Source organism: Streptomyces sp. CG 926, assembly GCF_003148825.1.
Classification (GTDB): domain Bacteria; phylum Actinomycetota; class Actinomycetes; order Streptomycetales; family Streptomycetaceae; genus Streptomyces.
In genome coordinates this window covers 288358-344265 of record NZ_QGGZ01000001.1, presented here as the reverse complement: position 1 = coordinate 344265, position 55908 = coordinate 288358, and the positions used below count along the sequence as shown (strand labels likewise).

Genomic DNA, 55908 nt, shown 5'->3' with positions numbered 1-55908 from the left:
AAGGTCCATGAGACCTCGACGCCCTCCAGCGTGGCGGGGGCGGGGAAGGCCATGCGCACGGCGAACGGATCCGCACGGTCGTAGCAGAGGGTGACGGGCACGGTCTCGACCTTCGGCGCGGTGGCGACCAGACGGGCCTGTGCGGCCTGCTCGATGACAGTGATCAAGGCTCACTCCCTTGCGGCGGATCTGCTGCCGGACTGTGGGTGGGGCCCGGCAACCCGATAGACGCGGGAATCGGCAAATCCGTGCATGGGCCGTTGCGTGAGCTGTGTCACCGATTGGCCGGAACTACTCTGTGTGATCGCACAGAGTGACCGGACAGGCGATGTGCCCGAAGGCGGCCCCGCACCGTGGTGGGTCCGGGGCGCCTCGGAGAAGGGCCGGTTACCGATCACTCCACAGGCGTAAGGACCTGCGCCGAGGCCGCGTAGACGGCGGCGGAGACGGTCATGCCGACGGGCAGGGAGAGGTCGAGGCCGCCCAGGGCCGAGGCGATCGGCCCGGTGTAGAGGGTGTCGACGCACAGGGCGGCCGCGCCCACCCCGGCCACGAGCGCGAACGCGCCCGCGAGATGGACGCCGCCGGTGTACCAGAAGGGGCTGCCGGGGCTCTCGTCGGCCAGCGCCCGGCCGTCGTAACGGAACCGGCGCAGCAGGATGTCGGTCGCGTAGATCGCCATGACCGGGCCGATCAGGACGACGATCAGCTGGAGGGAGTTGCTGACAGTGTCCAGGAGGTTCGAGACGAGCAGGCCGTACAAGGTCACGGCGACGGCGACGGCCCCGTCGAACAGGACGCTGACGGAGCGTCGGATGCGGATCCCGACGGCCTGCAGGGCGAGCCCGGCGCTGTAGGCGGTCAGGGCGTTGACGGAGATCGTGCCGAGGATCAGGGCGAGCAGGAAGACGGGATGGAACCATCCGGGCAGGATCTGCTGCAGCGCGACCTGGGGGTCGCTCATGTCCACCGCGGTCGCTGCGAACGCACCCAGGGAACAGACGGCGACGCTGGGGAGGAAGGCTCCGAGGGTGGTCCAGCCGATGATCGCCTTCCGCGAGGACGAGCGGGGCAGGTAGCGGGAGAAGTCGGCGCTGGTGGTGTACGAGAGCGGGCCCGAGGCGATGAGGGTGACGCCGGCGAGGAGTACCGCCCAGAGGTCGACTCCGGTCAGGGGTGCGGCGGGCCGGTAGGAGAAGTCGGTGTGCCCGAGCACGGCGACGGCGACGACGGCGAAGGCCGCGGCCAGGACCAGGGTCATCGGAAGGTAGAGCTTCATGATCATCGCGTGCCCGTAGACGCTGATGGCCAGGGTGAACGCGGCGATGGTCACGATGACGACCGCCTTGATCCCGGTGTTCGCCGTGATGCCGGCCCGTTCCACGAGGGCGAAGGCCGCGGCCGCCGCGGCGGCCAGGTTGAGGGCGAAGTAGCAGACGGAGACCAGCCAGCCGCCGACCGCGTTCATCACGCGGTTGCCGATGACCCCGTACATGGCCCGGGTGATCACTTCACTGGGTGCGCCGGCCGCCGGGCCCGAGGTCGCGAGCAGGCCGGTGAGCAGCCAGAACAGATTGCCGACCACGATCACGGCGACGGACTGCCACAGGTTCAGCCCCATGAGGACCAGTGCGCCGCCGATCACCAGGCTGAGGTAGTTGACGTTCGCCGCCGCCCAGACGGAGAACAGGTCGCGGGGGCGGCCGTGGCGCTCGGAATCGGGGATGTGGTCGATGCCGTGCGCCTCGACGCGGGTGGCCCGCTCCGGGGTGGGCGTGGCTTGTCCGGCCGCTCCGGGGGCCGGGTGCGAGCCGGGAGGCGGGTCGGGAATCGGGGACGCCATGGGGGACCTCCGGGTGCTGGGCGTATCCGCCTCGCTTGCTTATTGGTCGCACACTCAATAGCATCCTCGGTATGTCGTCAAGCGTCCAGCGCAAGCGAATCCGCAAGTCCCCGGAGGCCCGCAGGGCCGAGATCGTCGAGACGGCCGCCGCCGTCGCCCTGGCCGAAGGGCTGGAGTGCCTCACGCTGCGCCGGATCGCCGACGAGCTCGATGTCCGGCCTGGGCTGATCAGTCACTACTTCCCCTCGGTGGAGGATCTGGTCGCCGAGGCGTTCGGGACGGCCGCCGGGGCCGAGCTGGAGATCCTGCTGCCGGTCGGGGCGCAGGCGCCCCCCGCGACGGCCACCGCGACGGCCACCCCGACGGCCGCGACAGGGTCCGCCGGCGAGGCGGCAGGGTCCGCCGGAGCGGCGGGCCCCCCCGCTCCCGCGGACGTGGACGTGTCGAGCCCGACCGGGCGGCTCGCGCGGTTCTTCGCCCGCACCTCCGGAGAGGCCTACGACGCCATCAGCCGGCTCTGGATCAACGCCCGCCACCTCAGCCGCTACCGGCCGCCCCTGCGGGACCGGGTCGCCGAGCAGGAGGCCGCCTGGCGAGGCCGGTTGGAAGAGGTGATCCGCGAGGGCGTCGGGTGCGGCGAGTTCCGTACGAAGGACCCGCACGTCACGGCGATCCAGATCCTCGTCGTCCTCGACGGCCTCGGCGCCCACGCCAACACCGAGGACCGCGGCCGTCCCGAGGCGGTGACCCGGATGGCGGTCACCACCGCGGAACGCGAACTCGGGCTGCCCCACGGCGCCCTCACCCCCGACGCCTGATTCATGCTCACCCCCGACGCCTGATTCATGCGGCCGGCTTCCCCCGCCTGCCCCTCACCCCCGCCCGACGCTCCCCGTCCCGCCCCCGCTGGAGGCTCCGTGCGCACCCCTCTCGTCCTGCTCAACGCCCGCCTGCTCGACCCGGCCACCGGCGGGTTCCTGCCGGACACGGCCCTGGCCGCTTCCGGCGGACGGATCACCGCGCTGGGCGACGACAGCCACGTCCGTGCGCTCGCCGACGCCTCGACCACGGTGGTCGACCTCAAGGGGGCCGTCGTGACCCCTGGCCTGGTCGACGGCCACATCCACCCCGTCTCCGGCGCCGAACTGACCCACGGCCTGGACCTGTCGGGCTGCACCGATCTGGAGCAGCTCCGCGAGACGCTCGCCGCCGGCGTACGCGGGCTCGCCCGCGGCGCCTGGCTGACCGGCTGGGGCCTGGACCCGAACGCCTTCGGTGACCGGCCCGTCGAGACCGCCCCCTTCGATTCCGTACTCGACGGCGTGCCCGCCACCCTCCTCCTCTTCGACGCGCACTCCATGCTGGCCAACCGGCGTGCCCTCGAACTCGCGGGCGTGGACGGGCCGCGCACCTTCGACCAGGCCTCCGCCGAAGTGGTCTGCGACGCCGAGGGCCGGCCCACCGGCCTCCTCCTGGAGGACGCCGCCTGCGAACTCGTCGAACGCGTCGCCCCACAGCCCACCCGCGCCGAGCGCCGCGACCGGCTGGCCGCCGCACTGCGCGCGATGGCCGCCACCGGGCTGACCGGCGGCCACGCCATGGACGCGAACGGGGACAGCCTCGCCTTCTACGCCGAACTCGACGAGGCCGGCCAACTGCCGCTGCGCCTGCGCGTCGCGCCCTGGTGCCAGCCCGGCTCCGACGCCGACGCCGTGCGCGAGCTCATCGCCGGGCAGGGCGTCGGCGGCAGGCTCTGGCGCACCGAGGGCGTGAAGATCTTCATGGACGGCACGATCGACAACGGCACGGCCTGGCTGGAACAGCCGGACCGCAACGGCGAGTCCACGCACGCCTTCTGGCCCGACCCCGAGGTCTTCACGAGGATCGTCGGAGAGTTCCACCGGGCCGGCGTGCCCGTCGCCACCCACGCGATCGGCGACGCCGCCGTACGGCACGTGCTCGACGCCATCGAAAAGGCCCAGGCCTCCGACGGGTCCAGGTCCGGGGCCGGGGTCAGGGTGCGCCATCGGGTCGAGCACATCGAGACCGTCCCCGACGACACCCTGCGCCGCTTCGCCGAGCTCGGTGTCATCGCCTCCGTACAGCCCACCCACTGCTGCGACTTCACCCGAGCCGACCACACCGACAACTGGTCCCGGCGGCTCGGCGAGGAGCGTGCCGCGCGCGCCTGGCGCTGCCGTGACCTGTGGGACTCCGGAGCCACCGTGGTCCTCGGATCGGACTGGCCGATCGCCCCGTACCCGCCGCTCGGCGTGATGGGCGGCGCCCGCCACCGCCGTCCCAGCCGCGACCTCACCCAGGCCCCGCACGGTCCCGAGCAGGCCCTCACCGCCCTCCAGGCCCTCCAGGGCATGACCGTCAACGCCGCCCGTGCGGCGGGGGAGGAGCACCTGGCGGGCCGGCTGGCCATCGGCCACCGAGCCGACCTGACGGTCCTCGCCGACGACCCGCTCACCGTCGCCGCCACCGAACTGCCGGACCTGCCCGTGCTCCTGACCGTCGTCGACGGCGGCGTGACCCACCGCGACGCGGGCCTGTGACCCGGGAACGGGGGCTGCGGCAGGTGCGGCGAGTGCGGCGGCAGGGGCCGGACGGCGCTCTGGACGGTGCGTCCGGGGTGCGTTAGCTTCCGGCGCCATGAGACTTCTGGAACTCGGAATCGGCATGTGCGCGGCAGCCCTGGTCGTGGGGGTATCGGCGGCCCCGGCCCGGGCCGATGCGGGCCCGGCGCCCGACCAGGCCCCGGTGGCGCAGGACTTACGCGGCGCCGGCTGGTCCCTGAAGGACACCGGGAAGGGCGACGTGCGGTTCCGCGGGCTCGCGGCGGTCACCCGGAGTACGGCCTGGGTGGCCGGGTCCAAGGGGACCGTGCTGCGCACGGTGGACGGCGGCCGCAGCTGGCGTGACGTCTCGCCACCCGGCGCGGTCGCGGAGGGCCTGGAGTTCCGCGACATCGAGGCCTTCGACGCGCGGCACGCGGTGGCCCTGTCCATCGGGGAGGGCGAAGCCTCCCGAGTGCTGCGCACCGAGGACGGCGGAGCCACCTGGAGCGAGGCCTTCCGCAACCCCGACCCGCGTGCCTTCTACGACTGCCTCGCCTTCTTCGACGCCCGGCACGGTCTGGCGATGAGCGATCCGGTGGACGGGAAGTTCCGCATCCTGGCCACCGACGACGGCGGCCGGAACTGGCGGGTCCTGTCGAACGAGGGCATGCCCGAGGCCCTCCCGGGCGAGGCGGGCTTCGCCGCGAGCGGCCAGTGCCTGGTGAGCTCCGGCCCGCGCGACGTCTGGCTGGCCACCGGCGGCGGGGCGCAGGCCCGCGTGCTGCACTCCGCCGACCGCGGCCTGACCTGGCGGGTCGCCGAATCCACCGTCCCGGCGGGCGATCCGGCGCGTGGCGTCTTCGCCCTCGCCTTCCGGGACCGTACGAAGGGACTCGCGGTCGGCGGTGACTACCGCACCGGGCAGGCCTCCCCGCAGGCCGCGGCCGTGTCCGCCGACGGGGGACGCACCTGGCGCCAGGCCGTGACACCGCCGCCGGCCTACCGCTCGGGCGCGGCCTGGTTCCCGTACAGCCGGGGGACGGCGCTCGCGGTGGGGCCCACGGGCACCGATGTGACCACGGACGGCGGCCGCGGCTGGCGGCCGTTGGAGGCGGGCTCCTTCGACACGGTCGACTGCGCGGCCGACACGGGGTGCTGGGCGGCGGGGGAGAAGGGACGGGTGGCGCGGCTGGAACGGCGCCGCTGATCAGCTCGCGGGAGCGGCGGCGGTCGGGGACACCGGGGCCGCCGGTGGCGCGGGGGTGGTGAAGAGGTCCATCCCCGGGTAGCGCCCGGCGGTGAAGCCCGCGGCCCGGTAGACCGGTTCGCCGTCGGGGCTCGCGTGCAGCTGGACGTAGTGGATGCCGATGCCGTCGAGCCAACCGACCAGCGCGTCGACGATCCGGCGGCCGTGGCCGCGCCCACGGGCGGGCGCGTCGGTGACGATCCCGTCGAGGTAGCCGCGCCGGCCGTCCGTCCACCGAGGGCTGGGCAGGTGGTAGGTGACCCAGGCCATGCCGGTGGCGAGCAGCGGTTCGCCGGGGGCTCCGCCGACGACCAGGCACCGCACGTCGGGGCGGTCGCCCACGCGATCCAGGAACCAGGGACGGGCGACCTCCCGCCAGGCGGCGTCGGCGGGCCCGGGGTCGACCCCGAGCGCGTCGAGGGCGACGGCGCGCAGGCGTATGAGCTCGGGGATGTCGGCGGGGAGGGCGGGGCGGGGCTGCATGAACACTCCGGCGGGGGCGGTCGAGGGGGCGAAGAGGGCGGGCCGAGCCCGTCGAACGGGTCGGACCGGTCGGATCGGTCGAACGGGTCGGACCGGGGTCGGGACGGGGGACCTGGGGAGGACGGGGCAGGCATCCGCCGCCCTCGCGCGGCTGCGCCATGGTCGCAAGGGTCCGCCGGGTCGCGGCGTCCGGTGCGGCGCGCCCCCTCCCCGGCGACCGGGGCGGGCCGACCCGAGGGACGAGCCGCCGTGCCGGGCGTCGCCACCCGGTGGGCCGTGCCGGTCACCGCACTACGCGATCGGGTTCTCCCGCACCGTCGACAGGTCCGCCGAGGTCTTCGTGGCGATGAACTCCGTGATGGTGTAGTCGCAGACACCCGCCACCGTGAAGGGGTCCTCGGCCGCGATCCGCTCGATCTCGGCCCGGGACACCCCGCCGGCCAGGATCATGCCGCCGTCGCGCGGCACCTTGCGCCCCGACGCGAGGAAGACGCCGGCTGCGTAGTAGCCGTCCAGCCAGGCGATGTGAGCGTCCATCTGCTCTTCGACGGACTCGAGGGGGGCGGTGTAGGTGAGCTCCATGACGAACATGATCGCCAGGCTACTCTCGCTCCATCATGACGAGTGTGAAGATCCCCGCCGACGAGGCCGAGGCCCGGGCGATACAGGACGAACTGCGCCATCAGGTCGTGCTCACCGAGCCCGGCCCGCCACCCGGCCACGGCTTCGTCACGGGAGTGGACGTCGCCTACGACGACGCGCGCGACCTGGTCGCCGCCGCGGCCGTGGTGCTCGACGCCGGCACCCTGGAGGTCGTCGAGCAGGCCACCGCCGTCGGGCACGTCAGCTTCCCCTACGTGCCCGGACTGCTCGCCTTCCGCGAGCTGCCGACCGTGCTGGCCGCCCTCGACGCCTTGAAGACCGGTCCCGGCCTCGTCGTCTGCGACGGTTACGGCCTCGCGCATCCCCGTGGCTTCGGCCTCGCCTGCCACCTCGGGGTGGTCACCGGGCTCCCGGCCATCGGCGTCGCGAAGAACCCGTTCACCTTCACCTACGAGGAACCGGGCGCCCGGCGGGGCGACAACACCGCGCTGCTCGCGGCCGACGGGACCGAGGTCGGGCGGGCGCTGCGCACGCAGGACGGGATCAAGCCGGTCTACGTGTCCGTCGGGCACCGGGTCTCGCTGGACAACGCCTGCGCGCACGCCCTGGCGTTGAGCCCCCGCTTCCGGATCCCCGAGACCACCCGCCACGCCGACTCCCTGTGCCGCAAGGCGCTGCGAGAGGCCTCCTGACGCAGCCGGCCGGTGCGTACACCCCGGCCGGTGCGTACACCCCGGCCGGGTCCGGCGATCGGCCGGCCGGCGGCCGCCCGTCAGCGGGCGTCCGCCACCCGGAAGGTGATCCCGGCCTTCTGCAGGCGGGCGATCAGGGCGTCGCCCATCGCCACGGCCGTCGTCAGCTGTCCGGCCACCTGCGGCAGGGCGTCGTGGGCCAGGCAGAGCGCGGACTCGGCCAGCATCTTCGCCGTCTCCCCGTAGCCGGGGTCGCCGCCCGCGACCTCGGTGAACACGCGCCGGCCGCCGCCCTCGCCCACGAACCGCACGGTGAACCAGCTGCGCGCGCGGCGTTCCGCGTCCGGTCCCTGGCCCGGCTCCCAGCGGTTCATCAGCCACCGTCGGGCCGGCGGCACCTGGGCCAGCGCCACCGTCGCGCCGAGCGCCGCCGTACCACCCACCGCGACGGACAGGTGCTTGACGGAGGCGTAGTGCCGGTAGCGGAAGTCCGGGCCGTACCGCTCCAGTGCGGCCGCCGACCGGGCCACGATCCGCGGGTCCAGCGAAGGCAACGGCATCGCCCACGTCCCGGTCTCCCGACTGAAGCGCGGTACCCCCACCGGCCCACGGGCCCGCCGCCCCAGCAGCCGGGGCTCGTGCAGCCGGCGCTCGCGCGCCGCGGCCAGGGTCTGGGGGCCGCGGCTCAGCGCGGTCAGCGCGGAGGCCAGGGTCCCGCCGGAGAAGAGGGCGTTGGACCGCATGAACCCGTCGACCGCCAGCGGGACCCCCTGCGGCAGCTGCCGGACCGTGAAGTACGCCCCGAGGTCGGCCGGGATCGAGTCGAAGCCGCAGGCGTGCACGATCCGGGCCCCGGTCTCCCGGGCCCGCGCGTCGTGCTCGACGTACATGCGGTCCACGAACTCGGGCTCGCCGGTGAGGTCCACGTAGTCCGTGCCCGCCTCGGCGCAGGCGGCCACCAGCTCCGCCCCGTACCAGACGTACGGGCCCACGGTCGTGGCCAGCACCCTGGTGGACGCGGCCAGCTCGCGCACGGCCGCCGGATCCTGGGCGTCGGCCCGCAGCAGCGGGAGCCGCGCGCACGCCGGGTCGATCGAGGCCAGCCGTTCGCGCAGCCGCTCCAGCTTCGCGGTGTCCCGGCCGGCGAGGGCCCACCGGCAGCCGGCGGGCGCGTGCGCGGCGAGGTACTCGGCGGTGAGCGCGCCGACGAACCCGGTGGCGCCGAACAGCACGACGTCGTAGGCGCGTTCCGGCCGGTCGTGCGGGACAGTTGCGTTCATGAGCGGCTCCTCCCAGGGGGTGTCGGTGGCCGAGGCTAGCGCGATGCTCGGCCGCGTGGACGAGCGGGTACGGGCGGGTGCGAGCGGGTGCGAGCGGCGTACGGCGCGCCGGGCGGCGGAGAACGGCGCGCCGAGCCGGGCGCTCCGGGGCCGGGTGATCCCCCGGGAGCCCCGCCCGGGGGCTTGTGTTCGATGGAACACGTTCCTAGCATCACTGGTGTTACATCAGTTGTGTCACATAGCCGCACACCACGCACACCATGCACACCAGAGCCGCTGGGGGCCCGATGGCAGTGACAGGGAACGGGAACCGGGACGCGAGCGGGCCCGGCCCGCTCGCCGGGGTGCGCGTCGTCGAACTGGCGGGCATCGGCCCCGGACCGTTCGCCGCCATGCTCCTCGCCGACCTGGGCGCCGACGTCGTACGGGTGGACCGGCCCGGCGGTGGCGCGCTCGCGGTCGATCCGGCCTACGACATCACCAACCGCGGCAAACGGTCCGTCCTGCTCGATCTCAAGGCCGCCGACGGGCCCGCCCGCGTCCTGGACCTGGTCGAGCGGGCCGACGTGCTCGTCGAAGGGTTCCGGCCGGGGGTGGCCGAGCGCCTCGGGGTCGGACCGGAGCAGTGCCACGCCCGCAATCCGAAGCTCGTCTACGGCCGGATGACCGGCTGGGGCCAGGACGGCCCGCTCGCGGAGACCGCCGGGCACGACATCGCGTACATCGCCGTCACCGGCGCCCTCGGCATGATCGGGAAGCCGGGGGAGCCGCCGGCCGTCCCTGCGAACCTGGTCGGGGACTACGCGGGCGGCTCGCTCTACCTGGTCATCGGGGTCCTCGCCGCCCTGCACCACGCCCGCGCCACCGGCGCCGGCCAGGTCGTCGACGCGGCCATCGTCGACGGCACCGCCCACCTCACCGCCATGATCCACGGCATGATGGCGGCGGGCGGCTGGCAGGACCGCCGCGGGGCCAACCTCCTCGACGGCGGCTGCCCCTTCTACGGCACCTACGAGACCTCGGACGGCCTGTACATGGCGGTCGGCGCGCTGGAGCAGCAGTTCTACGACACCTTCGTGGCGCTCCTCGGCATCCAGGACCAGGCCCCGGCCCGCAAGGACCTCGCCCGCTGGGGCGAGCTGCGGGAGGTCGTCGCCGCGCGCTTCAGAACCCGTACGCGCGCGGAGTGGACCGCCGTCTTCGACGGGAGCGACGCGTGCGTCGCGCCCGTGCTCTCGCTGCGCGAGGCCCCGGACCACCCGCACCTCGCCGCCCGTGGGACCTTCACCGACTTCGGCGGGATCGTCCAGCCCGCGCCCGCGCCCCGCTTCTCGACGACTCCGGGCGCGCTCACCACAGGTCCGGCGCTGCCGGGCGCGCACACCGAGTCGGTCGCGGCCGACTGGGACGTGCCGGCACTGCTCGTGAAGGAGAAGGGGGAGAACTGATGGAACTGTCGATGATGCTCGACTACGCGGGCGACCCGCGCCGGGCCGCCGACCAGGCCGCCGCGCTGGAGTCGGCCGGACTCGACGCGGTATGGGTGGCCGAGGCCTGGGGGTTCGACTCCCCGACGATCATGGGCTATCTCGCCGCCCGCACCGAGCGGCTGAAGATCGGCTCGGCCATCCTGAACGTCTACTCGCGCACCCCCGGCCTCATCGCGCAGACCGCCGCCGGCCTGGACGCGCTCTCCGGCGGCCGGGCGCTGCTCGGCCTCGGCGCGTCCGGCCCGCAGGTCGTCGAGGGCTGGCACGGGATGCCGTACGACAAGCCGCTCGGCCGGACCCGCGAGACGGTCGAGCTGTGCCGGCGCATCTGGCGCCGCGAGACGATCGACCACCACGGCATCACCGACATGCCGCTGCCGCCGGAGCGCGGCACCGGGCTCGGTAAGCCGCTGAAGATCCTCACCCGGCCGGTCCGCCCCACGATCCCCGTGTACGTCGCCTCGCTCGGCCCGGCCAACGTGCGGCTGACCGCCGAGATCGCGGACGGCTGGCTGCCCACGCTGTTCATCCCGGAGAAGGCCGCCGCGGTCTGGGGCGGCCCGCTCGCCGAGGGCGCGACCAAGCGGTCGCCGGAGCTCGGCCCGCTGCAGACCGTCGCGGGCGGCCTGCTCGCCATCGGCGACGACGCGGCCGCCGTACGGGACCTCGCGCGCCCGCAGATCGCCCTGTACGTCGGCGGGATGGGCGCGGTCGGCAACAACTTCTACAACGACCTGGCCGTCGCCTACGGCTACGAGGAAGAGGCCCGGCGGATCCAGGAGCTTTACCTCGCCGGCCGTAAGCGCGACGCCGCCGCTGCCGTACCGGACGAGTTCTGCGAGCTGATGACGCTGTGCGGGCCCGAGGGCTACGTACGCGAGCGCGTCGAGGCCTTCCGCGAGGCGGGCGTCACCATGCTCAACGTCACCCCGGTCGGACCCGAGCCGGCCAAGCTGATCGAAACCGTCAAGAACTGGCTTTAGGGAGCCGTCCGATGAAACGCCAGATCTTCGACGCCGACCACGAGGCGTTCCGCGAGACCGTACGCACCTTCCTCGCCAAGGAGGTGCTGCCGCACTACGAGCAGTGGGAGAAGGACGGCATCGTCAGCCGTGAGGCCTGGCGGGCCGCGGGCCGCCAGGGACTGCTGGGCCTCGCCGTCCCGGAGGAGTACGGCGGCGGTGGGAACACCGACTTCCGCTACGCCGCCGTGATCGCCGAGGAGTTCACCCGCGCGGGCGCCCCCGGGCTGGCCATCGGCCTGCACAACGACATCATCGGGCCCTACCTGACCTCGCTCGCCACCGAGGAGCAGAAGCGCCGTTGGCTGCCCGGATTCTGCTCCGGCGAGACCGTCACCGCGATCGCGATGACCGAACCGGGCGCCGGCTCCGACCTGCAGGGGATCCGGACCACCGCCGAGGACCGGGGCGACCACTGGGTGCTGAACGGCTCCAAGACCTTCATCTCCAACGGTATCCTCGCCGACCTGGTGATCGTGGTCGCGAAGACCACCCCCGAGGGCGGGGCGCACGGCCTGTCGCTGCTGGTCGTCGAGCGCGGCGCGGAGGGCTTCGAGCGCGGCCGCAACCTCGACAAGATCGGCCAGAAGTCCCAGGACACCGCCGAGCTCTTCTTCAACGACGTACGCGTCCCGAAGGAGAACCTGCTCGGCGAGCTGAACGGCGCCTTCGTCCACCTGATGACCAACCTCGCACAGGAGCGGATGGGCATCGCGATGGCCGGTATCGCGGCCGCCGAGCATCTGCTGGAGATCACCACCCGGTACGTGAAGGAACGCGAGGCCTTCGGCCGTCCGCTGGCCAAGCTGCAGCACATCCGGTTCGAGATGGCGGAGATGGCCACCGAGGTCGCCGTCACCCGGACCTTCCTCGACCGCTGCATCGCCGACCACTCCAACGGCGAACTGGACCACGTGCACGCCTCGATGGCCAAGTGGTGGGCCACCGAACTGCAAAAGCGCGTCGCCGACCGCTGCCTGCAACTGCACGGCGGCTACGGCTACATGACCGAATACCGGGTCGCCCGGGCTTTCGTCGACGGTCGCATCCAGACCATCTACGGCGGCACGACCGAGATCATGAAGGAGATCATCGGCCGTTCCCTGCTCGGCTGAACTCCCTCTTCCGCCGCACTCCCACCTCCGCCGAGCTCCTGCTACCGCCGAGCTCCTCCTTCCTCCCCCTGGACACCTCCGAAAGGCTTGACCAGTGAGCACCGAAGCTTACGTATACGACGCGATCCGCACCCCGCGCGGCCGCGGCAAGGCCAATGGCGCCCTGCACGGCACCAAGCCGATCGACCTGGTCGTCGGACTCATCGACGCCCTGCGCGAGCGCAACCCGGGCCTGGACCCCGCCACCATCGACGACATCGTGCTCGGCGTCGTCGGCCCGGTCGGCGACCAGGGCTCCGACATCGCCCGGATCGCGGCCATCGCCGCCGGACTCCCGGACACCGTGGCCGGCGTACAGGAGAACCGCTTCTGCGCCTCCGGCCTGGAGGCCGTCAACCTGGCCGCCGCGAAGGTCCGCTCCGGCTGGGAGGACCTGGTCCTCGCCGGCGGCGTGGAGTCCATGTCCCGCGTCCCGATGGCCTCCGACGGCGGCGCCTGGTTCGCCGACCCGATGACCAACTGGGACACCGGCTTCGTCCCGCAGGGCATCGGCGCCGACCTGATCGCCACCATCGAGGGCTTCTCCCGGCGCGACGTGGACGAGTACGCGGCCCTGTCGCAGGAGCGCGCCGCCGCCGCCATCAAGGACGGCCGCTTCGCGAAGTCCGTGGTCCCGGTCACCGACCGCAACGGCCTGATCGTCCTGGACCACGACGAGTTCGTCCGCCCCGGCACCACCGCCGACACCCTCGCCAAGCTGAAGCCCTCCTTCGCGGACATCGGCGACCTCGGCGGCTTCGACGCGGTCGCGCTGCAGAAGTACCACTGGGTCGAGAAGATCGACCACGTCCACCACGCCGGTAACTCCTCCGGCATCGTCGACGGCGCCTCGCTCGTCGCCATCGGTTCCCGCGAGGCGGGCGAACGCAACGGCCTGACCCCGCGCGCCCGGATCGTCTCGGCGGCCGTCTCCGGCTCCGAGCCCACCATCATGCTCACCGGTCCGGCCCCGGCCACCCGCAAGGCCCTCGCCAAGGCCGGGCTGACCATCGACGACATCGACCTGGTCGAGATCAACGAGGCCTTCGCCGGCGTCGTCCTGCGCTTCGTCAAGGACATGGGCCTGTCCCTCGACAAGGTCAACGTCAACGGCGGTGCCATCGCGCTCGGCCACCCGCTCGGCGCCACCGGCGCGATGATCCTCGGCACGATCGTCGACGAGCTGGAGCGCCAGGACAAGCGCTACGGGCTCGTCACCCTCTGCGTCGGCGGCGGCATGGGCGTCGCCACCATCGTCGAACGCCTCTGATCCGACCTGTTCCCCCTGCCCACCGGACCTTCCGAAACGAAAGCAGTGACCATGAGCGAGTCCACCACGATCCGCTGGGAACAGGACGAGACCGGCGTCGTCACCCTGATCCTCGACGACCCCAACCAGTCCGCGAACACGATGAACCAGGCCTTCAAGGACTCCATCGCCGCGATCGCCGACCGCGCCGAGGCCGAGAAGGACTCCATCCGCGGCATCATCTTCACCTCCGCCAAGAAGACCTTCTTCGCGGGCGGCGACCTCAAGGACATGATCCGGCTCCGCCCCGAGCACGCGCAGATCGCCTTCGACACCGGCACCGAGATCAAGCGCTCGCTGCGCCGGATCGAGACCCTCGGCAAGCCCGTCGTGGCCGCCATCAACGGCGCCGCCCTCGGCGGCGGTTACGAGATCGCCCTCGCCTCCCACCACCGCGTCGCCCTCGACGCGCCCGGCTCCAAGATCGGCCTGCCCGAGGTCACCCTGGGCCTGCTCCCCGCCGGTGGCGGTGTCACCCGTACGGTGCGCCTGATGGGCATCGCCGACGCGCTGCTGAAGGTGCTGCTCCAGGGCACCCAGTACTCCCCGCAGCGCGCCCTGGACAACGGCCTCGTGCACGAACTGGCCGCCACCCCCGAGGAGATGCTGACCAAGGCCCGCGCCTTCATCGACGCGAACCCCGAGTCGAAGCAGCCCTGGGACGTACCCGGCTACAAGATCCCGGGCGGTACGCCGTCCAACCCGCGGTTCGCCGCCAACCTCCCGGCCTTCCCGGCCAACCTGAAGAAGCAGCTGAACGGGGCCCCGTACCCGGCGCCGCGCAACATCCTGGCCTGCGCCGTCGAGGGCTCCCAGGTGGACTTCGAGACCGCGCTGACCATCGAGGCCCGCTACTTCACCGAGCTGGTCACCGGCCAGACGGCCAAGAACATGATCCAGGCGTTCTTCTTCGACCTCCAGGCCGTCAACGCGGGCCGCAGCCGCCCGCAGGGCGTCGAGGCGCGGAAGGTCCGCAAGGTCGCCGTCCTCGGCGCCGGGATGATGGGCGCCGGCATCGCCTACTCCTGCGCCCGCGCGGGCATCGAGGTGGTGCTCAAGGACGTCACCGCCGAGGCCGCCGCCAAGGGCAAGGCGTACTCCGAGAAGCTGCTCGACAAGGCGCTCTCCCGGGGCCGGACCACCGAGGCGGGGCGCGCCGAGCTGCTCGCCCGGATCACCCCGACCGCGAACGCCGCCGACCTCGCGGGCTGCGACGCCGTCATCGAGGCCGTCTTCGAGGACACCGCGCTCAAGCACAAGGTGTTCCAGGAGATCCAGGACGTCATCGAGCCGGACGCGCTGCTGTGCTCCAACACCTCCACGCTGCCCATCACGGGCCTCGCGGAAGGCGTGTCGCGGCCGGTCGACTTCATCGGCCTGCACTTCTTCTCGCCCGTCGACAAGATGCCGCTCGTGGAGATCATCAAGGGGGAGCGGACCGGCGACGAGGCCATCGCCCGCGCCTTCGACCTGGTCCGCCAGATCAACAAGACCCCGATCGTGGTCAACGACTCGCGCGGCTTCTTCACCTCGCGCGTCATCGGACAGTTCATCAACGAGGGCGTCGCGATGATCGGCGAGGGCGCCGAGCCCGCCTCGATCGAGCAGGCCGCCGCCCAGGCCGGATACCCGGCCAAGGTGCTCTCGCTGATGGACGAGCTCACCCTCACCCTGCCGCGCAAGATCCGCAACGAGAGCCGCAAGGCCTTCGAGGCCGAGGGCAAGGCGTGGACCGAGCACCCGGCCGACGCGGTCATCGACCGCATGGTGGACGAGTTCGGGCGCCCCGGGCGCAGCGGCGGGGCGGGCTTCTACGAGTACGACGAGGCCGGCAAGCGCGCCCGCATCTGGCCGGGCCTGCGCGAGCACTTCGCCAAGCCCGGGTACGAGATCCCGTTCGAGGACATGAAGGAGCGGATGCTCTTCTCCGAGGCCCTGGACACCGTCCGCTGCCTCGACGAGGGCGTGCTCACCTCGATCGCCGACGCCAACATCGGCTCCATCATGGGCATCGGCTTCCCGGCCTGGACGGGCGGCGTGATCCAGTACATCAACGGCTACGAGGGCGGCCTGTCCGGCTTCGTGGCCCGGGCGCGTGAGCTCGCCGACACGTACGGCGAGCGCTTCATCCCGCCGGCCTCGCTGGTCGCGAAGGCGGAGCGCGGCGAGACGTACACGGACTGATCCGGTGACGGCCTCGGGCCCGCCCGCGGGGGCGGGCCCGAGGTGTTCCTCCGGTCAGCCCTCGGACACGGCCAGGTGGGCGAACACCCCGTGCCGTCGGGAGCCGTCCGGGGCGGTCCATCCGGCCAGGACCCGTCGCCCCGCGCCGTCACCGGCCGGGGCGACACCGTCGAGCAGCACGCGGGACACGGTCAGGGTCGACACCGGCCCTTCCGACATGAACGGGCCCACGGTGACGAGGCTCGCGTCGGCGGTGTCCGTCACCGTCCCGGGGCCGGTCAGGCCGTGCTGTACCCCGGCCCCCTCGCCGAGGACCTCGACCGTCGGGTCGGGGGCGTCGCTCGCGTTCTGGTCCTGGGCCGTCGTACGGCCCGCGAGCAGGGACAGCAACTGCTCGACCAGGACCGGGTCGTGGGCCCCGTCGTAGATCCAGCGACGGCCCAGCACCCCGTGCTCGGAGGTGCCGATCAGGCCGTCCTCGGCGCCCTTCAGCGGTGCTCCGCGGTAGGTCAGCGGGACCAGATAGCTCACCGGCTCGTCCCCGGCGGTGTCGGTGACCACCATGAACTCGATGCCCACCTCGCCCTCGGGGTCGTCCAGCCGGAAACCACCGGCCTTGGCGAGCCGGGGACCGCCCGAGCCGCCCCGGTACCAGGGGCGCAGGGGCAACCAGCCGGCCAGGAGTTCGAGCTTGCCGGGCGACATGGTGGTGCGGTGGATGACAGCCATGATCCGCAACCTACCCGGGCGGCAGCGGTGACGACCGGCAGGGGAGCCTGCCGGCCGCGCGGCCGCGCGCCCCACGGTCCGCCCCGGCTACGTCTCCGGTTCCGAGGCGAACGCCGCCCGCAGTTCCTCCCGTAGCGACCGCTGGAAGGCCGTCACCAGCGCCTGGACCACCATCGGCTGCATGTGCGCGGAGAGCGCCTTCATCGACTCCACCCGCTCCGGATCACTCTCGTCCCGGGTGAACGGCCCCCACACCTCGTCCCGGAACAGCGCCGTCAACTCGTGCGCCGCCGACCGGGTGTGCTCCATCAGTACCCCGCGTGCCGCCAGGATCGTCTCGTGGGCGATCGGTACGTCGAGCAGCGCGACCCCGAGCCTCAGCAGCCCCACGTCCACCCGGAACCCGTCCCCGGCGGCGGCGAGCACGTTCATCGCCGTCAGCCGCCGGACATCGGTGTCCGACAGGCTCCGGCCCGCACGCTTCTCCAACTCCTCCCGGGACACCTCCTGGGCCGCGTCCGGAGCCCAACTGGACACCATCGCCCGGTGGATCGCCAGGTCGTGGGCGCTCAGGTCGTCCGGCAACGCGTCCAGATAGCGCTCGATGGCGGACAGGGTCATGCCCTGGTGCTGCAGCTCCTCGATCAGCGCCAACCGGGACAGGTGTTCCGGCCCGTAGTGCCCCACCCGACGAGGGCCGATCACGGGAGGGGGCAAAAGTCCGCGGGTGCTGTAGAAACGAACGGTGCGCACGGTGACGCCCGCCCTGGTCGCCAGCTCGTCGACGGTGAGCATCGGCTCGGGTGCCTGGTCGGCCATCGTCTGCGCCTCGCTCTCTGCTCCACAGCTTGGGTTCAACAGTATTGCTGTCGCACCAACGATGTGAAACGGCCAGGAGCTGCCCATGACCACGAACCTGCGACTGCCCGGACGACCCGAAGAGATCACCCTGCCGGCCCTGCTGGCCCGCAACGCCGCCGAGCACGGGGAGCTCCCCGCCCTCTCCTGGCGGACCGGCCCCGACGCCGACGGGTGGACGACCCTCACCTGGGGCGAGGTGCGCCGCAAGGTGGCCGTCCTCGCCTCCGGATACGCCGCCCTCGGTGTCGAGCGCGGCGAACACGTGCTGATGATGATGGGCAACCGCCCCGAGCACTGGCTCAGCGACCTCGCCCTCGTCCACCTCGGCGCCGTGCCCGTCACCGTGTACGGCACCTCGGCGCCCGAGCAGATCGCCCACATCGCCCGGCACAGCCGGGCCCGGGTCGCCGTCGTCGAGGGCGCCCGCGAACTCCTGCGGTGGGAACCGCTGCTGGCCGACCCCGACGTGCCCCTGGAGCGTCTCGTCGTGGCCGAGGCCGCCGAGGCCGGCGAGCACTCCACCTACGGCTCCCTGCACGCCGGCGGTGCCCGGCTCCACCGCGCCGACGCCTTCGAGAAGGCCTGGCGGGAGACGCGCCCCGAGGACCCGCTGACGGTCGTCTACACCTCCGGGACCACCGGGGACCCGAAGGGCGTGCGGCTGACCCACCGCAACCTGATGCTCCAGGCGATCCGCCTCGACCGGCACGTGGACCTGCCCGAGCACGCCGAGCACATCTGCTACCTGCCCTTCGCGCACATCGCCGAGCGGGTCCTCGGGATCTACCTGCCCCTGCTGCGGGCCTCGCACGTACGGCTGTGCGCGGATCCCGCCGCCGTGTCGGGGGCGGTCCGCGAGTTGCGTCCGGTGCAGTTCTTCGGCGTGCCCCGGGTGTGGGAGAAGCTCGCCGCCTCGGTCCGCGCGGTCCTCGCCCAGCTTCCCGAAGCACAGCGCGCGGCGATCGAGGCCGCGAACGACCTGGCCCGCGCCCGGGCCGCCCATCGGGAGCGCGGCGAGGAGGTGCCGGCCGCGCTCGAAGCCTCGTACGCCGGGGCCAAGGAGCAGGTGCTGGACCCGCTGCTGCGGCTCGCGGGCATGGACCGGCTGATGTGGACGGCCAGCGCCACCGCGCCGATGCCGATCGACGTGGTCCGCTTCTGGGCGGGCTGGGGCATCACCATCATGGACGCCTGGGGGCTCACCGAGACCTCTGGCGTGTGTACGGTCAACAGCCCGGACGGCTTCCGGCTCGGCTCGGTGGGCCGCCCGATCGAGGGCCTGGAGGTGAGGCTGGCCGAGGACGGGGAGATCCTCACCCGTGGGGCGACCGTCTTCGGTGGCTACCTGCGGCCGGACGGCTCGGTGGAGAGCGCCGCGGACCCGGCGGGCTGGTTCCCGACGGGGGACATCGGCCGGCTCGACGAGGACGGGTTCCTCTGGCTCACCGACCGCAAGAAGGAACTGATCATCACCTCGAACGGCAAGAACGTCTCGCCCGCCCTGGTGGAGAACACGGTCAAGGAGCACCCGCTGATCGGCCAGGCCCTGGTGCACGGCGACGGCCGCTCCTACCTCGTGGCCCTGCTGGTCCTGGACCCGGAGCTGGCGCCCGTCTGGGCCGCCGCCCGCGGCATCGAGGCCGCCTCCCCGCCCGAGCTCGCCGCGCACCCCGCCGTCCGGGAGGAGATCGCCCGCGCGGTGGCGGCGGCCAACGCCCGGCTCAACCGGACCGAGCAGATCAAGCGGTACCGGCTGCTGACCGAGGAGTGGGGCCCCGAGAGCGGAGAACTCACGCCCTCGCTCAAGCTCCGCCGTCGGGTGGTCCGGGACAAGTACGGCGCACTGATCGACGGCCTGTACGAGGAGCCGTACGAGGAGTCGTACGGGGAGGCGAACGAGTCCGCGTAGCCGGACGCGCCGGTGCGGTGGGCGGGATCGGGCCCACCGCACCGGCGCCGCGCGGCGGGTGAACCGCCGCGCGGCCGCCCTGCGCCCCTAACTGTCCGACATGAGCTTAAATATGAAGAACATAATGCTCTGTCAGGATGTGCGGTTCCAGCCCTTCGGGGAAGGGGGCTTCGTTGTCGGCCGATCAGTCTTCCCGCACGGACAAGGTGGTCTTCGGGGTCACCGCGGGCCTGACCCTCGCCTTCGTCCTCTGGGGCGCCGTGGCGACGGACTCGCTGGAGAGCGTGTCGAGCACCCTGCTCGAAGGGCTCATCCACAACGGCGGCTGGGCCTTCATGCTCGCCGCCAGCGGCTTCGTCGTCTTCGCCCTCTGGCTGGCCATCAGCCGCTATGGCCGGATCCGCCTCGGCCGAGAGGACGAGGTACCGGAGTTCCGCACCGTCTCCTGGGTCGCCATGATGTTCAGCGCCGGCATGGGCATCGGCCTCATGTTCTACGGCGTCAGCGAACCCCTGGCGCACTACGGGACGCCCCCGCCCGGCACGCATCCGGTCGACTCCGCCGAGCGGATGCAGACGGCGATGGCCACCACCCTGTTCCACTGGACGCTCCATCCGTGGGCCATCTACGCGGTCGTCGGGCTCGCCATCGCCTACAGCACCTTCCGGCGCGGCCGGCGCCAGACGATCAGTGCCGTGTTCGAGCCGCTGATCGGCGCCCGGCACGCCCACGGCGGCGCCGGCCGGGTCATCGACATCGTGGCGATCTTCGCCACCCTCTTCGGCTCCGCCGCCTCGCTGGGCCTCGGGGCCCTCCAGATCGGCAGCGGCATCAGTCAGTTGGGGTGGATGGAATCGGTCGGCACCGGACTGCTCGTGGCCGTCATCGCCGTCCTGACCGTCGCCTTCGTCGCCTCCGCGGTCTCCGGCGTGGAGCGGGGCATCCAGTGGCTGTCGAACATCAACATGGTGCTCGCCCTCGTGCTCGTGGTCTTCGTGTTCATCGCCGGGCCGACCATCATCGTGCTCGACCTCCTGCCCACGTCCCTGGGCGCCTACCTCGGCGACCTCCCCCAGCTCGTGGGCCGCACCGAGGCCACCGGCGCCGGCGAGGTCGCGAAATGGTTGGGCAGCTGGACGGTCTTCTACTGGGCCTGGTGGATCTCCTGGACCCCGTTCGTCGGCATGTTCATCGCCCGGATCAGTCGCGGCCGCACCATCCGGCAGTTCATCGGCGGCGTCATCCTCGTACCGAGCACGGTCAGCCTGCTGTGGTTCTGCGTCTTCGGGGGCACCGCCATGAAGCTCCAGGAGAGCGGCGACCTCCCCCGCGAGAGCACCCCCGAGGGCCAGCTCTTCGGGCTGCTCCAGCAGTTCCCCGCGGCCACCGTGATGAGCCTGCTGGTCATGGTCCTCGTCGCGATCTTCTTCGTCTCCGGCGCGGACGCCGCCTCCATCGTGATGGGCACGCTCTCGCAGAAGGGCGTCCTCGAACCGGCCAAGCCCGTGGTCGTCTTCTGGGGAGTGGTCACCGGCGCCGTCGCGGCCGTCATGCTGCTCATCGGCAACGGCGAGGGCGACGCGCTCGCCGGACTGCAGAACCTGACGATCCTGGTGGCGGCGCCGTTCACCGTGGTCATGATCGGCATGTGCGTGGCACTCATGCGCGACCTGCGCAAGGACCCGCTCATCATCCAGGGCGAACAGGGCGAGGAAGCCGTGGCGGTGGCCGTGGCCGCGGGCCACGAGGAGTACGGCGGCGCGTTCGAGATCCGCATCGGCCCGTCCGGCGAACCGGAGGAGGACGAGGCCCGGCCGCCGGCGGCGTCCCCGCCACCCGACGGCCGGAGCTGATGGCGGGGGCGACGGCGACGCCGGCCGGCGGGGCTGTCGGACCGGACCAAGGCGGGGTCCGCCCGCTCCGGTCCGGCCCGACAGCGAGTCCTCAGCGACCGGTACAGACGAATGATCATGGACTGGCGACTGTTGAACGGTGCCACCGGACCGACCCGCAGAGTGGGTAATCACCCGCAGACGACAGGTCGGCTACGCCATGCGCGAGACGCGGCAAACGGCCGGCTTGACCCAAGAGGAGCTCGTCCTCCGAGCGGGCATCGAACGGCACACCCTCAACCGAATCGAACGCGGACATGCCTCCACCAGGCTCGACACCCTCACCGTCATCGCCGACGTGCTGAATGTTGAGCTCTCCGAACTGGTGCGTCTCGACCCCAACAGGTAGCCCCGGCCGGCGCGCAGCCGGTCGGGGCGGTCTCGGATCAGCGCGCGATGACGAACCCACGCTCGGGTCGCCGGGCGCGCGCTCCGGCAACCCTGGCGAGGACCCGAGCAGTCACGTCCCGGCCGTCCGCGTCGAGGACGATCCACGTGCTCTCCGGATCGTCCGGCGTCACCGGGGTGACGTCTCCCGCGATGCCGTGCTGCCGCATGGCGGCGTGTACCTCGAATGCCTGCTGCGGAGTCATGCCCTCGCCTCTCTGCGGTGTGGAGCCGAGCCTATTCCCCGCCGCCGTGGGTGGCGCAGCTACCGGGGTTGATCGGGCCGCAGCCGCCTGGGACCGGCGTGTGGTTGCAGTTCGCGGCCACCGCCACCAACGACCGGTCCGGACCCACCCACAGCTCAGCATCCGGCGTGTACCCGGCCTGCTCGATCAGGGCCATCGTGCGGGTCAGGACGTCGGGGGCGTGGCGGGACGCGTCCGGGCGCTCCGGGTAGTGGTGAACGGTCCGGCCGAGTCGGCTGCACAGGGTGGCATACAAGTGGGTGTGCAGGATCAGCGCGTGCCAGCCCTCGTCAACCTCGCGGGTCGGGGCGATCGGCACCGTCGGGAACAGGCTCGCCGCGACGACGAACTTGATGGACTCGATGAGGATCCGGGACGCGATCTCGGCTTCCATGCCGGGGTTGTTGTCCAGCACGGTGGCCCGGACGTCGTTGAACTGGGCGTCAGTGAGCAGAGTGCGGGGCGGCGGCGGCTTCTGGGGGCCGGTGGCGCATGCAGCGGTCATGGTGTGCTCCTCGGTGGTCGGTTCCGATGGTGCGATGGGCCCGCCCCGGGCACCCGACGGGGGGTTTGCCAGACGCGCGGGGCGGGAGATCGGGGTGCTGACGACGGCCCGGACGGGCTACGTGATGCCGTACCGGCCGCCCTGAGGGCAGCCCTCCGCGTGGACCACGGCGCCGCCCTCGGGCCCGCCCAGCGGCAGCGGCCTGGCCCCGCAGGGGCACGGCTCGGGCGGGCGGACGTCGGCCCGCTGCCACGTGATCTCGTCGGTCGTCATCGAGCAGCTTCGATATTTGCGGCGGCCGTGGTGAATTCGACGCCGCCGCGTTCCGGCCGGATGTAGGCGATGTCCATCCAGTGGTCCCCGAGGGTGCCTACGTTCTCGTGTACGACCGCCATGAGGATGCCCTCGGTACCCGACGCAATGTCACGCACCGACCGGTTGAGTAGGTCGTGCGGAACGTGCTGGTTCGCGTCGTGCGGGGTGTCCATGCCGGGCTCCCTCTACCGTCGTCAGCGGGTGAAGTGGCCCATTTGCCTGCCGAGTTCAGGGCCACACGAGGATGATGGGCCGGCACACACATGGGCAGATAGGCCATCCCATGGCCATCCGTGGCCACGTGGCGGCCACGGCCGGGGACAGGCGCGATGACACCTCACACTGGGGGCATGAGCCCCCGCAACGACGCGCTCAGGGCCGCCCGGCTCCGGGTCGCCTGGCGCACCATGGAGCAGGCCGCAGCCCAGCTCCAGGCGCACGGACAACGGTTCCTCGACGATCCGCACTACACCGTCAGCGCGCGCACGTGGCGCCGCTGGGAAAGCGGCACGCCCGGCTGGCCGCCGGACGAAACCGCCACCGTGCTCCACGACGCGCTCGGCCGCTGGCCCGAGGAACTGGGGTTCACGGCGCCCGCCGGATGGATCCGCCCCGAGGCACATCAAGAGGACGACTTGAAACGCAGGACATTCGTCTCCGTCACCGCAGCCGCTCTGATGCCCGGGCCCGTCGCCACCCAGCACGTCGACCCGGCCCTGATCGACTATTTCCAGCAGCAGCTGGAAGGCCACTACCGCGCTGACATGTTCCTCGGCCCGCACGACCTCATCGGGACCGTGTCCGCCCAGTACCAGCTCATCGACAAACTCGTCCGCAGCGCGCGCGGCGAGACCCGGCGCCGCCTGCTCAGCGTCGGAGCCGCGTACGCGGCGCTCGTCGGATGGCTGTACCAGGACGCCGGCGACCTCGGCGCCGCCGCGTTCTGGCGCGGGGTCACGCAGGAAATAGCGGTCCGGTCCCGGGACCCTCACCTCATCGGCTACTCCCTCGTCAACCAGGCCCAGGTACGGACCGACCTCGGCGACGGCCACGGCGTCATCGACCTGTGCGAGGCCGCCCTCGACGACGCGGACCTCCTCGTGCCCAAGGTGAGGATCATGGCCATGCAGCAGCAGGCCCACGGCGCCAGCCTCACCGGAGACCGCGACGCGGTCGACCGGCTCATCGACACCGCAGACGGGCTGCTCGCCCGCGTCGACGACGACCTGCCATGGGGCAACGCCTGCCGGCGGACACCGGGATACCTGGAGGTGCAGCGGGCCACCTGCTACGGCCGGCTCGGCCTCGGCTCGGAAGCCGACCGGCTGTGGACCCAGGTCCTCGCCGCAGTGCCCGCCACCGCGCGCCGGGACCGCGGCGTGTACCTGGCCCGGCACGCCACTGCGGTAGCCGTCTCGCGGAACCCGGACCACGCCGTCGAGATCGCGCGCGAGGCAGCGACCATCGCGGTCGAGACCCGGTCGGTGCGGATGCTGCGTGAACTCGGGGCGCTGGAGCGGGCCATGCGGCCGTGGCACGATGCCCCAGTAGGCCGGGACCTCGCCGAGGTGCTGGGGCCCGTGAACGAGGGGAGCTGACATGGGCGTACCGAAGCCGTTGACGCACGAGGAGATCGCCGAGCACCTGGCAGCGCTGCCGGGGTGGGAGCAGGTGGGTGACGAGATCACCCGCACGTACCCGATCCGCTACCACGCGGCCGTGGCTGCGATCGTGACGATCGCCGACCGGTCGCGGCGGATCCAGCATCACGCCGACCTCGACCTGAGGATCGACCACCTGCGTGCCGGCATCACCACGCACGACGCAGGGAACCGGCTCACCGCAGCCGACTTCGACCTCGCCCAGCGCATCGACGTGATCGTCGCGGCGCATCAGGCCCTGCCGCTGGACTGACCCCGGACGCACGAAAGCGCCCCTCCCGCCCGAAGGCGAGAGGGGGCATGGTGCTGTTCAGGAGGCGCCGTACCGCTGGAATGCCCTGCCGGTGTTGCTGACGCCGGTGGACTGCTGACTCGGCGTGTACGAGAAGTCGCCCCGAACTCGCCGAGCTGTCACTTCTGGCCGACGCGGCCTAGCGACCGATCAGCGGGTAGTGGTCGCTGAGGTTGTTGTAGGTGTAGGAGGTGCCCCAGCTGGAGACCGTCCAGGGCGCCGACTGCTCCTTGACCACGTTGTTCTCCCAGCCCGCCGGGCGGGCGTTGCCCTTGCGGTAGAGGACGTAGTCCAGGTCCTCGCGCGGGTCGGTCGGGTAGCGGTAGTTCGCTATCGAGTTCAGCGCGGTGTCGAAGGAGTACGGGTGCCCGGTGCGGCTGTCGGCGCCGGCCAGGTCGGCGTTCGCGAGCAGGCTCGCGTACTCGGGGGTGCGCGAGTCGACGTTGAGGTCGCCCGCCACGATGACCTGCTCGTTCGCCGGGATGTTCTTCCCGTCCAGGAAGGCGTCCACGGTGCGGAACTGACGGGCGCGCATCTCCGCGGCCTCGCCCGCGCCGCAGCCCGGGTCGGTGGACTGCGCGTGCGTGCCGACCACGTGCACCTTGGTGCCGTTCACGTTCAGCACGACGTAGGCGAAGCCCTTGTTGGACCACCAGTCGGCGCCGCAGGCGTCCTTGTAGACGACCTGCTCCTTGCGCAGGATCGGCCACTTGCTGAGGATCGTGACCCCGCCGTCCTCCGGGGTGGTGGCGGAGTACGCGCCGCCCGTGGCGTCCCAACCGCTCTTGCTGCGGCCGACGACCGGGGTCTGGTACGGGTACTGCGCGGCGGAGTTCGCCTTCAGCGCGTCCGAGGAGCTGTTGTCGAAGGCCTCCTGGAGCACGACCACGTCGTGGCCCTGGTAGAAGGAGGCCTTGGGGATCTCGGCGGCCCGGTGGTCCTGGCCCCAGTTCGGGTACAGGTTCTTGCTCATCAGGAACACGTTGTACGACAGGACGCTGAGCCGCGGCGCGGCGGCGGTCTCCGCCGCCGAGGCGGCGGGCGCGGTGGTGGCGGCCAGCGCGCCTGCGGCGACCGCGGCGACGGCCGTGGCGGCGGCGCGGCGCGAGCGGGGCGAGGAAAGCAGCATGGAGGTCTCCATCATTCCTGCGGGGGAAGATCGACGCCCGTCATACAAGCAGCAGCAGTTACCTCTGGGTAACACCCGTGCAGAGACTTTCTGTCCGTAGGACGACCGTCCGGTGCTCGCATACTTGTCGTATGACGAAGACGGACCCCGTACACCCCGCCGGACCTGCGGCCGCGCGCCGCACCGACCCCGAGCCGCCGCCGCCCGGCGGGGTGCTGTGGACCATCGCCGGTGACGTCCGGGCCCTGCTGATGCTGCCCGCCGCCTTCACCATGCAGGTCGCCCACCCCGCGATCGCGGCCGGCGTCGACCAGTACTCCGTCTTCCGCACCGACCCCTGGGGCCGCGGCGAGCGCTCCCTGCGCTCGGTCCAGCTGTGGGTGTACGGCGGGGAGGAGGCCGCCGAGGAGGGCCGTCGGGTGCGCCGCCTGCACAAGGACATCCAGGGCACCGACACCCGCGGCCGCCGCTACCACTCCCTCGACCCCGCCTGCTACGCCTGGGTCCACGCCACCGGCTTCCCGGTCTACCTCTACGCCGGGCGCTACCTGCTGCGCCGCTTCACCCCCGCCCAGGAGCGGCAGCTCTACCAGGAGTGGCTCCAGGTGGGGCGCATCCTCGGGCTGCGCGACCGGGACATGCCGCAGAGCATCGAGGAGTACTGGACGTACTGGGGCCGGATGCTGGCCGAGGAGATCGAGCCCACCGCGGTCGCCCGCGAGCTGATCTCCACCGAGGTGCGACTGCCCCGGCCGGGGGTCGACTCGCCCGCCGTGCGCCTGCTGCTGCGGCTGACCTGGCCGGTTCTGCGGGCCGCCTTCCTGCGCCTACGGGCCTTCGTCACCGTCGGCTACATGCCGCCCGAGGCACGCGCCGCGATCGGGCTGGAGTGGAGCCCGGCCCAGGAGCGCACGCTCCGGCGGTTCAGCACGGCCGTACGGCTCCTCGTACCCCTGCTGCCGGAGCGGCTGCGCTACCTGCCGATCGCCCACCGGGCGCGGGCCGCTTGGCACGCCGGACGCCGCTGACGGCCCCCGGTACGCGGGCGGCCCCCGCCGGATGCGGGGGCCGCGTGCGGTGCGGACTCAGTGCCGGTGGCCGGGCCCGGAGCCGTGCTCGGTGTCGTGGATCGTGTTCGTCTCCGCGATCTTCTTCCAGGACCTCGGCTCCGCGGCGGGCCTCGCCGGGGCCGACTGCTGCGACGAGCGGGCTGCGGGCTTCGCCGCCGACGGGTTGAGCGCCGAGGCCTCCGGCTTGCCCGGGGTGTACAGCCAGGTCTCGAAGAGCTGCGCGAGGGGCTTCTTCGAGACCTTCTCGGCGTACCGGACGAAGTCCCCGACCTTTGCGTTGCCGTAGGCGCGCTCGGTCGGCCAGCCCTTGAGGATCTCGAAGAACTTCTCGTCGCCGATCTCGTTGCGCAGCGCCTGCAGTGCGATGGCGCCGCGGTCGTAGACGGCCCCGTGGAACTGGTTCTCCGGCCCCGGGTCACCCGGCTTGACCTGCCAGAACGCGTCCTCGGCCGGGCGCAGGGAGTAGGCCCAGTCGGCCAGCTCCTGCGCCGTGCCCTCGCCCTCCTTCTCCGACCAGAGCCACTGGCTGTAGCGGGCGAAGCCCTCGTTGATCCAGATGTCCTTCCACCCCTCGACGGACACGCTGTCGCCGTACCACTGGTGCGCCAGCTCGTGCACGACCACCGAGACGTTGGCGCCGCCCCGGAACTGGGCCGGACCGTAGAACGGCCGGGTCTGGGTCTCCAGGGCGAAACCGGCGGTCACGTTCGGCACGTAGCCGCCCAGCGCGTTGAAGGGATACGGCCCGAAGACCCCCTCCAGCCACTCGGCGACCTCCCCGGTCCGCTCCACGCTCGCCCGGGCCGCGCCCGCGTTGTCGCCGAGGTCCTTGCTGTACGCGTTGAGGATCGGCAGTCCGCTCGCCGTCCTGTCGGTGGTGATGTCGAACTTGCCGACGGCGAGGGTGGCCAGGTAGGTGGCCTGCGGCTTGTTGGAACGCCAGTTGTACCGGGTCCAGCCGAGCCGCGAGGTCTGGGACTGCAGCACGCCGTTGCTGATGGCCTGGGTGCCGTCGGGCACGTTGATCGAGACGTCGAAGGTGGCCTTGTCCAGCGGGTGGTCGTTGCTCGGGAACCACCAGACCGCCGAGTCGGGCTCCTGCGCCGCGACCCCGCCGTCGGGGGTGCGCTGCCAGGCCGTCCAGCCGTCCACCTTCAGCTCGGAGGGCTTCCCGGCGTACTTGACGACGACGGACAGCGGGGTGTTGCGCGCCAGCGGCTTCGCCGGGGTGACCTCCAACTCGTGGGAGCCGGACGCGGCGAACTTCGCCTTGACCCCGTTGACCCGGATCTCGCTGACCTGGAGGCCGAAGTCCAGGTTGAAGCGCGACAGGTCCTGCTTCGCGGTGGCCAGCAGCGTGGCCGTGCCCTCCAGCAGGTCCGTCTTCGGCTGGTACTGCAGGCGCAGGTCGTAGTGCGACACGTCGTATCCGCCGTTGCCGCTGGCCGGGTAATAGGGATCGCCGATACCCGGGGCGCCCGAACCCGAACCCGCAGCCGACGCCGGGATCACCAGCAGGAGGGAAGCGGCGAGCACGCTCGGGGCGATGACTTTACGGTGCACGAATGACTCCAAGTGGTAGGGGAGACAGATCGGTTCACAGAGTGGTCCAAGGCCTTGTCGCTCGACCGTATTCACCCTTGACCGCTCAGGTCATGTCCATGGCCCCTGCTGTCACACGATCGCCATTCGGCCGACACGCGTCCGCGCTCGGCGGGGTGACGAGCCCGCCCACGCGGGCGCCACCGACCCCGGCACACCCGCCCCGACCTGCGCTCCGTCCGCCCGAAGTCCCGCCCCCGACACCACCACCGAACGCTCGACCCCGCCCGCGGGAACGTCCGGATCGACACGACGCCCCCGCACGGCACACCCGCCCCAGCGCGGCGGTGTCTACCCGCCATACCGAACAGTCGGTAACCTGCCGCGCATGACCCTTCATCCGCTCGCCGCGCGACGCTGTTGGCACGCCGCCGTCAATCCGCTGCACTCCACCGTCTACTTCTCGCCGGAGATCGCCGAGGAGTTCGCCGCCCACGGGATATCCGACCCCGTCGCCGTCAACCTGGCGCACCGCTCCGCCGCGATGGGTGCCGTCGGGGCCGGGGCGGTCACCGCCACCTTCTACAACTACCGGCACGACCTCGTCGCCCGGCACCTCCCCGCCGTCTGGGACGCCGTCGCTCCCGAGGAGGCCCTCGCCGCCCGGCTGTGCGCGGCCGACGCCGCCCTGACCCGGCTCCTCGGCGCCGAGACCGTGAAGTCCCCCGAGGTGGCCGAGGCCGCCGACCTGGCGATGCGGGCCACCGAGGGCTGTACGCGGCACGCCCGCACCCTGTACGCGGCCCACGCCGACCTCCCCGTACCCGAGGAACCGCACCTGCGGCTGTGGCACGCCACCACCCTGCTGCGCGAGCACCGCGGCGACGGCCACCTCGCCGCCCTGCTCCTCGCGGGCCTGGACCCGGTGGAGGCCCTGGTCAGCCACACCGCCACCGGCAAGGGCATGACCCCGAAGTGGCTCAAGACCATGCGCGGCTGGACGCAGGACGACCTCGACGCCGCGGCCGGCCGGCTGCGCGAGCGCGGCGTCCTCGACGCCGACGGCGATCTGACCGAGGAGGGCACGGCCCTGCGCGAGCGGCTGGAGAGCGACACCGACCGCCTCGACGCCGCACCGTACGAGCACCTCGGCGCGGACGGCCTGGCCCGCCTCACCGAGCTCGGCGGCGCCCTCGTCCTCAAGGCCGTGACCGCGGGCGCCTTCCCGCGGGACCTCATGGGCAGGGCCTGACGGACAGGGCTCCCGCCGTCCGCCACCGCCACCTGCCACAATTGGCAGCCTTCCAGTGCAAACGAAGGCAGGCGGGACCCGATCGTGACGACGTCCATCGAAGGCAGGATCGCCGAGGAGCTCGGCGTACGGGAGCGGCAGGTCAAGGCCGCCGTCGAGCTGCTCGACGGCGGCTCCACCGTGCCGTTCATCGCGCGCTACCGCAAGGAAGCGACGGAGATGCTCGACGACGCCCAGCTGCGCACCCTCGAGGAGCGGCTGAGGTACCTGCGGGAGCTGGAGGACCGCCGCGCGGCGGTCCTGGACTCCGTACGGGAGCAGGGCAAGCTCACCGACGAACTGGCGGCGCGGATCGCCGCGGCCGACACCAAGGCCCGGCTGGAGGACATCTACCTGCCCTTCAAGCCCAAGCGGCGCACCAAGGCGCAGATCGCCCGCGAGGCCGGTCTGGAGCCGCTCGCCGAGGGCCTGCTGGCCGACCCCTCGGTGGAACCGACCGCCGCCGCGGCCGCGTTCGTCGACGCCGACAAGGGCGTCGCCGACCCGGCGGCCGCCCTGGACGGCGCCCGGGCGATCCTCACCGAGCGGTTCGGCGAGGACGCCGACCTGATCGGCGAGCTGCGCGAGCGCATGTGGGGCCGCGGCCGGCTCGCGGCGAAGGTCCGTGACGGCAAGGAGGAGGCGGGCGCCAAGTTCGCCGACTACTTCGACTTCGCCGAGCCGTTCACCGCGCTGCCCTCGCACCGCGTCCTCGCCATGCTGCGCGGCGAGAAGGAGGACGTCCTCGACCTCACCCTGGAGCCGGAGGAGCCTTCCGAGGTACCCGGCCCGTCCACCTACGAAGGCATGATCGCCCGCCGCTTCGGGGTGAACGACCGCGGCCGCCCCGGCGACAAGTGGCTGGCCGACACGGTCCGCTGGGCCTGGCGTACGAAGATCCAGGTGCACCTCGGCATCGACCTGCGGATGCGGCTGCGCCAGGCCGCCGAGGACGAGGCCGTACGGGTCTTCGCCTCGAACCTGCGCGACCTGCTGCTCGCGGCCCCCGCCGGCACCCGGGCGACGCTCGGCCTGGACCCGGGCTTCCGTACCGGTGTGAAGGTCGCCGTCGTGGACGCGACCGGCAAGGTCGTGGCCACGGACGTGATCTACCCGCACGTCCCCGCCAACAAGTGGGACGAGTCCCTCGCCAAGCTCGCCCGCCTGGCGAAGGAGCACGCCGTCGAGCTGGTCGCCATCGGCAACGGCACGGCCTCCCGCGAGACCGACAAGCTGGCCGGGGACCTCATCGCGCGGCACCCGGAGCTGACGCTCACCAAGGTGATGGTCTCGGAGGCGGGCGCCTCCGTGTACTCCGCCTCCGCCTTCGCCTCGCAGGAACTGCCGGACATGGACGTGTCGCTGCGCGGCGCCGTCTCCATCGCGCGCCGTCTGCAGGACCCGCTCGCCGAGCTCGTCAAGATCGACCCGAAGTCGATCGGCGTCGGCCAGTACCAGCACGACCTGTCCGAGGTGAAGCTCTCGCGCTCGCTCGACGCGGTCGTCGAGGACTGTGTGAACGGCGTCGGCGTGGACGTCAACACCGCCTCCGCGCCGCTGCTCTCGCGGGTGTCGGGCATCAGCGGCGGCCTCGCCGAGAACATCGTGGCCCACCGCGACGCCAACGGCCCCTTCCGCAGCCGCAAGGGGCTCAAGGACGTGGCCCGGCTCGGCCCGAAGGCGTACGAGCAGTGCGCGGGCTTCCTGCGGATCCGCGGCGGGGACGACCCGCTGGACTTCTCCAGCGTGCACCCCGAGGCCTATCCGGTGGTCCGGGGCATGGCCAAGACGGCGGGCAGCGAGGTGGCGGCCCTGATCGGCAACTCCGGTGTGCTGCGCTCGCTGCGGCCGGAGCAGTTCGTCACCGAGGCCTTCGGTCTGCCCACCGTCACGGACATCCTGCGGGAGCTGGAGAAGCCGGGCCGCGACCCGCGCCCGGCCTTCAAGACGGCCACCTTCAAGGAGGGCGTCGAGAAGATCGGCGACCTGGCGCCCGGGATGATCCTGGAGGGCGTCGTCACCAATGTGGCCGCCTTCGGCGCCTTCATCGACATCGGTGTCCACCAGGACGGGCTCGCGCACGTCTCGGCGCTGTCGAAGAACTTCGTCAAGGACCCCCGGGACGTGGTCAAGCCGGGCGACATCGTCCGGGTGAAGGTCATGGACGTGGACATCCCGCGCAAGCGGATCTCGCTGACCCTGCGGCTGGAGGACGAGGCCGGGGCGGAGCGCGGCGCGGGAGCTCCCCGGCAGCGCGAGGACCGGCGGGGCGGCGGCGGTGGCCGGCCGCCTCAGCAGCGCGGCGGGTCCGGCGGTGCCCGCGAGGGCGGCCGGAACCAGAGCCAGGGCGAGCGCGGCCAGCGTGGTCAGGGCGGCCAAGGCGGTCAGGGCGGTCAGGGCGGTCAAGGTCGTCGACAGGGCGGTGGCGCTCCCGCCCCCGCCAACAGCGCCATGGCGGACGCCCTGCGCCGCGCGGGCCTCACCTCACCCGAGGAGCGCCGCAAGAAGTAGGGGCCGTCAAGGGCGCCTTGCGGCCACCCGGCAGGTGCGAGTTCCCGGAAGGAGTGGCCGAATACCTTCCCCACCAGGGGACTTGCCTTGCCAACTCCCTTACAAGATCTGTAGGCATGGTGGAACGCCCGTTCGTCACTCGGCGGACGGGCTTCCGCGTTTTCCCTCAGGACCGCATTCCCCGAGGCCGCCTCGAAGGCACAGGACGCCATGCCCATGCCCACACACGCCTACCACCGTTGCCCCGGAAAGGGTCCGAAGAGGGATCACATGCCCCACCGGCAACTCAGCATTCGCAAAAGGTGCGAGCAGATTCTCGGCCATCTGGATCTGACCCACCCCTTCTCCCTGGACGACCTGTGCCACCGGATAGCCGAGCGGCGCGGTCGCCCCATCCGGCTCCATCCGCTCCCCAAGGAGGCGGCCGAGTCCGGAGTCTGCGGACTGTGGGTGGGCACGGCCAGCGTCGACTACGTCTTCTACGAGGCGCAGACCACCCCGCTGCACCGGGAGCACATCGTCCTGCACGAGTTGGGCCACATCCTCTTCGGCCACCACTCCCTGGAAGGGGAGGAGGCAGACGGGCACGCCCCCGTGGTGCTCGGGCGCACCAACTACACCACCCGGCAGGAGCAGGAGGCGGAGATGCTCGCCAGCATGATCCGCATCCGCACGGCGAACCTCGGCCCGCGGTCCACCGACGGCGCGCGCGGCACCCTGGCCCGGTTGGAGTCCGCCATGGGATACGAGCGGGGCACCGATGGCAACTGACCTGACCGACTTCGGTAACTGGCTCGCCGTCCCCAGCGTGGTCTGCCTGTGGGTCGCCGTCCTGCTCCGCGCCCCCGGAGCCCTGCGCTCGCCCCAGCAGCGCGGCCTGTGGCTGGCCGTCGCCACCGCCGCCGCCGCGATGACCCTCAACCTCCCGGACGTCGTCTCGTACGCGATGAGCCGCGGCCCAGGCTACGCCCACACCATCGGCCTCGTCCGCAACCTCATCGGCGTGCTCTCGGCCGGCGCCGTGCTCTACTTCGTGGCCGCCACCACCCGCGGCCGGAGGCTCCAACTCACCGCCTGCGTCGCCACCGTGGCCTGGCTCACCACCCTGGTCGCCCTGGACGCGGCCGCGCCCGACCACGGCACGCACACCATGCCGCCGGTCGGCGACCCGGTGCCCTCCCTCGCCTACTGGCTCGTGCTGATCTCCGCGCACGTGGTCGCCAACATCGTCTGCGTGGGGCTGTGTTCGCGCTACAGCCGCCGCACCGAGAGCCGGGGCCTGGCCGCCGGGCTGCGGCTGTTCGGCCTCGGTACTGCGCTCGCCGGACTGTTCTGGACGGCGTACCTGCTCAAGGCCCTCTTCGGCAGCACCTGGGCGATGCCGGCACTCCCGCTGCTCATGAACCTGCACGGCCTGCTGCGCGCCGCCGCGATCCTCGTGCCCACCCTGTTCACGCTCCGCCGCACCTGCGCCGACATCGCCACGACCTGGCGGCTGTGGCCGCTGTGGCGCGACCTCGTCGAAGCGGTGCCGCACGTGGCCCTCAACAAGCCGCGCGCCTGGCGGGTGATGGAGCTGCTGTGGCCGCCGGTCCCGCGCAACCTGCTCGTGTACCGGAAGGTCATCGAGACCCGCGACGCGATCCTGATCCTGGGCGAGTACGTGGCCCCGGGCGCCCTGGAAGAGGCCCGCGGCCAGGTCACCGGGACCGGGGTCCCCGAGCAGCGCGCCACCGCCGCAGCGCTCGCCCGCGTACTGAGGGAGGCCCGGCAGGCCAAGCTCGACGGAGCGCCCGGGCAGCCGGGGGAGCCGGCCGCGCTGGAACTGCCCGCCGCGATCCACACCTCGCGGGAGGGCGGGGACCTGGCGGACGAGGCCCGGTTCCTCGTCGACGTCGCCCAGGCGTACGCGGCGCCCGCCACCACAAGGAAGTGAAACCGTCGTGACCACCGTACTGATCACCGGCGCCAGCGCCGGACTGGGCGCGGCCTTCGCCCGGGGCTTCGCCGCCAAGGGCTGCGACCTGGTCCTCGTCGCCCGCGACAAGGACCGGCTCGACGCGGTCGCCGCCGAACTGGCCCGGGAGTACGGCACCGCCTCCGAGGTGCTGCCCGCCGATCTGCTCGACCCGACGGACTGCGCGGCCGTCACCGAGCGGCTCGCCGCGTCGAGGCGGCCCGTGGACATCCTGGTCAACAACGCGGGCTTCGGGCTTCCCGCGCCCTTCCCGTACAGCCCGGTCGAGGACGAGGAGCGGATGCTCGACCTGCTGGTCAAGGTCCCGCTCCGGCTCACCCACGCCGTCCTGCCGGGCCTGCGCGCCCGCCGCCGGGGCGCGGTCCTCAACGTCTCCTCGGTGGCCGGCCTCCTGCCGACCGGGACCTACGGAGCCGCCAAGGCCTGGGTCACCGCCTTCAGCGAGTCGCTCCGGGTGGACATGGCGCCGTACGGGGTCCGGGTGCTGGCCGTGGTCCCCGGCTTCACCCGCACCGAGTTCCAGGAGCGGGCCGGGATGGACGTCAGCGCGCTGCGCGACGCGGTCTGGCTGGAGCCGGAGGCCGTGGTAGCCAGGGCCCTGAAGGACCTCGCCCTACGCCGCCCGGTCAGCATCACCGGCGGCCGCTACCGCGCCTACGCCCACGCCGTCCGGCACCTCCCGCGCACCTTCGTGGCCGGCAGGATGGCCCGCAAGCGCCGGGCTCCGGCCGAGCCGTCCCCGTGAACGGGCCCGCGAAACCCACCCTCACCGCTTTCTGATCATGTGACAAGATCGCGGGATGCTGCGACTCACCGATTTCATCATCGACTGCCCGGACACGATGAAGCTGGCGGGCTTCTACTCCGAGGTGACGGGCCGCCCGATCAAGGAAGGCAGCAACGAGCACTGGGCGGGCATCACGTTCGGCGAGATCGAGCTGGCCTTCATCCGGGTGGACGACCACCGAGCCCCGCAGTGGCCCGACAACGAGCACCCCAAGCAGTTCCACCTCGATTTCGAAGTGGACGAGATCGAGCCGGAGCAGCGCCGCGTCCTGGACCTCGGCGCGACGCTGCGGCAGGACTTCATCGGTCCCGAAGGCTACGGCTGGCGGATCTACACCGACCCGGTCGGCCACCCCTTCTGCCTGTGCCGCAACAAGGGCGTCACCTGGACCGACCAGGGCCCGGTCTGGTCCTGAGGGCTGTCCCGCCGGACAAGGGGGTCGGCGGAGCAGGGCGGGCCCGGCGATAAACGCCTCGACATCGCTCGCGGTGATCAGGGACCCTTCACGTGATGGCCGGAATCGACGACACACCGCCCGCGTGGGATGAGCGCACGCAGCTCACCACGTTCCTCGACTACGCACGTGACACCGCCCGCGCCAAGTGCGAGGGCGTCTCGGCGGAGAACGCCCGCAAGGCCCTCCTGCCGGGCTCACCGCTGATGACCATGAGCGGACTGATCAACCACCTCCGCTGGGTCGAGTACTACTGGTTCCAGGTGGTCTTCCTCGGTGAGGAGGACCGGGGCCCCTGGACCGAGGAGGACCCCGACCGTGAGATGCGCATCGCCGTCGACTTCCCGCTCGCGCGGTTGCTCGACGAATACGCCGAACAGAGCGCCCGCTACCGCGAACTGGTCGCCGGGACGGGCCTGGACAACCAGGCCCGGCGAGCCGTCCGCGACGGCCTCCACGTCGACCTGCGCTGGATCCTCCTCCACCTCACCGAGGAGACGGCCCGCCACAACGGCCACCTGGACATCCTGCGCGAGATGCTCGACGGCACGACCGGCGACTGAAGCCGTGATCATGGGCGGCGAGGCGCCGTGCCGGGCGTCGTGATCCGGTGAACCGCGCCGGCTGCCCCTAGAGCTCGGTGACCTTGCCGCCCGCGACCTCCAGGCGGCGGGTCACGTGCACCGCGTCCAGCATCCGGCGGTCGTGCGTGACCAGCAGGAGGGTGCCCTCGTAGGCGTCGAGCGCGGCCTCCAGCTGCTCGATCGCCGGCAGGTCGAGGTGGTTGGTCGGCTCGTCCAGGACCAGCAGGTTCACCCCACGGCCCTGGAGCAGGGCCAGCGCCGCCCGGGTGCGCTCGCCCGGGGAGAGGGTGGCCGCCGGGCGCAGGACATGGGCCGCCTTGAGACCGAACTTCGCCAGCAGGGTGCGGACCTCGGCCGGCTCCGTCTCGGGGACCGCCGCGCAGAAGGCTTCCAGCAGCGGTTCGTCGCCGAGGAACAGGCCGCGCGCCTGGTCCACCTCGCCGACCAGGACACCGGAGCCGAGGGTGGCGGAGCCGGAGTCCGGGGTCAGCCGGCCCAGCAGGACGGCGAGGAGCGTGGACTTGCCCGCGCCGTTGGCCCCGGTGATCGCCACCCGGTCCGCCCAATCGATCTGCAGGCTCGCCGGGCCGAAGGAGAAGTCCCCGCGCCGGACGGCCGCCTCGCGCAGGGTGGCCACCACGGACCCGGAGCGCGGGGCCGCCGCGATCTCCATCCGCAGCTCCCACTCCTTGCGGGGCTCGTCGACGACCTCCAGCCGCTCGATCGCCCGCGCGGTCTGGCGGGCCTTGGCGGCCTGCTTCTCGCTGGACTCGCCGCGCAGGTTCTTGCCGATCTTGTCGTTGTCGGAGGACTTGCGGCGGGCGTTGCGCACGCCCTTGTCCATCCAGTTGCGCTGCATCTGGGCCCGGCCTTCGAGCGCCGACTTCTTGCCCGCGTACTCCTCGAACTCCTCGCGGGCGTGGTCGCGGGCGCGCTCCCGCTCCTCCAGGTAGGAGTCGTAGCCGCCGCCGTAGAGGTTGATCTGCTGCTGGGCGAGGTCGAGTTCGAGGACCTTGGTGACCGTCCGGGTGAGGAACTCGCGGTCGTGGCTGATCACGACCGTGCCGGCCCGCAGCCCCTTGACGAACCGCTCCAGCCGCTCCAGACCCTCCAGGTCCAGGTCGTTGGTGGGCTCGTCGAGCAGGAAGACGTCGTAGCGCGAGAGGAGGAGCGAGGCGAGACCCGCGCGGGCCGCCTGGCCGCCGGAGAGCGCCGTCATGGGCAGGTCCAGACCGACGGCGAGGCCGAGCTCGTCGGCGACCTCCTGGGCCCGCTCGTCGAGGTCGGCGCCGCCGAGGTTCAGCCACAGGTCCAGCGCGGTCGCGTACGCGTCGTCCGCGCCCGGCGTTCCGTCCACCAGGCCCTGCGTCGCCGCGTCGAGCTCGGCCTGGGCGGCCGCCACGCCCGTACGGCGGGCCAGGAACTCCCGGACCGACTCCTCGGGCCGGCGCTCCGGCTCCTGCGGGAGGTGACCGACGGCCGCGCCGGGCGGGGAGAGCCGCAGCTCACCGGTCTCGGGGGTGTCCAGCCCGGCGAGCAGCCGCAGCAGGGTGGACTTCCCGGCGCCGTTCACGCCGACGAGGCCGATGACGTCGCCGGGCGCGACGACGAGGTCGAGATCGGCGAAGAGGGTGCGCTCACCGTGCGCGGCGGTGAGCTTCTTGGCGACGAGGGTTGCAGTCATGATGTGCCGATCCTATCCGCGCCCGGACGACGCCCGGCATGGCCGGACAGGTGGGAGGCACGTCATTGCGGCCGTCGCGGGGGCGGAACACCATGGAGCCATGCCGTCATCGCCGCGCAACGTCCTCTGCCTCGTCCACGACGGGGGCCGGAGCCTGGACGTGACCGACGGCGGGCCGACACCGGTGCCGAACGGGGAGCCGCAGAGCGCCCGGCCGGCCCGCCGGGACCCGCCGAGGGGCGTGCGGCCGTGGATCACCGAGCACCCGGGGGAGCCGCTGGGCGCCCGGCACTTCGCCGCCCGTGCCCGACCGTCACCGCGGCACTTCGCGCGGGCGTTCCGGGCGGAGACCGGGGTCACGCCCGGCCGGTACGTCGAACGGGTCCGGGTGGACCATCCGCGGCGGCTGCCGGCGGAGAGCGGGGAAGGGATCGCACAGATCGCCCGGGGCTGCGGTTACGGGATCCCGCAGGCGTTGAGCCGGGCCTTCGTAGGGACCCTCGGCCGGCCGCCGGCCGAGTACCGCCGCCGCTTCGGCACGTCACGCCCCTGACGGCCCGGGCCGGTGGAGGCCGAGAAGAGAGAGCCGCCCCGAAAGGGGCGGAGCCGTGTTCCGACCATCGCTCCGGAGGAGCCATGCAGATCGCCGTACTTCTCTACGACCACTTCACCGCCCTCGACGCCATCGGGCCCTTCGACACCCTCGGCCGGCTGGCCGACGCCGAGGTGGTCTTCGTCTCCGAGCGGCCGGGGCCCGTACGGACCGACAACGGCGCGCTCGCGCTCGTCGCCGACAAGGGGCTCGACGAGGTCACCCGCCCCGACATCGTGATCGTGCCCGGTGGGCCGCATCCCGAGCGCGAGATGGCCAACCCCGTGGTCCTGGACTGGCTGCGCGCGGTCGACGCCACCACCACCTGGACCACCTCGGTGTGCACCGGATCCCTGTTGCTGGGTGCCGCCGGGCTGCTCGACGGCCGGCGGGCCACCAGCCACTGGCTCTACCTCGACCAGCTGCCGAAGCTCGGTGCCGAGCCCACCGGTGAGCGGGTGGTCTTCGACGGGAAGTACGTCACGGCCGCCGGGGTGTCCTCCGGGATCGACATGGGGCTCACCCTGCTCGGCCGGATCGCCGGCGACGACTACGCCCGGGCCGTGCAGCTGATGACCGAGTACGACCCCCAGCCGCCCTACGACGCCGGCTCGCCCGACAAGGCCCCGGCCGCCCTCGTCGAGATGATGCGGGCGAACAACATGCCCGGCCGAGGCGCGGGCCCGACCGTCACGGGTTCCAGGTGAAGCGCGGGGCCCGGCGCTCCAGGAACGCGGCGACCCCCTCGGCGGTGTCCTCGCTCCCGGCGGCCTGGTCCTCCCAGTAGGCGTCCCGGTCGGTCCGGCCGTCCGTGAACTCCTTGGCCGCCGCCTGCGTCAGCCGCGAGCGTGAGGCCAGGATCCGGGCGAACTCGGCGACCCGCTTGTCCAGGTGGCCGGCCGGCAGCAGCTCGTTCAGGAACCCCGCGCGCAGCGCCGTCCCGGCGTCGATCAGCTCCGCGGAGAAGAGGAGGTACTTGGCCCAGGCCGGACCGACCAGCGACGCGAGCCGGCGGGTGGAGGACGCCGGGTAGACGATGCCCAACTTGGCCGGGGTCACCCCGAAGGAGGCGCCCTCCTCCGCGAAGCGCAGGTCGCAGGCGGCGGCCAGCTGGCTGCCGCCGCCCACGCAGAAGCCGCGGATCGCCGCCAGGGTGGGCCCCGGGAAGGCGGCCAAGGCCTCCTCGGCGGCCACCGCCAGGGCCCGCGGGTCCTCGGCCCCGTCGGCGCCGGCGTTCCCGGTCAGCGAGGAGATGTCGGCGCCCGCGCAGAAGGTCGGTCCGGCCCCGGTCAGCACGAGCACCCGTACGGCCGGATCGTCCGCCAGGGCCGTCACCAGCCCCGGGAGCGCCCGCCACATGGCGGCGGTCATGGCGTTGCGCTTGGCGGGGTGCGAGATGACGACCGTGGCCACCCCGTCGGCGACGGTGTGCAGGAGGTGTGCGTCCGGGGCTGCGTCCATGCGCCGGATGCTATCCCGGGCGGTCATACCTATGATCAAGGGAGTCCGTCGGGGGTGCGAGGAGGTGGCACGTCCATGGGCGCAGACCGTGCGGAGGGTACGCGGGCGAAGGCCGGCGGCCCGGAACCGCAGCGGGAGAAGAAGAAGGTCAGACGCAGTTTCGCGCTGATGACGGCGCTCGGGGTGATCCTGGTGCTGGCCGGTCTGGTCGGCCTGGTCTACACGGGCCTGGCCACCCTCACCTCGATGTTCCTCTTCGGCTGGCTGCTGCTGATCGGCGGCGTGGTGGGCCTGTTGCAGGCCGTGCAGTGGCGCAGGAGCAACTACTTCTGGCTCGCCGTCGTCGTCGCCGCGATCAATCTCGCCGCGGGCTTCGTGATCCTGCGCCGCCCCGAGGCGAGCGCCGAGGCGCTGACCATGTTCGCCGCGCTGCTGTTCCTCACGGGCGGGGTGTTCCGGCTGGTCGGGGCGCTGGTGGTGCGCGGGGCCAATTTCGGGGTCGCGGTCGTCCAGGGCGCCTTCGGGATCCTGCTGGGCTTCCTGATCCTCTCCAACTGGCCCGGCAACAGTCTGTACGTGATCGGAACCTTCTTCTCGCTCGCCCTGCTGTTCGACGGACTGAGCCTGGTGGCCATGGGCATGGGTTCCCGGCGCATCCTGGGCTTGGTCAGGGAGGACGAGGCTCCGGCGGGGGCGGCCGCGACGGACGGGGCCGGCGAAGCGGCCGCGAAGCGGCCGACGGAAGATCAGGAACAGTCGAACAACTGACTCTGTCATACGCCGGCGGTCAAAAAGTGCCCGATAGGCGCTGACTTATGGTCAGCCGGCGGGTCCGGACCAGCCCGTTCCCCACTCTTGTCGCGTGGAGACGATCGAGCGTGAAGACGGGGGACGGAAGATGGATGTCAGCGGGAGCGTCCCGCCAGCCAAGGCGGGTGAGGTGGAGACTCCGAGCGACCCCCTCGCCTACGAGGGAGTGTGGAGGTTCACCGCACCCGCCGTTGAAGAATCCGTTCCGCAGGCCCGCCGTGCGGTCCGGGACCTCCTCGGGCGTCAAGGGGTGCCGGCCCATCAGGACCTCGTGTACTCCCTGCTCCTGATCGTCTCCGAGCTCGTGACGAACTCGGTCCGGCACGCCGCCCTGCTCTCCCCGGAGGTCGCCGTCGAGGTCGCGATCGGCCGTGAGTGGGTCCGGGTCGCCGTGGAGGACAACCACCCCTACCGCCCCAAGGCGCTCGAGGCCGACTTCGGCCAGACCGGCGGCCGGGGCCTGCTCCTGGTCCGGGAGATCACCCTGGAGTCCGGCGGGGTCTGCGACGTCGAGCACACCTCGACCGGCGGCAAGGTGATCTGGGCGGCCCTGCCGCTCGCCGCCCCGCCGACCGCCGGCTGAGCGGCGGCCGACGGGGCGGGCGGACAGCGGGGAGCGGGATCGCGTACGGACTACCAGCCCGCCGCGTCGCCGGTCAGCTCGCGGATCGCGGGCCGCGCCGCGTCCAGCACGGTCATGAACCAGGCCGAGAACGGCACCTCGGCGTGCCGCTTCGCCAGTTCCTCCGCGGTGACGAAGGCGGTGTCCTCGACCTCCTCCGGATCCGGCCGCACGACGGTCTGCGCGAGTCCCACGAACAGGTGATTGAACTCCTGCTCCACCAGACCCGACGCGGGGTCCGGGTGGTTGTAGCGCACCGTCCCCGCCTGAGCGAGCAGCGAGGGCGACAGCCCCAGCTCCTCATGGGTCCGCCGGGCCGCGGCCGCGAACGGCGACTCCCCGGGGTACGGGTGACCGCAACAGGTGTTCGACCAGACGCCGGGGGAGTGGTACTTCCCGAGGGCCCGCTGCTGGAGCAGCAGACGGCCCTGCTCGTCGAAGAGGAACACGGAGAACGCCCGGTGCAACTGACCGGGCGCCTGATGGGCGGAGAGCTTCTCCGCCGTGCCGATGGTGTTGCCGGCCTCGTCGACCAGTTCGAGCATGATCGGTTCTTGAGTACCGGTGCCGTTGGACGCGCTGTTCGCGGCGGTGGCTGGTGTGGTCGGCATACCCATCCTTCGCTTCGGACTTCGGCCTTCAGTCTGCCGTACAAAAGCGGCTTGTCCCCACTTCGGAGATCCACGCATGTCCGCCCCCCGTCGCGTGCTAGGCGACGAGGGGCGGATCAGCGGATCACCTCACGTGTCACTCATATGACCACGTGCGCGCGTCAGACTCCGAACGGGGCCGGATAGCTGATCGTTCCCACCGGCACCGGGCGGGAATCATCCAGCACCAGCGCCATCATGGCCTCGTCGGGGACCTCGAAGGGTGCCCGGATCCCGAAGTGCGACGCCGGCAGGAATCCGAAGCGCGGGTAGTACTCGGGGTGTCCCAGGACCAGGACCAGGGACTCCCCGCGCTCCCGGGCCGCCGCCAGCAGGGCCCGTACGACCGAGCTGCCCGCGCCCGAGCGCTGCAGCGCGGGATCGGCCGCCACCGGGGCGAGCGCGAGCGCCGGGGCGCCGCCGACCTCGCACCGGGTCAGCAGGGCGTGCGCCGCCACCGAACCGTCCGGGGCCTCGGCCACGTAGGACAGCCCGGGCAGCCAGGAGTCGTCGGCGCGCAGCGCGTCCACGAGGTCGGCCTCCAGCGGAGTTCCGAACGCCGCCAGATTCACCTCCCGTACGGCCGCCACGTCGGCCGGGGTCTCCGGCCGGGCGGGCCAGGCGTCGCCGTCCCCGGCGCTCACCGGGCGCAGCACGTAGCCCGTGTACCCGTACTCGTGCCCGTGGCGGGCCCGTACGTCGAGCTCCTCGCGCGTCGCGGCCAGGGCCCGCGCCATCGCCGGACCACCGGTGCCGGACCGGGCTCGGACCCGCTCGGCGAGCGGCCCGTAGTACTCGGCCCAGTCGGAGTCGGGCAGCTCGTGCACGCCGAGCACCTGGTACCCGGCCGCCTGGGCGGCCGCGAGGTTGCCGGCCGTGGTGCGCAGCGCGTAGTGCGGGTCCCAGAAGGCGCGGGCCCCCGCGGACGGCCGTGCGACCGACCACTGGCACTCGGTCAGGACGAGGGTGCCGCCCGGGGCGAGCAGGCGCTTCCACCGCGCGAGCGCGACGTCGAAACCGAGGAGGTAGGCGGAGCCCTCCGCCCAGACGAGGTCGAAGGAGCCGTCCTCGAAGCCCTCGCCTCGGAGTGCGCCCATGTCCGCCTCCACGACACGGACGCGGTCGGCGAGAGAGCGGGCCGCGGCGGCCGTACGCAGTTCGTCGAGGAAGGGGACGTGCAGGTCGACGGCGGTCACCTCGGCGCCGTCCGTCCCGGCCGCGCCCGCCTCGGCGGCGAGCAGCAGTGCGCTGCGGCCCGGGCCGCAGCCGAGGTCCAGGACGCGCGGCCGCTCGGGCAGCGGTCCGCACAGGGAGAGCAGCCGGCGGGTGCTCGCGTCGGAGCCCGGGGCCTGCCGGGGCAGGCCGTGGTGCAGGGCGAAGAAGGCGTGCGTGAAGTCGTCGGCGCCGTCGAGGTCGACGGTGTCGTCGAAGGAACGGCTGTCGGTGGAATTGCTGTCGGTCAACGTGAACCCTTGGAACGGGGGCTCCGGCCGACGAGGCCCAGCGCTCTGGTCAGGCCCGGCCGGATGCCCGGAAGGTGGGGGAGATGCACCGGAGTTCGCAGCGCTCGGCCGCGACCACTACGACGGTCATCGACCCACCTCTTTCCACTCGACACGTTCAAGGGCGTGTCCACCGTAACACCAGGGCCGTTTGTGGTACCGCGCCGTGATCGTCAATGATGATCGGAACCCGGCCCGAGGCCCGAATATTCGGCTTATCAGGGCGTAAACGGGTGGTGAACCCCTGCTTCCATTCATCCGATAGCCTCTGCCGACGTGCCGCCGCCCCATAAAGGCGCGCGTTCGGAATCCGTTACAAGGAGTGAGTTCGTCTGCCGACCGTCATCCTCACCGGCCTGCCGGTCCCCGGATCACCGCTCGCGGACGAGCTGCGCTCCCTCGGCTTCGACGTCCGTCCGGCCGCCGGTCCCCAGGACGCCGCCGCCGCACTGGCGGGCGTACCCGCCGACCAGCGGGTGGCCGTCGTGGACAGCGCCTTCGTCGGGCACCTGCACGCGCTGCGCCTCGCGCTGACCGACCCGCGCTTCGACGCCTGCGCCGTCACCGGCGCCCTCGCCGTCCAGGCCGGGGCCCGCGGCGCCCTCGACAAGGCCGCCGCCGAGGCCGCCGGCGCGGGCACCGACGGGGCCGGCCCGTACGCGGACCGGCTCGCCACCGCCGTCGAGGCCGCCGGGACCACCGTCCAGCGCCCCGAACTGGGCACGCTCGTCGCCACCGTCCCCACCGCTCGGGCGGAGCGGGACGCGGCGACCGCCGCCGTCGCCGCCGTCGACGACGAGGCCGTACGCCTGCGCACCGCCGTGAAGTCCCGCGACGGCTTCTTCACCACCTTCTTCATCAGCCCGTACTCGCGCTACATCGCCCGCTGGTGCGCGCGCCGCGGCCTGACCCCGAACCAGGTCACCACCGCCTCGCTGATCACCGCGCTGATCGCGGCCGGCTGCGCGGCCACCGGCGAGCGCTGGGGCTATGTGGCGGCCGGCGTGCTGCTCCTCGTCTCCTTCGTGCTGGACTGCACCGACGGGCAGCTCGCCCGCTACTCGCTCCAGTACTCGACGATGGGCGCCTGGCTCGACGCCACCTTCGACCGCGCCAAGGAGTACGCCTTCTACGCGGGCCTCGCCCTCGGCGCGGCCCGGAACGGCGACGACGTCTGGGCCCTGGCCGTCGGCTCCATGATCCTGATGACCTGCCGGCACGTGGTGGACTTCTCCTTCAACGAGGCCAACCACGACGCCACCGCCAACACGAGCCCCACGGCCGCCCTGTCCGGCCGGCTCGACAGCGTCGGCTGGACCGTGTGGGTCCGCCGGATGATCATCCTCCCGATCGGTGAGCGCTGGGCGATGATCGCGGTCCTGACCGCCTTCACCACGCCCCGGATCGTCTTCTACGCCCTGCTGATCGGCTGCGCCTTCGGCGCGCTCTACACCACCGCCGGCCGGGTCCTGCGCTCCCTGACCCGCAAGGCCACCCGCACCGACCGGGCGGCCCAGGCGCTGGCCGATCTGGCCGACTCGGGCCCGCTCGCCGAGCTCGAGGCCCGCCTGCTGCGCGGTCGCGCCGGATCCTTCGGCTCCGTGTACGTGGCGGCCCTCGGCACGCTGGTGATGATCGCGGGCGCGGTGTTCCTGCCGTTCGGCGACCCCAGGCTGATCGCCGTCGCGGTGATCTATGTCATGGCGGCCGGGCTCGCCGTCGCCGCGCCCCTCAAGGGCGCCCTCGACTGGCTGATCCCGCCGCTGTTCCGGGCCGCCGAATACGTGACCGTCCTCGCGCTCGCCGTCAAGGCGGACGTCCCTGGGGCCCTTCCGGCGGCATTCGGCCTGATCGCGGCGGTCGCCTACCATCACTACGACACGGTGTACCGCATCCGCGGCGGCACCGGCGCGCCCCCGCACTGGCTGGTGCGGACGATCGGCGGCCACGAAGGCCGGGTCCTGCTGATCACGGCCTTGGCGGCCGTCCTCGTATCGCGCGAAGCGGACTTCCCCGTCGCGCTCACGGTCATGGCCGTGTTCGTGGCACTCGTGGTGCTCGTGGAGAGCATCCGATTCTGGGTCTCCTCCGGAGCACCCGCCGTACATGACGAAGGAGAACCAGCATGATCGGCCTTGTACTCGCTGCCGGTGCCGGACGCCGTCTGCGTCCCTACACCGACACCCTGCCCAAGGCGCTCGTGCCGGTCGGCCCCGAGGGTGACGAGGAGAGCCTGACGGTCCTCGACCTGACGCTGGGCAACTTCGCCGAGGTCGGCCTCACCGAGGTCGCCGTCGTCGTCGGCTACCGCAAGGAAGCCGTGTACGCCCGCCGCGAGGCCCTGGAGGCCAAGTACGGCGTCAAGATCACGCTGATCGACAACGACAAGGCCGAGGAGTGGAACAACGCCTACTCCCTGTGGTGCGCCCGTGACGTCCTCAAGCAGGGCGTGATCCTCGCCAACGGCGACACCGTCCACCCGGTTTCGGTCGAGCGCACCCTGCTCGCCGCCCGCGGCAACGGTCAGAAGATCATCCTCGCCCTCGACACGGTCAAGAACCTGGCCGACGAGGAGATGAAGGTCGTCACCGCCGACGGGAAGGGCGTCCAGAAGATCACCAAGCTGATGGACCCCGCCGACGCCACCGGCGAGTACATCGGTGTCACCCTCATCGAGCCCGAGGCCGCCGAGCAGCTGGCCGAGGCCCTGAAGACCACCTTCGAGCGCGACCCCGACCTCTACTACGAGGACGGCTACCAGCAGCTCGTCAACGACGGCTTCACCATCGACGTGGCCCCCATCGGCGACGTGAAGTGGGTCGAGATCGACAACCACGACGACCTCGCCAAGGGCCGGACGATCGCATGCCAGTACTGACGAGGCTCATCCCCTCGCCCGTCGTCGTCGACGTCAGTCGCGGGGCGATGGACGACCTGGCCGGCCTCCTGGCCGACCAGCGGATCTCAGCCTCCGGCAAGCTGGCCATCGCGATCAGCGGCGGCTCCGGCGTGGCGCTGCGCGCCAAGCTGGAGCCCGTGCTGCCGCACGCCGACTGGTACGCGGTCGTCGACGGCACCATCGACTCCGCGGTCAAGCTGGCCGACGACATAAAGGGCCGCCGCTACGACGCCGTCGTGGGCCTGGGCGGCGGCAAGATCATCGACGTGGCCAAGTACGCCGCGGCGCGGGTCGGGCTGCCCATGGTGGCCGTCGCCACCAACCTCTCGCACGACGGCATCTGCTCGCCGGTGTCCATCCTGGACAACGACAACGGCCGCGGTTCCTACGGTGTGCCGACGCCGATCGCCATGGTGATCGACCTCGACGTGATCAAGGAAGCCCCGGTCCGGTTCATCCGCGCCGGCATCGGTGACGCGATCTCCAACATCTCGGCGATCGCCGACTGGGAGCTCTCGCACAAGATCACCGGCGAGCCCGTCGACGGCCTGGCCGCCGCCATGGCCCGTACCGCCGGCGAGTCCGTGCTGCGCCACCCCGGTGGCTGCGGCGACGACGAGTTCCTCACCGTGCTCTCCGAGGCACTGGTGCTCTCCGGCATTGCCATGTCGATCAGCGGGGACTCCCGCCCGTCGTCCGGCGCCTGCCACGAGATCAGCCACGCCTTCGACCTGCTGCACCCGGGCCGCTCCGCGCTCCACGGCGAGCAGGTCGGCATCGGCGCCGCCTTCGCGATGCACCTGCGCGGGGCCGCCGAGCAGTCGGGCCTCTTCGTCGAGGTGCTGCGCCGGCACGGTCTGCCGGTCGGGCCCGAGGAGATCGGCTTCAGCGTCGACGAGTTCGTCGCGGCCGTCGAGTACGCCCCCCAGACCCGCCCGGGACGCTTCACGATCCTGGAGCACCTCAACCTGTCCGCCGCCGAGATCAGGGACGCTTACGCCGACTATGTCAAGACCATCCGTAGCTGAACTGCGGCCCGTCGTCCACCCCGCGGGTGTGAAGGACCGGGTCAGCGGCGAGCACTGGGGCGGGCGCCTCTACATGCGCGAGATCTCCCTGCGCATCACCCGCTACCTGGTCACCACCAAGGTCACGCCCAACCAGCTGACCTACCTGATGACCCTCGCCGGCGTCCTGGCCCTCCCGGCCCTGCTCGTGCCGGGCATCCTGGGCGCCGTCCTCGGCGTGGTCGCGGTCCAGATGTACCTGCTGCTCGACTGCGTCGACGGTGAGGTCGCCCGCTGGAAGAAGCAGTTCTCGCTGTCCGGGGTCTATCTGGACCGGGTCGGCGCCTACCTGTGCGACGCCGCGGTCCTGGTCGGCTTCGGCCTGCGCGCCGCCGACCTGTGGGGTCCCGGCGGCGCCGACTGGCTGTGGGCCTTCCTGGGCACCCTGGCCGCACTCGGCGCCATCCTGATCAAGGCCGAGACCGACCTGGTCGGTGTCGCCCGCCACCAGGCCGGCAAGCCCGTGGTCAAGGACGCGGCCGCCGAGCCGCGCGCGAAGGGCATGGCGTTCGCCCGCCGGGCCGCCGCCGCGCTCAAGTTCCACCGCCTGATCCTGGGCATCGAGGCCTCGCTGCTCATCCTGGTGCTGGCCGTCGTGGACCAGGTGCAGGGTGACCTGTACTGGTCCCGCGTCGGGGTCGCCGTACTGGCCGGCATCGCGATGCTCCAGACCGTGCTGCACCTGGTGTCCATCCTCGCCTCCAGCAGGCTCAAGTGAGTGCCCCGCTGCGGCTGGGCGCCGTGATCATCACCATGGGCAACCGACCCGACGAGCTCAAGGCGCTCCTCGACTCGGTGGCCCGCCAGGACGGAGCCCCGGTCGACGTGGTCGTCGTGGGCCAAGGCGTGCAGGTCACCGGCCTGCCCGAGGGCGTCCGCAGCATCGACCTCCCCGAGAACCTCGGCATCCCGGGCGGGCGCAACGTCGGCATCGAGGCCTTCGGCCCCGGTGGCGGCGACGTGGACGTGCTGCTCTTCCTGGACGACGACGGCCTGCTGGAGCGCACCGACACCGCCGAGCTGTGCCGGCAGGCCTTCGCCGAGGACCCCGAGCTGGGGATCATCAGCTTCCGGATCGCCGATCCCGAGACCGGCGTCACCCAGCGCCGGCACGTGCCGCGGCTGCGCGCCTCCGACCCGATGCGCTCCTCCCGCGTGACCACCTTCCTGGGCGGCGCCAACGCCGTTCGCACGACGGTGTTCGAGCAGGTCGGAGCACTGCCGGGGGAGTTCTTCTACGCGCACGAGGAGACCGATCTCGCCTGGCGGGCCCTCGACGCAGGGTGGTTGATCGACTACCGCTCGGACATGGTGCTGCTGCACCCGACAACTGCCCCCTCCCGGCACGCGGTCTATCACCGTATGGTTGCTCGTAACCGGGTGTGGCTCGCCCGCCGCAACCTGCCCGCCCCGCTGGTCCCGGTCTACCTGGGCGTCTGGCTCCTGCTGACGCTCGTACGCAGGCCGTCGGCACCCGCGCTGAAGGCCTGGTTCGGCGGTTTCCGGGAGGGTTGGACCACTCCCTGCGGACCCCGACGCCCGATGAGATGGCGAACGGTCTGGCGGTTGACCCGGCTGGGCCGACCTCCTGTCATCTGACCAGCCCGCGTCTGGGAACATGACGCGATCACGGGCCTCGAGCCACCAGCCTGATGCCCACCTGGCCGCATCTTGAAGACGAAAGTTTCAACTTGTGAGTGACACAACCCACGACGGTGCCCTTGCCACGAGCAGGCCGCTGTCCGACGACGCGGGGCTGAGCCCCGCGGAGCTCGCCAGGAAGTACGGCCTCTCGGTCAGTGGCGCCCGGCCTGGGCTGGGCGAGTACGTACGGCAGCTCTGGGGCCGGCGCCACTTCATCATGGCCTTCTCCAGGGCCAAGCTGGTCTCGCAGTACAGCCAGGCGAAGCTCGGCCAGGTCTGGCAGGTCGCGACCCCGCTGCTGAACGCGGCCGTCTACTGGCTGATCTTCGGCCTGATCCTCGGCGCGGGGCGGGAGATGCCCAAGGGCGTCTACGTCCCGTTCCTGATGATGGGCATCTTCGTCTTCACCTTCACCCAGAGCTCGGTGATGGCGGGTGTCCGGGCGATCTCGGGCAACCTCGGCCTGGTGCGCGCGCTGCACTTCCCGCGCGCCTCGCTGCCGGTGTCCTTCTCGCTCCAGCAGCTCCAGCAGCTGCTGTACTCGATGATCGTCGTCTTCGTGATCGCCATCGCCTTCGGCAACTACCCGCGGCTCTCGTGGCTGCTGGTCGTCCCGACCCTGGCGCTCCAGTTCGTCTTCAACACCGGCCTCGCCATGGTCTTCGCGCGGATGGGCTCCAAGACCCCCGACCTGGCGCAGCTGATGCCGTTCGTGATGCGTACCTGGATGTACGCCTCCGGCGTCATGTTCCCGATCGGGATCTACCTGGAGGACCAGCCCCAGTGGATCAGCGACCTGCTGCTGTGGAACCCGGTCGCGATCTACATGGACCTCATCCGGTTCGCGCTGATCGACGACTACGGCAGCAGCAACCTGCCCCCGCACGTGTGGGCCTTCGCGGTGGGCTGGGCCGTGGTGATCGGCATCGGCGGGTTCGTGTACTTCTGGAAGTCTGAGGAGCGTTACGGCCGTGGCTGACAACACCCAGGGGCGCGTCCCCACCGTGATCGCGGACGGCGTCCACATCGTCTACCGGGTCAACACCGGCAGCGCCGGCAAGGGCGCGGCCACCGCCGCACTCAGCAAGATCGTGCGCCGGAAGAAGGGCGACGCCCCGGGCGTCCGGCGGGTCCACGCCGTGCGCGGGGTCTCCTTCACCGCCTACCGCGGCGAGGCCATCGGCCTCATCGGTTCCAACGGCTCCGGCAAGTCCACCCTGCTGCGCGCCATCGCGGGCCTGCTGCCCTGCGAGGAGGGCAAGGTCTACACCGACGGCCAGCCCTCGCTGCTGGGTGTCAACGCGGCCCTGATGAACGACCTCACCGGCGAGCGGAACGTCGTCCTCGGCGGTCTCGCGATGGGTATGACCCGCGAGCAGATCAAGCAGCGTTACCAGAGCATCGTCGACTTCTCGGGCATCAACGAGAAGGGCGACTTCATCTCGCTGCCGATGCGTACCTATTCCTCCGGCATGGCGGCGCGCCTGCGCTTCTCCATCGCGGCGGCCAAGGACCACGACGTTCTGATGATCGACGAGGCCCTCGCCACCGGTGACCGCAGCTTCCAGGTGCGTTCCGAGGACCGTATCCGTGAACTCCGACAGAAGGCCGGCACGGTCTTCCTGGTGAGCCACAACAACAAGTCCATCCGTGACACCTGCGACCGGGTGCTGTGGTTGGAGAAGGGTGAGCTCCTGATGGACGGGCCCACCGAGGAAGTCGTCTCGGCATACGAGAAGGCCACCAACGGCTGACCTCCGGGTCGCGCGGCGCCCACTTACGGCGCTTTTCCGCTTCACCCGAAGGCCCCCGCCGCTCAGCGCGGCGGGGGCCTCAATCGTGTTCTCGCATTTCGCGGCGACATTCGGTGGCGGAGCGAATACCCCGGAGGGCTCCGCGAGGTTCTACAGCGTAAGCTGAGGCGGTCCTCAATCGCGGCAAGAGGGGACGATTCCCCGCAGGTGAAGGGCCTTGGGGCAGCCCGGGGAATCCCGCGGCGGCGTGTCCGAAATAGGATGTAATGGGTCGGCAGTGTAGAACGGGAGATGTGACGGCAATGGCTACGGGAATTCTCCGGCCCCCAGGCACGACGGCCGTCCCCGCCCCGGGCGGCGGGCGGTGACCCCGGGGCACGGCATCCGACCCCTGGCCGACACCGTCCACGTGAGCGCCACCCTCGACAAGGCCGCGGCGGAGAACTTCCCCGTCGCCCCCGCCTTCCTGCCCCGCGCCTGGCGCGACGGGCTGACAGCCGTCTACGGGTACGCCCGCCTCGTCGACGACATCGGCGACGGCGACCTCGCCCCCGGCGGACACGACGCCGTACTCCTCGGTCTCGACCCCGCCGCGGTCGACGACCGGCTCGCCATGCTCGACGCGTTCGAGGCGGACCTGCGTCGGGTGTTCGGCGGCACGGACGGCCCGCCGCGGCACCCGTTGCTGCAGGCCCTCCAGCCCGTCGTCCGCACCCACGGCCTGACCCCCGAGCCGTTCCTCGCCCTGATCGAGGCCAACCGCCAGGACCAGCGGGTCGCTCGCTACGAGACCTACGCCGACCTGGTCGGCTACTGCGAGCTGTCCGCGAACCCGGTCGGCCGCCTCGTGCTCTCCCTCACCGGCACCAGCACCCCCGAGCGCATCCGCCGCTCCGACGCCGTCTGCACCGCCCTGCAGATCGTCGAGCACGTCCAGGACGTCGCCGAGGACCTCGGCCGCGACCGGATCTACCTGCCCGCCGAGGACCTGCGCCGCTTCCACGTGACCGAGGCCCAACTCGCGGCCCCGTCCGCCGGCGCGTCCGTACGCTCCCTGATCGCGTTCGAGACCGAGCGCGCACGCGAGCTGCTGAACGAAGGCACCCCGCTCGTGGGCAGCGTGCACGGCCGACTCCGGCTGCTGCTCGCGGGTTTCGTGGGAGGGGGGCGGGCGGCGCTACGAGCCGTCACCGCCGCCGGCTTCGACGTACTCCCCGGCCCGCCCAAGCCCACCAAGAGCGGCCTGCTCCGCGAGGTGGCCGCCGTCCTGCGCACAGCGCCGAGAAAGGGGTGAGCCCGACCGTGGAGGGCCTCACACACGCGTCCGCACCGGTCCAGGCCGCCTACAGCTACTGCGAGGCCGTCACCGGTGCACAGGCACGCAACTTCGCCTACGGCATCCGCCTGTTGCCGACCGACAAGCGGCAGGCGATGTCCGCGCTGTACGCCTTCTCGCGGCGGGTCGACGACATCGGCGACGGCACGTTGGCGCCCGAGGCCAAGTTCGCCCGGCTGGAGGAGACCCGCGCCCTGCTCGGCCGGATCCGCGCCGAGGAGATCGACGAGGACGACACCGACCCGGTCGCCGTCGCCCTCACGCACGCCGCGCGCCGCTTCCCCATCCCGCTCGGCGGCCTCGACGAACTCATCGACGGCGTCCTGATGGACGTCCGCGGCGAGACGTACGAGACCTGGGACGACCTCAAGACCTACTGCCGCTGCGTGGCCGGGGCCATCGGGCGGCTCTCGCTCGGCGTGTTCGGCACGGTGAACGGCTCGGGCCTGGCGGCGGCCGACGCCGAACGCGCCGGGGAGTACGCCGACACCCTCGGCCTCGCCCTGCAACTCACCAACATCCTCAGGGACGTTCGCGAGGACGCCGGCAACGGGCGCACCTACCTGCCGGCCGAGGACCTCGCCAAGTTCGGCTGCTCGGACGGCTTCGGGAGCGAGCGAATGCCCGCCGGCGCCGACTTCGCCGGACTCGTGCACCACGAAGTCCGGCGCGCCCGCGCCCTGTTCGCCGAGGGCTACCGGCTGCTGCCGATGCTCGACCGGCGCAGCGGTGCCTGCGTGGCCGCCATGGCCGGTATCTACCGACGGCTGCTGGACCGCATCGAACGGGAGCCGGAGGCCGTGCTGCGGGGCCGCGTGTCACTGCCGCCGCACGAGAAGGCGTACGTCGCCGTGCGCGGCCTGTCCGGCCTCGACGCGCGGACCGTCTCCCGGCAGAACACCCGGAGGCGGGGCTGATGAGCACGATCACCCGGCTCCCGGAGGCGGCGGCCGGCCCGGCCGCCGTCGCCGCGGCGCAGCGGGCCGGGCGGGGCGGGCGCACGGGCGCGCGCCCGGCGTGTACGGCGGCCACCCCGGCGCGCACGCGTCGGCCCGCGACCGCCCGCCCCGGCCGGCACGGAACACGGGCAACCACCGCGGCGGGACGCGCGTCTCTTCCGACGGAATCCGGCCGTACCGGGCGGGCCGCCGCACACGGGACGGCCTCGCCCGCCGGGAACCGGGCGGCCGGCCCGGAGGGCCACCGCACCACGGGGGAGGGCGCATGACCGGCTTCGAAGAGCACGCCGTCGTCGTGGGTGGCGGCCTCGCCGGGGTCACCACCGCCCTCGAACTCGCCGACGCCGGGCTCCGCGTGACCCTGCTGGAGGGCCGCCCCCGGCTCGGCGGACTGGCGTTCTCCTTCAAACGCGGCGACCTCGAGGTCGACAACGGCCAGCACGTCTACCTGCGGTGCTGCACCGCCTACCGGTGGTTCCTCGACCGGGTCGACGGAGCCGCCCTCGCGCCCCTGCAGGACCGGCTCGACGTACCCGTCCTGGACGTCGCCCGCCCCGGCGGACCGCGGCTCGGCCGGCTGCGCCGCAGCGCCCTGCCCGTGCCCCTGCACCTGGCCGGATCGCTCGCCCGCTACCCGCACCTCTCCCTCGCCGAGCGCCTGAGCGTCGGGCGCGCCGCCCTCGCCCTGCGTCGGCTTGACCCCGCCGACCCGGCGCTGGACGGGCTGGACTTCGCGACCTGGCTCGGCCGCTACGGGCAGTCCGCCCGTACGATCGAGGCGCTGTGGGACCTGGTGGGCGTCGCCACCCTCAACGCCACCGCCGAGCAGTCCTCGCTGGGCCTGGCCGCCATGGTGTTCAAGACCGGCCTGCTCTCCGAGAACGGCGCCGCCGACATCGGCTGGGCGCGCGTACCGCTCGGCGAACTGCACGACACCCTCGCCCGCAAGGCCCTCGACGCGGCCGGCGTACGGACCGAGCTGCGCGCCCGGGTCACGGACATCTCGCGTATGCCCGAGGGGGCCTGGCGGATCGACACCGAGGAGGAGTGCCTGGAGGCCGGCACCGTCGTGCTGGCCGTCCCGCAGCGCGAGGCGCACGGACTGCTGCCCGCCGGCGCCCTCCCCGACCCCGACAAGCTCCTGGACATCGGCACCGCGCCCATCCTCAACGTCCACGTGGTCTACGACCGCAAGGTGCTGAGGCAACCCTTCTTCGCCGCCCTCGGCTCCCCGGTGCAGTGGGTCTTCGACCGCACCGAATCCTCCGGACTCCCGGACGGCGGCCAGTACCTGGCGCTGTCCCAGTCCGTCGCCCAGGACGACATCGACGAGCCCGTCTCGGTCCTGCGCGCCAAGTACCTGCCCGAGTTGGAGCGGCTGCTGCCCGCCGCGCGCGACGCCAAGGTACGGGACTTCTTCGTCACCCGGGAGCGGACGGCCACCTTCGCCCCCACCCCCGGCGTCGGCCGGCTGCGCCCCGGGGCGCGCACCGACACGCCGGGGCTCTACCTCGCCGGTGCGTGGACTGCCACGGGCTGGCCCGCGACCATGGAGAGCGCCGTCCGGAGCGGACTGAGCGCGGCCCACGCCGCACTCGCCGCGCTCGGCCGCCACCGCGAACACCCTCTGCAGGAGGCGGCATGACGAGCACCATCAGCAGCACCGGCACCACCAGCACCACGAGTACAGCACGTACAGGAACAAGAGGAGAGCCAGTGAACCCGGGGAACCCGGCTGTCGAGAACACGGATGCCAGTGTGGGCACAGCCGGAGGGGGCGTGGAGAAGGCGGACACGATCGCGCTCCTGGAACGTGGCCGCACGCTCTCGACCCCCGCGCTCCGCGCCGCCGTCGACCGGCTCGCGGCGCCCATGGACACCGTCGCCGCCTACCACTTCGGCTGGATCGACGCCCAGGGCAACGTGGCGGACGGCGACGGCGGCAAGGCCGTGCGCCCCGCGCTCGCGCTGCTCTCCGCCGAGGCCGCGGGCGCCGCGGCCGAGGTCGGCATCCCGGGCGCCGTCGCGGTCGAGCTGGTGCACAACTTCTCGCTGCTGCACGACGACCTGATGGACGGCGACGAGCAGCGCCGCCACCGCGACACGGTGTGGAAGGTGCACGGACCGGCCCTCGCGATCCTGGTCGGCGACGCCCTGTTCGCCCTCGCCAACGAGGTGCTGCTGGAGCTCGGCACCGTGGAGGCCGGCCGGGCGACCCGCCGGCTCACCACCGCCAGCCGCAAGCTCATCGACGGTCAGGCGCAGGACATCTCCTACGAGCACCGCGAGCGCGTCAGCGTCGAGGAGTGCCTGGAGATGGAGGGCAACAAGACCGGCGCCCTGCTCGCCTGCGCGGTCTCCATCGGCGCCGTGCTCGGCGGCGCGGACGACCGTACCGCCGACAAGCTGGAGGAGTACGGCTACCACCTGGGCCTCGCCTTCCAGGCCGTCGACGACCTGCTCGGCATCTGGGGCGACCCGGAGGCGACCGGCAAGCAGACGTGGAGCGACCTGCGCCAGCGCAAGAAGTCCCTGCCGGTGGTCGCCGCCCTCGCGGCCGGCGGGGAAGCCTCCGAGCAGCTCGCCGAACTGCTCGCCGCCGACGCCAAGAGCAGCGACTTCGAGAACTTCTCGGAGGAGGAGTTCGCGGCCCGCGCGGCCCTCATCGAGGCGGCCGGCGGTCGTGGGTGGACCGCCGACGAGGCACGGCGCCAGCACGCGATCGCCATCCGGGCCCTGGACGACGTCGACATGCCGCAGCGCGTGCGCGACCAGCTCGTGGCCCTCGCGGACTTCGTCGTCGTGCGCAAGAGGTGATCGCCACCCGACAGCGGATATGAATCGCGAGTCGCCGGCCGGCGCCGCCACCTGACGGTGGCGTGCACCGGCCGACGGCAGACCCCAGCACAGCAGAGG

General features: G+C 72.2%; 54 protein-coding genes and 1 pseudogene (1 of these 55 only partly in view). 37 read left to right on the top strand and 18 right to left on the bottom strand.

Annotated elements, in window-relative coordinates; all coding sequences use genetic code 11:
* Both BCL76_RS01385 and BCL76_RS01380 read right to left on the bottom strand, forming a co-directional pair.
* A protein-coding gene (locus BCL76_RS01385) for an SsgA family sporulation/cell division regulator (protein WP_109777401.1) crosses the window boundary here: on the bottom strand, positions 1–167 show its beginning. It extends 250 nt beyond the left edge of the window; the window shows 167 of its 417 coding nt (coding positions 1–167); it begins with the start codon at positions 165–167; its stop codon lies off the left edge, out of view.
* 227 nt (positions 168–394) lie between these two features.
* A complete protein-coding gene (locus BCL76_RS01380) occupies positions 395–1843 on the bottom strand; it encodes a purine-cytosine permease family protein (protein WP_109777400.1) in 1449 nt (482 codons plus the stop codon).
* Between the two features lie 71 nt (positions 1844–1914).
* Between BCL76_RS01380 and BCL76_RS01375 the strand changes: the two genes are divergently transcribed.
* The 3 genes from BCL76_RS01375 (at position 1915) to BCL76_RS01365 (ending at position 5614) form a co-directional block, all read left to right on the top strand.
* The gene (locus BCL76_RS01375) at positions 1915–2661 is read left to right on the top strand and encodes a TetR/AcrR family transcriptional regulator (RefSeq protein ID WP_109777399.1); all 747 of its coding nucleotides are present in this window, start codon (positions 1915–1917) and stop codon (positions 2659–2661) included.
* A gap of 99 nt (positions 2662–2760) precedes the next feature.
* Complete coding sequence (locus tag BCL76_RS01370) at positions 2761–4404, top strand: amidohydrolase (RefSeq protein ID WP_109777398.1); 1644 nt, start codon at positions 2761–2763, stop codon at positions 4402–4404.
* Between the two features lie 124 nt (positions 4405–4528).
* Positions 4529–5614, top strand: a complete 1086-nt coding sequence (locus tag BCL76_RS01365) for a WD40/YVTN/BNR-like repeat-containing protein (RefSeq protein ID WP_109777397.1) — start codon at positions 4529–4531, stop codon at positions 5612–5614.
* Here BCL76_RS01365 and BCL76_RS01360 read toward each other — a convergent pair whose 3' ends face one another.
* Together BCL76_RS01360 and BCL76_RS01355 are read right to left on the bottom strand one after the other, a co-directional pair.
* Positions 5615–6136 (bottom strand): GNAT family N-acetyltransferase, encoded by a 522-nt coding sequence (locus tag BCL76_RS01360; RefSeq protein WP_109777396.1) that lies wholly within the window; start codon positions 6134–6136, stop codon positions 5615–5617.
* A gap of 291 nt (positions 6137–6427) precedes the next feature.
* The gene (locus BCL76_RS01355) at positions 6428–6727 is read right to left on the bottom strand and encodes a YciI family protein (protein WP_030771519.1); all 300 of its coding nucleotides are present in this window, start codon (positions 6725–6727) and stop codon (positions 6428–6430) included.
* Positions 6728–6753: 26 nt separating this feature from the next.
* Here BCL76_RS01355 and BCL76_RS01350 point away from each other — a divergent pair, with 26 nt between their 5' ends.
* Entirely contained in the window at positions 6754–7431 is a 678-nt protein-coding gene (locus BCL76_RS01350; protein ID WP_109777395.1) for an endonuclease V, read from the top strand.
* Positions 7432–7511: 80 nt separating this feature from the next.
* Here BCL76_RS01350 and BCL76_RS01345 read toward each other — a convergent pair whose 3' ends face one another.
* The gene (locus BCL76_RS01345) at positions 7512–8711 is read right to left on the bottom strand and encodes a saccharopine dehydrogenase family protein (protein ID WP_109777394.1); all 1200 of its coding nucleotides are present in this window, start codon (positions 8709–8711) and stop codon (positions 7512–7514) included.
* Positions 8712–8998: 287 nt separating this feature from the next.
* Between BCL76_RS01345 and BCL76_RS01340 the strand changes: the two genes are divergently transcribed.
* The 5 genes from BCL76_RS01340 (at position 8999) to BCL76_RS01320 (ending at position 15870) form a co-directional block, all read left to right on the top strand.
* Positions 8999–10159 (top strand): CaiB/BaiF CoA transferase family protein, encoded by a 1161-nt coding sequence (locus BCL76_RS01340; RefSeq protein WP_109777393.1) that lies wholly within the window; start codon positions 8999–9001, stop codon positions 10157–10159.
* A complete protein-coding gene (locus tag BCL76_RS01335) occupies positions 10159–11184 on the top strand; it encodes an LLM class F420-dependent oxidoreductase (protein WP_109777392.1) in 1026 nt (341 codons plus the stop codon). The genes BCL76_RS01340 and BCL76_RS01335 overlap by 1 nt, the downstream gene beginning before the upstream one ends.
* Positions 11185–11195: 11 nt before the next feature.
* A complete protein-coding gene (locus BCL76_RS01330; protein WP_109777391.1) occupies positions 11196–12338 on the top strand; it encodes an acyl-CoA dehydrogenase family protein in 1143 nt (380 codons plus the stop codon).
* A gap of 94 nt (positions 12339–12432) precedes the next feature.
* Positions 12433–13647: an acetyl-CoA C-acetyltransferase gene (locus BCL76_RS01325; protein ID WP_030771506.1), complete on the top strand. Its 1215-nt coding sequence runs from the start codon at positions 12433–12435 to the stop codon at positions 13645–13647.
* A gap of 51 nt (positions 13648–13698) precedes the next feature.
* Positions 13699–15870, top strand: a complete 2172-nt coding sequence (locus BCL76_RS01320) for a 3-hydroxyacyl-CoA dehydrogenase NAD-binding domain-containing protein (protein WP_109777390.1) — start codon at positions 13699–13701, stop codon at positions 15868–15870.
* Positions 15871–15924: 54 nt separating this feature from the next.
* On the opposite strand, the gene BCL76_RS01315 is transcribed toward BCL76_RS01320, so the two are convergent.
* Both BCL76_RS01315 and BCL76_RS01310 read right to left on the bottom strand, forming a co-directional pair.
* Complete coding sequence (locus BCL76_RS01315; protein WP_109777389.1) at positions 15925–16599, bottom strand: maltokinase N-terminal cap-like domain-containing protein; 675 nt, start codon at positions 16597–16599, stop codon at positions 15925–15927.
* An 87-nt stretch (positions 16600–16686) separates the two neighbouring features.
* Complete coding sequence (locus BCL76_RS01310; protein ID WP_109777388.1) at positions 16687–17418, bottom strand: MerR family transcriptional regulator; 732 nt, start codon at positions 17416–17418, stop codon at positions 16687–16689.
* Positions 17419–17503: 85 nt separating this feature from the next.
* On the opposite strand from BCL76_RS01310, the gene BCL76_RS01305 reads away from it, so the two are divergent.
* From BCL76_RS01305 to BCL76_RS01295, 3 genes are all read left to right on the top strand, one after another.
* On the top strand, positions 17504–19369 hold the full coding sequence (locus tag BCL76_RS01305; RefSeq protein ID WP_109777387.1) for an AMP-dependent synthetase/ligase: 1866 nt from the start codon (positions 17504–17506) through the stop codon (positions 19367–19369).
* Positions 19370–19506: 137 nt separating this feature from the next.
* On the top strand, positions 19507–21222 hold the full coding sequence (locus tag BCL76_RS01300; RefSeq protein WP_109777386.1) for a BCCT family transporter: 1716 nt from the start codon (positions 19507–19509) through the stop codon (positions 21220–21222).
* 199 nt (positions 21223–21421) lie between these two features.
* Positions 21422–21610 carry a helix-turn-helix transcriptional regulator gene (locus BCL76_RS01295; RefSeq protein WP_109777385.1) on the top strand — a complete coding sequence of 63 codons (189 nt, stop codon included), beginning with the start codon at positions 21422–21424 and terminating at the stop codon, positions 21608–21610.
* Positions 21611–21647: 37 nt separating this feature from the next.
* On the opposite strand, the gene BCL76_RS01290 is transcribed toward BCL76_RS01295, so the two are convergent.
* The 4 genes from BCL76_RS01290 to BCL76_RS01280 all read right to left on the bottom strand — a co-directional run bounded on the left by BCL76_RS01290 (position 21648) and on the right by BCL76_RS01280 (position 22886).
* Complete coding sequence (locus BCL76_RS01290; RefSeq protein WP_109777384.1) at positions 21648–21854, bottom strand: hypothetical protein; 207 nt, start codon at positions 21852–21854, stop codon at positions 21648–21650.
* Positions 21855–21885: 31 nt separating this feature from the next.
* Positions 21886–22398 (bottom strand): glycine-rich domain-containing protein, encoded by a 513-nt coding sequence (locus tag BCL76_RS01285; RefSeq protein WP_258309200.1) that lies wholly within the window; start codon positions 22396–22398, stop codon positions 21886–21888.
* A gap of 117 nt (positions 22399–22515) precedes the next feature.
* Positions 22516–22671, bottom strand: a complete 156-nt coding sequence (locus tag BCL76_RS38740) for a hypothetical protein (RefSeq protein WP_181382391.1) — start codon at positions 22669–22671, stop codon at positions 22516–22518.
* On the bottom strand, positions 22668–22886 hold the full coding sequence (locus BCL76_RS01280) for a hypothetical protein (protein ID WP_109777383.1): 219 nt from the start codon (positions 22884–22886) through the stop codon (positions 22668–22670). Before BCL76_RS01280 ends, BCL76_RS38740 begins: the two co-directional genes overlap by 4 nt.
* Positions 22887–23063: 177 nt before the next feature.
* Between BCL76_RS01280 and BCL76_RS01275 the strand changes: the two genes are divergently transcribed.
* Together BCL76_RS01275 and BCL76_RS01270 are read left to right on the top strand one after the other, a co-directional pair.
* Positions 23064–24311, top strand: a complete 1248-nt coding sequence (locus BCL76_RS01275) for a Twin-arginine translocation pathway signal (protein ID WP_258309198.1) — start codon at positions 23064–23066, stop codon at positions 24309–24311.
* A gap of 1 nt (position 24312) precedes the next feature.
* Positions 24313–24627 carry a 4a-hydroxytetrahydrobiopterin dehydratase gene (locus BCL76_RS01270; protein ID WP_109777381.1) on the top strand — a complete coding sequence of 105 codons (315 nt, stop codon included), beginning with the start codon at positions 24313–24315 and terminating at the stop codon, positions 24625–24627.
* Positions 24628–24805: 178 nt separating this feature from the next.
* Here BCL76_RS01270 and sph read toward each other — a convergent pair whose 3' ends face one another.
* A complete protein-coding gene (sph, locus tag BCL76_RS01265) occupies positions 24806–25795 on the bottom strand; it encodes a sphingomyelin phosphodiesterase (protein WP_109778283.1) in 990 nt (329 codons plus the stop codon).
* Positions 25796–25926: 131 nt separating this feature from the next.
* On the opposite strand from sph, the gene BCL76_RS01260 reads away from it, so the two are divergent.
* The gene (locus BCL76_RS01260) at positions 25927–26823 is read left to right on the top strand and encodes an oxygenase MpaB family protein (RefSeq protein ID WP_109777380.1); all 897 of its coding nucleotides are present in this window, start codon (positions 25927–25929) and stop codon (positions 26821–26823) included.
* Between the two features lie 57 nt (positions 26824–26880).
* On the opposite strand, the gene BCL76_RS01255 is transcribed toward BCL76_RS01260, so the two are convergent.
* On the bottom strand, positions 26881–28428 hold the full coding sequence (locus BCL76_RS01255) for a M1 family metallopeptidase (RefSeq protein WP_109777379.1): 1548 nt from the start codon (positions 28426–28428) through the stop codon (positions 26881–26883).
* 367 nt (positions 28429–28795) lie between these two features.
* Here BCL76_RS01255 and BCL76_RS01250 point away from each other — a divergent pair, with 367 nt between their 5' ends.
* The 7 genes from BCL76_RS01250 to BCL76_RS01220 all read left to right on the top strand — a co-directional run bounded on the left by BCL76_RS01250 (position 28796) and on the right by BCL76_RS01220 (position 35991).
* Positions 28796–29659, top strand: coding sequence for an SCO6745 family protein (locus BCL76_RS01250; RefSeq protein ID WP_109777378.1), 864 nt, complete (start codon positions 28796–28798; stop codon positions 29657–29659).
* A gap of 84 nt (positions 29660–29743) precedes the next feature.
* Positions 29744–32209 (top strand): Tex family protein, encoded by a 2466-nt coding sequence (locus tag BCL76_RS01245; protein WP_109777377.1) that lies wholly within the window; start codon positions 29744–29746, stop codon positions 32207–32209.
* Between the two features lie 270 nt (positions 32210–32479).
* Positions 32480–32980 (top strand): ImmA/IrrE family metallo-endopeptidase, encoded by a 501-nt coding sequence (locus BCL76_RS01240; RefSeq protein ID WP_181382390.1) that lies wholly within the window; start codon positions 32480–32482, stop codon positions 32978–32980.
* Positions 32970–34145 (top strand): MAB_1171c family putative transporter, encoded by a 1176-nt coding sequence (locus BCL76_RS01235; RefSeq protein ID WP_109777376.1) that lies wholly within the window; start codon positions 32970–32972, stop codon positions 34143–34145. Before BCL76_RS01240 ends, BCL76_RS01235 begins: the two co-directional genes overlap by 11 nt.
* Positions 34146–34152: 7 nt before the next feature.
* A complete protein-coding gene (locus BCL76_RS01230; RefSeq protein WP_109777375.1) occupies positions 34153–34932 on the top strand; it encodes an SDR family NAD(P)-dependent oxidoreductase in 780 nt (259 codons plus the stop codon).
* A gap of 55 nt (positions 34933–34987) precedes the next feature.
* Entirely contained in the window at positions 34988–35389 is a 402-nt protein-coding gene (locus BCL76_RS01225; RefSeq protein WP_109777374.1) for a VOC family protein, read from the top strand.
* A gap of 95 nt (positions 35390–35484) precedes the next feature.
* Positions 35485–35991 (top strand): DinB family protein, encoded by a 507-nt coding sequence (locus BCL76_RS01220; RefSeq protein WP_109777373.1) that lies wholly within the window; start codon positions 35485–35487, stop codon positions 35989–35991.
* 67 nt (positions 35992–36058) lie between these two features.
* On the opposite strand, the gene BCL76_RS01215 is transcribed toward BCL76_RS01220, so the two are convergent.
* A complete protein-coding gene (locus tag BCL76_RS01215) occupies positions 36059–37696 on the bottom strand; it encodes an ABC-F family ATP-binding cassette domain-containing protein (protein ID WP_109777372.1) in 1638 nt (545 codons plus the stop codon).
* Between the two features lie 205 nt (positions 37697–37901).
* Here BCL76_RS01215 and BCL76_RS01210 point away from each other — a divergent pair.
* Both BCL76_RS01210 and BCL76_RS01205 read left to right on the top strand, forming a co-directional pair.
* A pseudogene (locus BCL76_RS01210) lies at positions 37902–38249 on the top strand (helix-turn-helix domain-containing protein); the annotation flags it as partial.
* A gap of 83 nt (positions 38250–38332) precedes the next feature.
* The gene (locus tag BCL76_RS01205) at positions 38333–38995 is read left to right on the top strand and encodes a DJ-1/PfpI family protein (protein ID WP_109777371.1); all 663 of its coding nucleotides are present in this window, start codon (positions 38333–38335) and stop codon (positions 38993–38995) included.
* Here BCL76_RS01205 and BCL76_RS01200 read toward each other — a convergent pair.
* Positions 38979–39749, bottom strand: coding sequence for an enoyl-CoA hydratase/isomerase family protein (locus BCL76_RS01200; RefSeq protein ID WP_109777370.1), 771 nt, complete (start codon positions 39747–39749; stop codon positions 38979–38981). The two genes, BCL76_RS01205 and BCL76_RS01200, sit on opposite strands and share 17 nt — an antisense overlap.
* Before the next feature lie 75 nt (positions 39750–39824).
* Between BCL76_RS01200 and BCL76_RS01195 the strand changes: the two genes are divergently transcribed.
* Together BCL76_RS01195 and BCL76_RS01190 are read left to right on the top strand one after the other, a co-directional pair.
* Positions 39825–40517 carry an HdeD family acid-resistance protein gene (locus BCL76_RS01195; RefSeq protein WP_109777369.1) on the top strand — a complete coding sequence of 231 codons (693 nt, stop codon included), beginning with the start codon at positions 39825–39827 and terminating at the stop codon, positions 40515–40517.
* A 130-nt stretch (positions 40518–40647) separates the two neighbouring features.
* Positions 40648–41142, top strand: a complete 495-nt coding sequence (locus BCL76_RS01190) for an ATP-binding protein (protein ID WP_258309194.1) — start codon at positions 40648–40650, stop codon at positions 41140–41142.
* A gap of 50 nt (positions 41143–41192) precedes the next feature.
* Here BCL76_RS01190 and idi read toward each other — a convergent pair whose 3' ends face one another.
* The 3 genes from idi to BCL76_RS39530 all read right to left on the bottom strand — a co-directional run bounded on the left by idi (position 41193) and on the right by BCL76_RS39530 (position 43848).
* Complete coding sequence (gene idi / locus BCL76_RS01185; protein WP_030771441.1) at positions 41193–41792, bottom strand: isopentenyl-diphosphate Delta-isomerase; 600 nt, start codon at positions 41790–41792, stop codon at positions 41193–41195.
* A 161-nt stretch (positions 41793–41953) separates the two neighbouring features.
* A complete protein-coding gene (locus BCL76_RS01180) occupies positions 41954–43204 on the bottom strand; it encodes a bifunctional class I SAM-dependent methyltransferase/N-acetyltransferase (RefSeq protein ID WP_258309313.1) in 1251 nt (416 codons plus the stop codon).
* A gap of 500 nt (positions 43205–43704) precedes the next feature.
* The gene (locus BCL76_RS39530; RefSeq protein WP_258309191.1) at positions 43705–43848 is read right to left on the bottom strand and encodes a hypothetical protein; all 144 of its coding nucleotides are present in this window, start codon (positions 43846–43848) and stop codon (positions 43705–43707) included.
* Here BCL76_RS39530 and BCL76_RS01175 point away from each other — a divergent pair.
* From BCL76_RS01175 to BCL76_RS01120, 11 genes are all read left to right on the top strand, one after another.
* Positions 43819–45462 (top strand): CDP-alcohol phosphatidyltransferase family protein, encoded by a 1644-nt coding sequence (locus tag BCL76_RS01175; RefSeq protein WP_258309190.1) that lies wholly within the window; start codon positions 43819–43821, stop codon positions 45460–45462. The genes BCL76_RS39530 and BCL76_RS01175 overlap by 30 nt on opposite strands.
* Positions 45459–46211, top strand: coding sequence for a phosphocholine cytidylyltransferase family protein (locus tag BCL76_RS01170; protein ID WP_030011995.1), 753 nt, complete (start codon positions 45459–45461; stop codon positions 46209–46211). Before BCL76_RS01175 ends, BCL76_RS01170 begins: the two co-directional genes overlap by 4 nt.
* Positions 46199–47260: an iron-containing alcohol dehydrogenase family protein gene (locus BCL76_RS01165; protein WP_109777365.1), complete on the top strand. Its 1062-nt coding sequence runs from the start codon at positions 46199–46201 to the stop codon at positions 47258–47260. Before BCL76_RS01170 ends, BCL76_RS01165 begins: the two co-directional genes overlap by 13 nt.
* Positions 47238–48017 (top strand): CDP-alcohol phosphatidyltransferase family protein, encoded by a 780-nt coding sequence (locus tag BCL76_RS01160; RefSeq protein ID WP_078851624.1) that lies wholly within the window; start codon positions 47238–47240, stop codon positions 48015–48017. Before BCL76_RS01165 ends, BCL76_RS01160 begins: the two co-directional genes overlap by 23 nt.
* A gap of 35 nt (positions 48018–48052) precedes the next feature.
* On the top strand, positions 48053–48898 hold the full coding sequence (locus BCL76_RS01155) for a glycosyltransferase family 2 protein (protein ID WP_375137883.1): 846 nt from the start codon (positions 48053–48055) through the stop codon (positions 48896–48898).
* 94 nt (positions 48899–48992) lie between these two features.
* Complete coding sequence (locus BCL76_RS01150; RefSeq protein ID WP_109777363.1) at positions 48993–49922, top strand: ABC transporter permease; 930 nt, start codon at positions 48993–48995, stop codon at positions 49920–49922.
* Entirely contained in the window at positions 49915–50697 is a 783-nt protein-coding gene (locus BCL76_RS01145; RefSeq protein WP_109777362.1) for an ABC transporter ATP-binding protein, read from the top strand. Before BCL76_RS01150 ends, BCL76_RS01145 begins: the two co-directional genes overlap by 8 nt.
* Positions 50698–51106: 409 nt before the next feature.
* A complete protein-coding gene (gene hpnC / locus BCL76_RS01140; protein WP_258309187.1) occupies positions 51107–51991 on the top strand; it encodes a squalene synthase HpnC in 885 nt (294 codons plus the stop codon).
* Positions 51988–52950 (top strand): presqualene diphosphate synthase HpnD, encoded by a 963-nt coding sequence (gene hpnD / locus BCL76_RS01135; protein WP_109777361.1) that lies wholly within the window; start codon positions 51988–51990, stop codon positions 52948–52950. Before hpnC ends, hpnD begins: the two co-directional genes overlap by 4 nt.
* 307 nt (positions 52951–53257) lie before the next feature.
* Complete coding sequence (hpnE, locus tag BCL76_RS01125) at positions 53258–54637, top strand: hydroxysqualene dehydroxylase HpnE (RefSeq protein ID WP_109777359.1); 1380 nt, start codon at positions 53258–53260, stop codon at positions 54635–54637.
* Positions 54634–55809, top strand: a complete 1176-nt coding sequence (locus BCL76_RS01120) for a polyprenyl synthetase family protein (RefSeq protein ID WP_181382388.1) — start codon at positions 54634–54636, stop codon at positions 55807–55809. Before hpnE ends, BCL76_RS01120 begins: the two co-directional genes overlap by 4 nt.
* Positions 55810–55908 lie beyond the last annotated feature (99 nt).

Coding starts and splice junctions, on each gene's coding strand:
- BCL76_RS01380 (WP_109777400.1), bottom strand. CDS start 1,843: ATGGCGTCCCCGATTCCCGACCCGCCTCCCGGCTCGCACCCGGCCCCC.
- BCL76_RS01375 (WP_109777399.1), top strand. CDS start 1,915: ATGTCGTCAAGCGTCCAGCGCAAGCGAATCCGCAAGTCCCCGGAGGCC.
- BCL76_RS01365 (WP_109777397.1), top strand. CDS start 4,529: ATGTGCGCGGCAGCCCTGGTCGTGGGGGTATCGGCGGCCCCGGCCCGG.
- BCL76_RS01360 (WP_109777396.1), bottom strand. CDS start 6,136: ATGCAGCCCCGCCCCGCCCTCCCCGCCGACATCCCCGAGCTCATACGC.
- BCL76_RS01355 (WP_030771519.1), bottom strand. CDS start 6,727: ATGTTCGTCATGGAGCTCACCTACACCGCCCCCCTCGAGTCCGTCGAA.
- BCL76_RS01350 (WP_109777395.1), top strand. CDS start 6,754: ATGACGAGTGTGAAGATCCCCGCCGACGAGGCCGAGGCCCGGGCGATA.
- BCL76_RS01345 (WP_109777394.1), bottom strand. CDS start 8,711: ATGAACGCAACTGTCCCGCACGACCGGCCGGAACGCGCCTACGACGTC.
- BCL76_RS01340 (WP_109777393.1), top strand. CDS start 8,999: ATGGCAGTGACAGGGAACGGGAACCGGGACGCGAGCGGGCCCGGCCCG.
- BCL76_RS01335 (WP_109777392.1), top strand. CDS start 10,159: ATGGAACTGTCGATGATGCTCGACTACGCGGGCGACCCGCGCCGGGCC.
- BCL76_RS01330 (WP_109777391.1), top strand. CDS start 11,196: ATGAAACGCCAGATCTTCGACGCCGACCACGAGGCGTTCCGCGAGACC.
- BCL76_RS01320 (WP_109777390.1), top strand. CDS start 13,699: ATGAGCGAGTCCACCACGATCCGCTGGGAACAGGACGAGACCGGCGTC.
- BCL76_RS01315 (WP_109777389.1), bottom strand. CDS start 16,599: ATGGCTGTCATCCACCGCACCACCATGTCGCCCGGCAAGCTCGAACTC.
- BCL76_RS01310 (WP_109777388.1), bottom strand. CDS start 17,418: ATGGCCGACCAGGCACCCGAGCCGATGCTCACCGTCGACGAGCTGGCG.
- BCL76_RS01305 (WP_109777387.1), top strand. CDS start 17,504: ATGACCACGAACCTGCGACTGCCCGGACGACCCGAAGAGATCACCCTG.
- BCL76_RS01300 (WP_109777386.1), top strand. CDS start 19,507: ATGTGCGGTTCCAGCCCTTCGGGGAAGGGGGCTTCGTTGTCGGCCGAT.
- BCL76_RS01295 (WP_109777385.1), top strand. CDS start 21,422: ATGCGCGAGACGCGGCAAACGGCCGGCTTGACCCAAGAGGAGCTCGTC.
- BCL76_RS01290 (WP_109777384.1), bottom strand. CDS start 21,854: ATGACTCCGCAGCAGGCATTCGAGGTACACGCCGCCATGCGGCAGCAC.
- BCL76_RS01285 (WP_258309200.1), bottom strand. CDS start 22,398: ATGACCGCTGCATGCGCCACCGGCCCCCAGAAGCCGCCGCCGCCCCGC.
- BCL76_RS38740 (WP_181382391.1), bottom strand. CDS start 22,671: ATGACGACCGACGAGATCACGTGGCAGCGGGCCGACGTCCGCCCGCCC.
- BCL76_RS01280 (WP_109777383.1), bottom strand. CDS start 22,886: ATGGACACCCCGCACGACGCGAACCAGCACGTTCCGCACGACCTACTC.
- BCL76_RS01275 (WP_258309198.1), top strand. CDS start 23,064: ATGAGCCCCCGCAACGACGCGCTCAGGGCCGCCCGGCTCCGGGTCGCC.
- BCL76_RS01270 (WP_109777381.1), top strand. CDS start 24,313: ATGGGCGTACCGAAGCCGTTGACGCACGAGGAGATCGCCGAGCACCTG.
- sph (WP_109778283.1), bottom strand. CDS start 25,795: ATGCTGCTTTCCTCGCCCCGCTCGCGCCGCGCCGCCGCCACGGCCGTC.
- BCL76_RS01260 (WP_109777380.1), top strand. CDS start 25,927: ATGACGAAGACGGACCCCGTACACCCCGCCGGACCTGCGGCCGCGCGC.
- BCL76_RS01250 (WP_109777378.1), top strand. CDS start 28,796: ATGACCCTTCATCCGCTCGCCGCGCGACGCTGTTGGCACGCCGCCGTC.
- BCL76_RS01240 (WP_181382390.1), top strand. CDS start 32,480: ATGCCCCACCGGCAACTCAGCATTCGCAAAAGGTGCGAGCAGATTCTC.
- BCL76_RS01235 (WP_109777376.1), top strand. CDS start 32,970: ATGGCAACTGACCTGACCGACTTCGGTAACTGGCTCGCCGTCCCCAGC.
- BCL76_RS01225 (WP_109777374.1), top strand. CDS start 34,988: ATGCTGCGACTCACCGATTTCATCATCGACTGCCCGGACACGATGAAG.
- BCL76_RS01220 (WP_109777373.1), top strand. CDS start 35,485: ATGGCCGGAATCGACGACACACCGCCCGCGTGGGATGAGCGCACGCAG.
- BCL76_RS01215 (WP_109777372.1), bottom strand. CDS start 37,696: ATGACTGCAACCCTCGTCGCCAAGAAGCTCACCGCCGCGCACGGTGAG.
- BCL76_RS01205 (WP_109777371.1), top strand. CDS start 38,333: ATGCAGATCGCCGTACTTCTCTACGACCACTTCACCGCCCTCGACGCC.
- BCL76_RS01200 (WP_109777370.1), bottom strand. CDS start 39,749: ATGGACGCAGCCCCGGACGCACACCTCCTGCACACCGTCGCCGACGGG.
- BCL76_RS01195 (WP_109777369.1), top strand. CDS start 39,825: ATGGGCGCAGACCGTGCGGAGGGTACGCGGGCGAAGGCCGGCGGCCCG.
- BCL76_RS01190 (WP_258309194.1), top strand. CDS start 40,648: ATGGATGTCAGCGGGAGCGTCCCGCCAGCCAAGGCGGGTGAGGTGGAG.
- idi (WP_030771441.1), bottom strand. CDS start 41,792: ATGCCGACCACACCAGCCACCGCCGCGAACAGCGCGTCCAACGGCACC.
- BCL76_RS01170 (WP_030011995.1), top strand. CDS start 45,459: ATGATCGGCCTTGTACTCGCTGCCGGTGCCGGACGCCGTCTGCGTCCC.
- BCL76_RS01165 (WP_109777365.1), top strand. CDS start 46,199: ATGCCAGTACTGACGAGGCTCATCCCCTCGCCCGTCGTCGTCGACGTC.
- BCL76_RS01160 (WP_078851624.1), top strand. CDS start 47,238: ATGTCAAGACCATCCGTAGCTGAACTGCGGCCCGTCGTCCACCCCGCG.
- BCL76_RS01155 (WP_375137883.1), top strand. CDS start 48,053: ATGGGCAACCGACCCGACGAGCTCAAGGCGCTCCTCGACTCGGTGGCC.
- hpnE (WP_109777359.1), top strand. CDS start 53,258: ATGACCGGCTTCGAAGAGCACGCCGTCGTCGTGGGTGGCGGCCTCGCC.
- BCL76_RS01120 (WP_181382388.1), top strand. CDS start 54,634: ATGACGAGCACCATCAGCAGCACCGGCACCACCAGCACCACGAGTACA.